Origin of the sequence: Mycobacterium sp. (genome assembly GCF_035633495.1) — a bacterium.
Lineage (GTDB): Bacteria > Actinomycetota > Actinomycetes > Mycobacteriales > Mycobacteriaceae > Mycobacterium.
Genome location: NZ_DASQEU010000122.1, coordinates 1 through 56363, shown reverse-complemented (window position 1 = coordinate 56363; position 56363 = coordinate 1). Strand labels below are relative to the sequence as shown.

General features: G+C 67.3%; 54 protein-coding genes and 2 pseudogenes (1 of these 56 running past the window's edge). 35 read left to right on the top strand and 21 right to left on the bottom strand.

Going from position 1 to position 56363, the window contains the following annotated elements; genetic code table 11:
* Nucleotides 1-15, top strand: the final stretch of a protein-coding gene (locus VET27_RS18870; RefSeq protein ID WP_526520857.1) for a DUF2537 domain-containing protein. Its footprint begins 267 nt before the window's first position; only the last 15 of its 282 coding nucleotides appear in the window; its start codon lies off the left edge, out of view; it ends in the stop codon at nucleotides 13-15.
* A 6-nt stretch (nucleotides 16-21) separates the two neighbouring features.
* Here the strand turns inward: VET27_RS18870 and sepH are convergent, their stop codons facing one another.
* Both sepH and serC read right to left on the bottom strand, forming a co-directional pair.
* Complete coding sequence (gene sepH / locus VET27_RS18865) at nucleotides 22-810, bottom strand: septation protein SepH (protein WP_526520855.1); 789 nt, start codon at nucleotides 808-810, stop codon at nucleotides 22-24.
* 74 nt (nucleotides 811-884) lie between these two features.
* The gene (gene serC, locus VET27_RS18860; RefSeq protein ID WP_526520853.1) at nucleotides 885-2003 is read right to left on the bottom strand and encodes a phosphoserine transaminase; all 1119 of its coding nucleotides are present in this window, start codon (nucleotides 2001-2003) and stop codon (nucleotides 885-887) included.
* Nucleotides 2004-2359: 356 nt separating this feature from the next.
* Here serC and VET27_RS18855 point away from each other — a divergent pair, with 356 nt between their 5' ends.
* Entirely contained in the window at nucleotides 2360-3388 is a 1029-nt protein-coding gene (locus tag VET27_RS18855) for a diiron oxygenase (protein WP_526520851.1), read from the top strand.
* Nucleotides 3389-3397: 9 nt separating this feature from the next.
* Nucleotides 3398-5071 (top strand): FAD-dependent oxidoreductase, encoded by a 1674-nt coding sequence (locus tag VET27_RS18850; RefSeq protein ID WP_526520849.1) that lies wholly within the window; start codon nucleotides 3398-3400, stop codon nucleotides 5069-5071.
* A gap of 17 nt (nucleotides 5072-5088) precedes the next feature.
* Here VET27_RS18850 and VET27_RS18845 read toward each other — a convergent pair whose 3' ends face one another.
* Nucleotides 5089-5751, bottom strand: a complete 663-nt coding sequence (locus VET27_RS18845) for a hypothetical protein (RefSeq protein WP_526520946.1) — start codon at nucleotides 5749-5751, stop codon at nucleotides 5089-5091.
* Between VET27_RS18845 and VET27_RS18840 the strand changes: the two genes are divergently transcribed.
* A complete protein-coding gene (locus VET27_RS18840) occupies nucleotides 5662-5862 on the top strand; it encodes a hypothetical protein (RefSeq protein ID WP_526520950.1) in 201 nt (66 codons plus the stop codon). The two genes, VET27_RS18845 and VET27_RS18840, sit on opposite strands and share 90 nt — an antisense overlap.
* 462 nt (nucleotides 5863-6324) lie before the next feature.
* Here VET27_RS18840 and VET27_RS18835 read toward each other — a convergent pair whose 3' ends face one another.
* Nucleotides 6325-7110, bottom strand: coding sequence for an alpha/beta hydrolase (locus VET27_RS18835; RefSeq protein ID WP_526520847.1), 786 nt, complete (start codon nucleotides 7108-7110; stop codon nucleotides 6325-6327).
* 622 nt (nucleotides 7111-7732) lie between these two features.
* On the opposite strand from VET27_RS18835, the gene VET27_RS18830 reads away from it, so the two are divergent.
* Nucleotides 7733-8137: a family 1 glycosylhydrolase gene (locus VET27_RS18830; RefSeq protein WP_526520944.1), complete on the top strand. Its 405-nt coding sequence runs from the start codon at nucleotides 7733-7735 to the stop codon at nucleotides 8135-8137.
* Here VET27_RS18830 and VET27_RS18825 read toward each other — a convergent pair.
* Complete coding sequence (locus VET27_RS18825) at nucleotides 8125-8577, bottom strand: VOC family protein (protein WP_526520845.1); 453 nt, start codon at nucleotides 8575-8577, stop codon at nucleotides 8125-8127. The two genes, VET27_RS18830 and VET27_RS18825, sit on opposite strands and share 13 nt — an antisense overlap.
* Nucleotides 8578-8708: 131 nt before the next feature.
* Here VET27_RS18825 and VET27_RS18820 point away from each other — a divergent pair, with 131 nt between their 5' ends.
* Nucleotides 8709-10283 (top strand): cytochrome P450, encoded by a 1575-nt coding sequence (locus VET27_RS18820; protein WP_526520843.1) that lies wholly within the window; start codon nucleotides 8709-8711, stop codon nucleotides 10281-10283.
* A gap of 8 nt (nucleotides 10284-10291) precedes the next feature.
* Here VET27_RS18820 and VET27_RS18815 read toward each other — a convergent pair.
* Both VET27_RS18815 and VET27_RS18810 read right to left on the bottom strand, forming a co-directional pair.
* Nucleotides 10292-10687, bottom strand: a pseudogene (locus VET27_RS18815) (DinB family protein); the annotation flags it as partial.
* Nucleotides 10688-10693: 6 nt separating this feature from the next.
* The gene (locus tag VET27_RS18810) at nucleotides 10694-11821 is read right to left on the bottom strand and encodes a citrate synthase (protein WP_526520841.1); all 1128 of its coding nucleotides are present in this window, start codon (nucleotides 11819-11821) and stop codon (nucleotides 10694-10696) included.
* Nucleotides 11822-11973: 152 nt separating this feature from the next.
* Here VET27_RS18810 and pdxH point away from each other — a divergent pair, with 152 nt between their 5' ends.
* From pdxH to VET27_RS18770, 8 genes and pseudogenes are all read left to right on the top strand, one after another.
* The gene (gene pdxH / locus VET27_RS18805) at nucleotides 11974-12603 is read left to right on the top strand and encodes a pyridoxamine 5'-phosphate oxidase (RefSeq protein WP_526520942.1); all 630 of its coding nucleotides are present in this window, start codon (nucleotides 11974-11976) and stop codon (nucleotides 12601-12603) included.
* Nucleotides 12604-12605: 2 nt separating this feature from the next.
* A pseudogene (locus tag VET27_RS18800) lies at nucleotides 12606-13008 on the top strand (MFS transporter); the annotation flags it as partial.
* A gap of 154 nt (nucleotides 13009-13162) precedes the next feature.
* Nucleotides 13163-13840, top strand: a complete 678-nt coding sequence (locus VET27_RS18795; protein ID WP_526520839.1) for a TetR/AcrR family transcriptional regulator — start codon at nucleotides 13163-13165, stop codon at nucleotides 13838-13840.
* Nucleotides 13833-14576, top strand: a complete 744-nt coding sequence (locus VET27_RS18790; RefSeq protein WP_526520837.1) for a TetR/AcrR family transcriptional regulator — start codon at nucleotides 13833-13835, stop codon at nucleotides 14574-14576. Before VET27_RS18795 ends, VET27_RS18790 begins: the two co-directional genes overlap by 8 nt.
* 1 nt (nucleotide 14577) lies before the next feature.
* Nucleotides 14578-15879: a citrate synthase gene (locus tag VET27_RS18785; protein WP_526520835.1), complete on the top strand. Its 1302-nt coding sequence runs from the start codon at nucleotides 14578-14580 to the stop codon at nucleotides 15877-15879.
* A gap of 69 nt (nucleotides 15880-15948) precedes the next feature.
* Entirely contained in the window at nucleotides 15949-17406 is a 1458-nt protein-coding gene (locus VET27_RS18780; protein WP_526520833.1) for an MFS transporter, read from the top strand.
* Nucleotides 17396-17815, top strand: coding sequence for a MarR family winged helix-turn-helix transcriptional regulator (locus tag VET27_RS18775; protein WP_526520831.1), 420 nt, complete (start codon nucleotides 17396-17398; stop codon nucleotides 17813-17815). Before VET27_RS18780 ends, VET27_RS18775 begins: the two co-directional genes overlap by 11 nt.
* Nucleotides 17816-17989: 174 nt before the next feature.
* Complete coding sequence (locus tag VET27_RS18770; RefSeq protein WP_526520829.1) at nucleotides 17990-21082, top strand: ATP-binding protein; 3093 nt, start codon at nucleotides 17990-17992, stop codon at nucleotides 21080-21082.
* Here VET27_RS18770 and VET27_RS18765 read toward each other — a convergent pair.
* Nucleotides 21070-21330 (bottom strand): DUF2630 family protein, encoded by a 261-nt coding sequence (locus VET27_RS18765; protein WP_526520827.1) that lies wholly within the window; start codon nucleotides 21328-21330, stop codon nucleotides 21070-21072. The two genes, VET27_RS18770 and VET27_RS18765, sit on opposite strands and share 13 nt — an antisense overlap.
* A 31-nt stretch (nucleotides 21331-21361) precedes the next feature.
* Here VET27_RS18765 and VET27_RS18760 point away from each other — a divergent pair, with 31 nt between their 5' ends.
* Both VET27_RS18760 and arfA read left to right on the top strand, forming a co-directional pair.
* Nucleotides 21362-21724 carry an FKBP-type peptidyl-prolyl cis-trans isomerase gene (locus VET27_RS18760; protein ID WP_526520825.1) on the top strand — a complete coding sequence of 121 codons (363 nt, stop codon included), beginning with the start codon at nucleotides 21362-21364 and terminating at the stop codon, nucleotides 21722-21724.
* Between the two features lie 96 nt (nucleotides 21725-21820).
* Nucleotides 21821-22618, top strand: a complete 798-nt coding sequence (arfA, locus tag VET27_RS18755; protein WP_526520823.1) for a channel-forming protein ArfA/OmpATb — start codon at nucleotides 21821-21823, stop codon at nucleotides 22616-22618.
* Nucleotides 22619-22621: 3 nt separating this feature from the next.
* Here the strand turns inward: arfA and VET27_RS18750 are convergent, their stop codons facing one another.
* Nucleotides 22622-23968 carry a HAMP domain-containing sensor histidine kinase gene (locus VET27_RS18750; protein WP_526520820.1) on the bottom strand — a complete coding sequence of 449 codons (1347 nt, stop codon included), beginning with the start codon at nucleotides 23966-23968 and terminating at the stop codon, nucleotides 22622-22624.
* Between the two features lie 3 nt (nucleotides 23969-23971).
* A complete protein-coding gene (prrA, locus tag VET27_RS18745; RefSeq protein WP_526520818.1) occupies nucleotides 23972-24673 on the bottom strand; it encodes a two-component system response regulator PrrA in 702 nt (233 codons plus the stop codon).
* 124 nt (nucleotides 24674-24797) lie between these two features.
* On the opposite strand from prrA, the gene VET27_RS18740 reads away from it, so the two are divergent.
* The 7 genes from VET27_RS18740 (at nucleotide 24798) to VET27_RS18710 (ending at nucleotide 33171) form a co-directional block, all read left to right on the top strand.
* Entirely contained in the window at nucleotides 24798-25787 is a 990-nt protein-coding gene (locus VET27_RS18740) for a phospholipase D-like domain-containing protein (RefSeq protein WP_526520816.1), read from the top strand.
* Nucleotides 25780-26352 (top strand): chromate transporter, encoded by a 573-nt coding sequence (locus VET27_RS18735; protein WP_526520814.1) that lies wholly within the window; start codon nucleotides 25780-25782, stop codon nucleotides 26350-26352. The genes VET27_RS18740 and VET27_RS18735 overlap by 8 nt, the downstream gene beginning before the upstream one ends.
* The gene (locus VET27_RS18730) at nucleotides 26349-26894 is read left to right on the top strand and encodes a chromate transporter (RefSeq protein ID WP_526520812.1); all 546 of its coding nucleotides are present in this window, start codon (nucleotides 26349-26351) and stop codon (nucleotides 26892-26894) included. Before VET27_RS18735 ends, VET27_RS18730 begins: the two co-directional genes overlap by 4 nt.
* A gap of 112 nt (nucleotides 26895-27006) precedes the next feature.
* Nucleotides 27007-28887, top strand: coding sequence for an ABC transporter ATP-binding protein (locus tag VET27_RS18725; protein WP_526520810.1), 1881 nt, complete (start codon nucleotides 27007-27009; stop codon nucleotides 28885-28887).
* A 63-nt stretch (nucleotides 28888-28950) separates the two neighbouring features.
* The gene (locus VET27_RS18720; protein WP_526520808.1) at nucleotides 28951-30885 is read left to right on the top strand and encodes an ABC transporter ATP-binding protein; all 1935 of its coding nucleotides are present in this window, start codon (nucleotides 28951-28953) and stop codon (nucleotides 30883-30885) included.
* Nucleotides 30882-32702, top strand: a complete 1821-nt coding sequence (locus VET27_RS18715) for an ABC transporter ATP-binding protein (protein WP_526520806.1) — start codon at nucleotides 30882-30884, stop codon at nucleotides 32700-32702. The genes VET27_RS18720 and VET27_RS18715 overlap by 4 nt, the downstream gene beginning before the upstream one ends.
* A 43-nt stretch (nucleotides 32703-32745) precedes the next feature.
* Nucleotides 32746-33171: a hypothetical protein gene (locus tag VET27_RS18710; protein WP_526520804.1), complete on the top strand. Its 426-nt coding sequence runs from the start codon at nucleotides 32746-32748 to the stop codon at nucleotides 33169-33171.
* Here VET27_RS18710 and VET27_RS18705 read toward each other — a convergent pair.
* The 3 genes from VET27_RS18705 to VET27_RS18695 are packed head-to-tail and all read right to left on the bottom strand — an operon-like array spanning nucleotide 33146 to nucleotide 35606.
* Nucleotides 33146-34543: an NAD(P)-binding protein gene (locus VET27_RS18705; protein ID WP_526520940.1), complete on the bottom strand. Its 1398-nt coding sequence runs from the start codon at nucleotides 34541-34543 to the stop codon at nucleotides 33146-33148. The genes VET27_RS18710 and VET27_RS18705 overlap by 26 nt on opposite strands.
* A 2-nt stretch (nucleotides 34544-34545) precedes the next feature.
* Nucleotides 34546-34908 carry an FAD-dependent oxidoreductase gene (locus tag VET27_RS18700; protein ID WP_526520802.1) on the bottom strand — a complete coding sequence of 121 codons (363 nt, stop codon included), beginning with the start codon at nucleotides 34906-34908 and terminating at the stop codon, nucleotides 34546-34548.
* A complete protein-coding gene (locus tag VET27_RS18695) occupies nucleotides 34881-35606 on the bottom strand; it encodes an FAD-dependent oxidoreductase (protein ID WP_526520800.1) in 726 nt (241 codons plus the stop codon). The genes VET27_RS18700 and VET27_RS18695 overlap by 28 nt, the downstream gene beginning before the upstream one ends.
* A 63-nt stretch (nucleotides 35607-35669) precedes the next feature.
* On the opposite strand from VET27_RS18695, the gene VET27_RS18690 reads away from it, so the two are divergent.
* Nucleotides 35670-36080 (top strand): TetR/AcrR family transcriptional regulator, encoded by a 411-nt coding sequence (locus VET27_RS18690; protein ID WP_526520938.1) that lies wholly within the window; start codon nucleotides 35670-35672, stop codon nucleotides 36078-36080.
* Here VET27_RS18690 and VET27_RS18685 read toward each other — a convergent pair.
* Together VET27_RS18685 and VET27_RS18680 are read right to left on the bottom strand one after the other, a co-directional pair.
* Nucleotides 36077-36772 (bottom strand): hypothetical protein, encoded by a 696-nt coding sequence (locus tag VET27_RS18685; protein WP_526520798.1) that lies wholly within the window; start codon nucleotides 36770-36772, stop codon nucleotides 36077-36079. The two genes, VET27_RS18690 and VET27_RS18685, sit on opposite strands and share 4 nt — an antisense overlap.
* Before the next feature lie 28 nt (nucleotides 36773-36800).
* On the bottom strand, nucleotides 36801-38213 hold the full coding sequence (locus VET27_RS18680; RefSeq protein ID WP_526520796.1) for an ADP-ribosylglycohydrolase family protein: 1413 nt from the start codon (nucleotides 38211-38213) through the stop codon (nucleotides 36801-36803).
* 24 nt (nucleotides 38214-38237) lie between these two features.
* Between VET27_RS18680 and VET27_RS18675 the strand changes: the two genes are divergently transcribed.
* Complete coding sequence (locus VET27_RS18675; protein ID WP_526520794.1) at nucleotides 38238-38936, top strand: NrtR DNA-binding winged helix domain-containing protein; 699 nt, start codon at nucleotides 38238-38240, stop codon at nucleotides 38934-38936.
* A gap of 72 nt (nucleotides 38937-39008) precedes the next feature.
* Here VET27_RS18675 and VET27_RS18670 read toward each other — a convergent pair whose 3' ends face one another.
* A complete protein-coding gene (locus VET27_RS18670) occupies nucleotides 39009-40499 on the bottom strand; it encodes a carboxyl transferase domain-containing protein (protein ID WP_526520792.1) in 1491 nt (496 codons plus the stop codon).
* A gap of 37 nt (nucleotides 40500-40536) precedes the next feature.
* On the opposite strand from VET27_RS18670, the gene VET27_RS18665 reads away from it, so the two are divergent.
* From VET27_RS18665 to VET27_RS18635, 7 genes are read left to right on the top strand one after another with little or no spacing between them, the layout of a single operon-like run.
* A complete protein-coding gene (locus tag VET27_RS18665; RefSeq protein WP_526520790.1) occupies nucleotides 40537-41268 on the top strand; it encodes an enoyl-CoA hydratase in 732 nt (243 codons plus the stop codon).
* Nucleotides 41269-42375, top strand: coding sequence for an MBL fold metallo-hydrolase (locus tag VET27_RS18660; protein WP_526520788.1), 1107 nt, complete (start codon nucleotides 41269-41271; stop codon nucleotides 42373-42375).
* Between the two features lie 17 nt (nucleotides 42376-42392).
* Nucleotides 42393-43982 carry a serine hydrolase domain-containing protein gene (locus VET27_RS18655; RefSeq protein ID WP_526520786.1) on the top strand — a complete coding sequence of 530 codons (1590 nt, stop codon included), beginning with the start codon at nucleotides 42393-42395 and terminating at the stop codon, nucleotides 43980-43982.
* Complete coding sequence (locus VET27_RS18650) at nucleotides 43979-46360, top strand: HAD-IC family P-type ATPase (protein WP_526520784.1); 2382 nt, start codon at nucleotides 43979-43981, stop codon at nucleotides 46358-46360. Before VET27_RS18655 ends, VET27_RS18650 begins: the two co-directional genes overlap by 4 nt.
* Nucleotides 46361-46385: 25 nt before the next feature.
* Nucleotides 46386-46631 carry an Rv0909 family putative TA system antitoxin gene (locus VET27_RS18645; protein WP_526520782.1) on the top strand — a complete coding sequence of 82 codons (246 nt, stop codon included), beginning with the start codon at nucleotides 46386-46388 and terminating at the stop codon, nucleotides 46629-46631.
* A gap of 3 nt (nucleotides 46632-46634) precedes the next feature.
* Nucleotides 46635-47066: a type II toxin-antitoxin system Rv0910 family toxin gene (locus VET27_RS18640; RefSeq protein ID WP_526520780.1), complete on the top strand. Its 432-nt coding sequence runs from the start codon at nucleotides 46635-46637 to the stop codon at nucleotides 47064-47066.
* Nucleotides 47063-48277, top strand: a complete 1215-nt coding sequence (locus VET27_RS18635; protein ID WP_526520778.1) for an SAM-dependent methyltransferase — start codon at nucleotides 47063-47065, stop codon at nucleotides 48275-48277. Before VET27_RS18640 ends, VET27_RS18635 begins: the two co-directional genes overlap by 4 nt.
* A 216-nt stretch (nucleotides 48278-48493) precedes the next feature.
* Here VET27_RS18635 and VET27_RS18630 read toward each other — a convergent pair whose 3' ends face one another.
* Nucleotides 48494-50218 carry an NAD-binding protein gene (locus VET27_RS18630; RefSeq protein WP_526520776.1) on the bottom strand — a complete coding sequence of 575 codons (1725 nt, stop codon included), beginning with the start codon at nucleotides 50216-50218 and terminating at the stop codon, nucleotides 48494-48496.
* 51 nt (nucleotides 50219-50269) lie between these two features.
* Between VET27_RS18630 and VET27_RS18625 the strand changes: the two genes are divergently transcribed.
* Nucleotides 50270-50998: a 3-keto-5-aminohexanoate cleavage protein gene (locus tag VET27_RS18625; protein WP_526520774.1), complete on the top strand. Its 729-nt coding sequence runs from the start codon at nucleotides 50270-50272 to the stop codon at nucleotides 50996-50998.
* On the opposite strand, the gene VET27_RS18620 is transcribed toward VET27_RS18625, so the two are convergent.
* Nucleotides 50988-51434, bottom strand: a complete 447-nt coding sequence (locus tag VET27_RS18620; protein WP_526520772.1) for a cupin domain-containing protein — start codon at nucleotides 51432-51434, stop codon at nucleotides 50988-50990. The genes VET27_RS18625 and VET27_RS18620 overlap by 11 nt on opposite strands.
* A 48-nt stretch (nucleotides 51435-51482) precedes the next feature.
* On the opposite strand from VET27_RS18620, the gene VET27_RS18615 reads away from it, so the two are divergent.
* A complete protein-coding gene (locus tag VET27_RS18615) occupies nucleotides 51483-51917 on the top strand; it encodes a hypothetical protein (protein WP_526520770.1) in 435 nt (144 codons plus the stop codon).
* Nucleotides 51914-52309, top strand: a complete 396-nt coding sequence (locus VET27_RS18610) for a GNAT family N-acetyltransferase (protein ID WP_526520936.1) — start codon at nucleotides 51914-51916, stop codon at nucleotides 52307-52309. The genes VET27_RS18615 and VET27_RS18610 overlap by 4 nt, the downstream gene beginning before the upstream one ends.
* Nucleotides 52310-52379: 70 nt before the next feature.
* On the opposite strand, the gene VET27_RS18605 is transcribed toward VET27_RS18610, so the two are convergent.
* From VET27_RS18605 to VET27_RS18595, 3 genes are read right to left on the bottom strand one after another with little or no spacing between them, the layout of a single operon-like run.
* Nucleotides 52380-53240 (bottom strand): winged helix-turn-helix transcriptional regulator, encoded by an 861-nt coding sequence (locus VET27_RS18605; protein ID WP_526520768.1) that lies wholly within the window; start codon nucleotides 53238-53240, stop codon nucleotides 52380-52382.
* A 36-nt stretch (nucleotides 53241-53276) separates the two neighbouring features.
* Nucleotides 53277-54803: a carotenoid oxygenase family protein gene (locus VET27_RS18600; protein ID WP_526520766.1), complete on the bottom strand. Its 1527-nt coding sequence runs from the start codon at nucleotides 54801-54803 to the stop codon at nucleotides 53277-53279.
* Between the two features lie 2 nt (nucleotides 54804-54805).
* Nucleotides 54806-56035: an acetyl-CoA acetyltransferase gene (locus tag VET27_RS18595; RefSeq protein ID WP_526520764.1), complete on the bottom strand. Its 1230-nt coding sequence runs from the start codon at nucleotides 56033-56035 to the stop codon at nucleotides 54806-54808.
* Nucleotides 56036-56363 lie beyond the last annotated feature (328 nt).

Sequence of the window (56363 nt, the reverse complement as noted above, 5' to 3'; positions counted from 1 at the left end):
AGCGTTGTCGGCTAAGCGCTTTCAGGGCTGGGCGCCGGAGCGGACGCCGAGGAGCACGTCCTCCCAGCCGGGAACCTTGGGCTTGCGCTTGCGCGTGCGGGGCTTCGGCGCGGCGGCCTGGGCCTTCGCCGCTTCAGGCGCCGGGGCAGGCGGTTCGGGCGCAACCTCTGGCAAGGAGAGGTCGAGGGTCGGGACAGGGGCCACCGACCGCAGCGGCGGGCGATCGAACTCGGGATCGATCAGCTCGGCCGCAGCGTCGTCGAATGCCGTCGCGGTGCCGCCGTGCGCGCCAGGAACGAAGCGGAAGTGCGCGACGTTGTCCGAGCGGCCCGCCTTCCACGAGAGTTGGACCGTCCACCGGCCGTCCTCGTTGCGCCAGGCGTCCCACGACGTGGCATCGGGATCGAGGCCACGGGCCACCAAGGCCGTCGTGACGGTCTCGAGAAGCGTCAGCACGGCTGGTCCGTCGACGAGCACCGGGTGAGCCGCGGTCGCCAGCTCGGCAGCCCGCGAGCGCTCCAGCAGTACCGGGTGGGCGAACCGTTCGACCCGAGTGACTTCGACGCCTGCCGAACCCGCCACCTGTTCGACGGATGCGCCCGCGCGGATCCTGGCTTGAATCTCCTTGGGTGTCAGCACGTTCGGAACCTCGACATCAACTTGGGTGGGCATGGCGGCAGCGCGCTCACCGCTCAATGCGGCACGGAGGCGGTCGTCTGGACGGAGGATGAACTTCTCGCCGCGCTCGGCCGTCTCGCAGATGATGCGTTTGCCATCGACGTCGAGTCCGACGACCTTCAGTTCCCGCATGTGCGACCTCCTAGGGCGGCTTACCGGCTCACCCTACTTCGTTATCGGCCCGTTACCGGGCTGACACGCTGGCGCTAATCAAGGCGCTCGACGACCCAATCCACGCATGCGGTCAGAGCGCTGACGTCGTCGGGATCCACGGCGGGGAACATCGCGACCCGAAGCTGGTTGCGGCCCAGCTTGCGGTACGGCTCGGTGTCGACGATGCCGTTGGCGCGTAGCACCTTGGCCACTGTGGCGGCGTCCACCTCGTCGGTGAAGTCGATGGTGCCGACCACCTGCGACCGCAGCGCCGGGTCGGCGACGAACGGAGTGGTGTAGCTGGTCGCCTCAGCCCACGAGTACAGCCGCTGCGAAGAGTCGGCGGTGCGCTTGACCGCCCAGTCGAGGCCGCCGTTGCCGTTCAACCAGTCGAGCTGATCCGCCATGAGCACCAGGGTGCCGATCGCCGGGGTGTTGTACGTCTGGTTCTTCAAGCTGTTGTCGATGGCGATCGGCAGCGACAGGAAGTCGGGCACCCAGCGGCCCGAAGCGGCGATCTGCTCGACCCTGGCGAGCGCGGCCGGACTCATGATGGCCAGCCACAACCCGCCGTCGGACGCGAAGTTCTTCTGGGGTGCGAAGTAGTACGCGTCGGTGTCGGCGATGTCGACGGGCAGGCCCCCGGCCGCCGACGTCGCGTCGATGACCACCAGCGCCTGGCCTTCCGAGCCGGCGGGCCGCTGAATCGGCACCGCGACGCCCGTCGAGGTCTCGTTGTGTGCCCACGCGACGACGTCGACCGACGGGTCGGTCTGCGGCTGCGGGGCGCTGCCGGGGTCGGCCTTGACGATGATCGGATCGCCGACGAACGGGTTGGCCGTGACCGCGGAGGCGAACTTCGCGCTGAACTCGCCGAACGTGAGATGTAGGGACCGCTTGTTGATCAACCCGAACGCGGCGGCATCCCAGAAAGCGGTGGAGCCGCCGTTGCCGAGGATGACCTCGTAACCGTCGGGCACCGAGAAGAGCTGCCGGACGCCGTCGCGCACCCGACCGACCAGGTTCTTGACCGGCGCCTGCCGGTGCGACGTACCGAACAGGTGACTGGAGTCGACCAGCGCCTGCAACTGCTCGGGGCGCACCTTCGACGGGCCGGAGCCGAAGCGTCCGTCCCTGGGCTTGAGTTCGGCGGGAATCACGAGTTCGGCCATGACTCCCCAGCCTAGTGAGGGCCCCGTGCGTTCAGTTCGTCAGGATGCGCACACCGTCGCGCGGCGGCGGCGGTGTGTTCACTGTGCGCGGCCCGGCGCCCAACGCAGTGTCATGCCCTTGCCGGGGCGTCGATGACGGCATGAAGCGCCTCGGCCACGACGGCGCCCGCCTCGGTGATGGCCTCGATCTCGGCGGCGGTATTGAGTTGCACCATCAACGCCTGAGACCTGTGTCACATGTGATGCGGATAACCCCTTCGGCGCACATACGGGAAAAGGTCCTGTTCAATTGGTGGGACCTCCGGTACCGTCTTGGACAACAGACTGACAAATGTAAACCTCATGAGAGGCTTCGAATGGCTGTCAAGACCGCTAGGACGCGCACCATCCGCCGTTGGCGCAAGAACATGGACGTCGTCGACGACACCGCGTACGTAGACACGCTGGCCACCCTGTCCGAGGGGTCTGTGAGGCGCAACTTCAACCCCTACACCGACATCGACTGGGACTCGCCGGAGTTTGCGGTGACGCCGAACGACGAGCGCTGGATCCTCCCTTCGACCGATCCGCTGGGCATGCATCCCTGGTATCAGTCGCAGTCGAAGGAACGGCAGATCGAGATCGGCATGTGGCGTCAGGCCAACGTGGCCAAGGTCGGCCTGCACTTCGAGTCGATCCTCATCCGCGGCTTGATGAACTATGCGTTCTGGGTGCCCAACGGATCACCCGAGTACCGGTACTGCCTGCACGAGTCGGTCGAAGAGTGCAACCACACCATGATGTTCCAGGAGATGGTGAACCGCATCGGCGCGGACGTGCCAGGCATGCCGCGTGTGCTGAAGTGGCTGTCGCAGCTCATCCCGCTCGCGGCAGGCCCGCTGCCCGTCACGTTCTTCTTCGGTGTGCTCGCCGGCGAGGAGCCCATCGACCACACGCAGAAGAACGTGCTGCGCGAGGGCAAGGCACTGCACCCGATCATGGAGCGCGTGATGGCGATTCACGTCGCCGAGGAAGCGCGTCACATCTCGTTCGCACACGAGTACCTGCGCAAGCGGGTGCCTGTGATGGGTAGGTGGAAGCGATTCGTGCTGTCGCTGCACGTGCCGATCATCATGCGGGTGCTGTGCCAGGCGATCGTGGTACCGCCGCGGGCGTTCTGGAAGGAATTCGACATCCCGCGCTCGGTCAAGAAGGAGATCTTCTTCGGCAGCCCGGACGCCCGGCAGTTCCTGCGCGACATGTTCGGCGACGTTCGGATGCTCTGCGAGGAGACGGGGTTGATGAACCCTCTCGCCAAGCTGATCTGGCGGATCTGCAAGATCAACGGCGACGCGAGCCGCTACCGCAGCGAGCCGCAACGTCAGCACGTGGTGACCGCCGCCTAGGGCGAACCCATGCCCCACGTCATCACCCAGTCGTGTTGCAGCGACGGGTCCTGCGTTTACGCCTGCCCGGTCAACTGCATCCATCCGTCGCCGGACGAGACGGGCTTCGCCACCGCGGAGATGCTCTACATCGATCCGGACGCCTGCGTTGATTGCGGCGCGTGCGTCAGTGCGTGTCCCGTCGGCGCCATCGCTCCCGACAGCAAGCTCGACGATAGTCAGCAGGTCTTCCTCGAACTCAATGCGGCGTTCTACCCCAAGCGCGAGGGCAAACTGCCGCCGGCGTCGAAGCTGGCGCCCGTGCTGGAAGCGCCCGCCGTGCACCGACGTCCCGGTGGTCCTCTGACCGTCGCCGTAGTCGGTTCCGGTCCGGCGGCGATGTACGCCGCGGACGAACTGCTGACGCAGAAGGGCGTGCGCGTCAACGTCTTCGAGAAGTTGCCGACGCCCTACGGGTTGGTGCGCTCCGGCGTCGCGCCCGATCACCAGAGCACCAAGCGCGTCACCAAGCTGTTCGACCGAATCGCCGGCCAGCGGGGCTTCGATTTCTTCCTCAACGTCGATGTCGGCAAGCACGTCTCGCACGCCGAGCTGGTCGAGCATCACCACGCCGTCCTCTACGCGGTCGGCGCGCCCAACGACCGTCGTCTCGACATCGAGGGGATGGGTCTGCCCGGTAGCGGCACCGCAACCGAGATTGTGGCCTGGGTCAACGGTCATCCCGAATTCACTGACCTACCAGTTGATCTGAGCTCGGAGCGCATCATCGTCGTCGGCAATGGCAACGTGGCCCTGGACGTCGCGCGGGTGCTCACCACCGACACAGACGACCTGGCTCGGACCGATGTGTCCGCCCACGCGCTCGCAGCGCTCCGCGACTCCCGGGTTCGGGAGGTCGTCGTCGCCGCGCGGCGCGGACCGGCGGCATCGGCCTTCACACTGCCGGAACTGATCGGGTTGACTTCCACGCACGACGTGGTGCTCTCGGCGGACGATCACGAGATGGTGCTTCAGGATCTCGGGGTGGAGTCAGATCCGTTGACCCGCAACAAGCTCGAGGTGCTCGCCACGCTGGGTGACGCCGAGCAGACTGGGCCGACTCCGAGCAGCCGGCCCCGCATCCGGTTGGCGTACCGGCTGACCCCGCTGCGGCTGCTCGGAGACACGAGCGTTTTGGGAATCGCCTTCACCACGACCGGGACCGACGAGATCCAACAGTTCGAGGCTGGCATGGTTCTGACGTCGATCGGCTACCGCGGCAGGCCGATTCGCGATCTACCCTTCGACGAGGCGACCGCGGTCGTACCGAACGACGGTGGGCGTGTCGTCGGAGCGCCAGCCGCGTACGTGGCCGGCTGGATCAAGCGCGGCCCGACAGGGTTCATCGGCACCAACAAGTCGTGTGCGGCGGAGACGGTGCGCAAGCTGGTCACCGACTACAACGACGGCAACCTGGTCGATCCAACGGGCGGGCCATCGTTGTTGGAGAGGCTGATTCGGGCTCGCCAGCCCGACGTCGTCGATGCGGCCGGGTGGAAGGCCATCGACCGCGCGGAGGTCGCCCGGGGCGGGGCCGGTCGTCCGCGTGACAAGTTCACCAAGATCCCCGACATGCTCGCGGCCGCGGCGACGGCGCCGACGCGATCGATGGGTCAGCGGCTGCTCGCGGGGCTGCGGTGGTAGGGATCACCCAGCCAGTCTCACTGCGCGAACGAGCGGACCGTCCGGATCGTTGCGGTCTCTCCCACACGGCTCCTGGATCCACACCAACTCGCCCTCCAACGCAGTAGTGGTAGTCGTTTGATTCCGTGCCTTGGGTGAGTCCAGTCGCGACATGGATTTCCATTAGAACGGTGCCTCGTCGTCGTCGGTGTGTGGTGGTGGGGGCGGCGGTGGTGGCCGCCAGTCGGCGGTGATGTGTTCGTCTTCGAGGGGGTCGTTGACAGTTGACCCAGAGGCACCATTGGCTGGTGCTGGGCTTGGCGCCCTGAGGACGAGCAGGGTCCTGCGTATGTTGTTGCGCCACTTGCGGACGTCGACCTCGTGGCTTCGGGCGTGGGGTCCAGCCGAGCAGGAACAACATCTGCGGGATCGTCCCGGTCGTGGCGATGCCCGGGACGATCACCCGTGCCCCGGCGGCATACTCGCAGCGCGCGTAGCGGTGACGCATCGGTACCGGGGTGATCACCCGAATCCCGGGGGGCCTCCCGGCCAGGGAGCGCGAAGCTTCGCCGCGGCCACGCGCGAGGGCCGCGGCAGTGGTCGGGGTGCGCATGCGAAAGCACGACCAAGTCGATCCACGCCACATCGACGCCGAGCGCTTGTGCGTTGTGTACCAGCTTGGATCGCCGCCCGGCGCTCAGCCCGAGGTCGAAAAGGAGTGTTTGCCCATCGGCGACCACAAGGTAGGACACGCCGTGTTCGGCGCGAAGACCATCGCTAACCTCCGCATCAACCAGCGGCAATATCCGTAGTTCCGTCACCGTTGCCAGTCCCGGCAGACCGGTGCGCGAGCCGGCAGCCCAGACGGCCTCCGCAGCGGGGTGTCCCATAGCCTGGACCGCCGCGCCAACGGATCGTTCTTCTATCGGCTGTTCTGCCTTGCGGACGCGCAATCGGTTCGCGTTGCCCAGATGCCGCCTGAGTGTATCAACGGCGGCGAAAATTGACCTTTCCGACGGGGGTAGTTTCCAGTAGTCGATGCAACACAAGCTGAGTCTGTGGAGGTTTGTGTGGTGTCGTCTCGGCGGGTGCGTAAGGGTCCTGACGTCGTCCGATGTCGGCGAAGCGCCAGCAGTTCTTGAAGCTGTTGGCGCTCGGCCGGACGCCGACGGCGGCGCGGCGAGAGGTGGGTATCAGTCGCTCTGCGAGCCGTAACTGGCGCCAGTACGGCCGCAGGCCAAGGCCAGGGGATGCAGCAGAGAGCCGGCAACCGGTCATAGTCGACGAGTGCCTAGCCAAGTGTGAACTCGTTGGGCAACAGCGGCCCATCGGGGTTCCAGCATCATTTCATGGCCCATGCCGGGGAAGATTTCTGCTTCGGTGCGATACGCAGTCGCGGTGGCGCGCACTTCGTTTGGGGTGTAGGTGCCGTCACATTCGGCGCCCAAGACGAGCAGCGGCGTGGCGACCCGGCTAGGCCTGGGCAGGTTGAGCAGCATGATGTCGAGTTGCACTCTGCGTGGAGGCCCCTCTTGGAGCCGCGCGGCATAGTGCGCGACATCGGATTCGGCAGTCTGAGCAGAGAAAAGAGTTTCGCGGGCGAGGTCAGCGGTGTTGAGATAACGCACCCACTTGCCGGTCACGGTGGCCCCCGCGGTCAGCCAGGGATGCCGCCTCAGCGCGCGCAGCCAGAAGCCGGAATTTCCGTGCGGGGGCGTGGATGCGATTAACACGCCAGCGGGCGCGTTGTGCGACTCCAGATATTTCTGTACGACGAGGCCGCCCACGGAGTGGCCGATCACCACTGGCCTCGTGGGCAGGCCCTCGGCAACGGAGTTCACATCGTCGACGTAGTCCGCGATCGAAGTGCGCAGCGGCTTGGAGGGCGGGCTGCTTCCGTGGCCTCGAAGGCTCACGGCAACGGCGCGATACCCCTTGTCGGCGAAGAACGGTAGGAAATGTTCGTCCCAGCACCATGCGGCATGCCAGGCCCCGTGGACGAACAGCAGCGGGACAGGGTGCGACTCACTGCTACATCCCTTGTCGATTACCTCAAGCATGTTCCGGTCGTCTCCACCGGCCGAAGCCGACCTTGTTGCCGATGTTGGATCATGACGCGAAGCATTTCGGACTGCTCACGACGCTCAGAGAGCACCTGGGCGCATCTACGCGGCCAAGCATAGGTTGCGAAATTACTGACCGCATAGGCACTTTGCAGTTCGGTTCGCGGTTCAACTGCGCCGTAAGGGCAGTGACGCGATGCTTATCGTCGCCCATTTAGTCCTCAAGCCCGTTGTGCTTTCACGTGCAAGAGCCAGCGCCTGCGCGGGATGGCGACATCGTCGCTTTCTTTCATTGGGACGCCTTGGTGTACCGCCAAGCGTAGTGCCTCATGTCAATATGCCCGCGAAAGTTGATTGGTGCCTCATTTGGTAATGCCCGCGAAACCTGTGATCAGCCTGTGGCTCGGATTCTGATGCCCTTGTGTACGCGCCGATGCCGTGTGGAAAAGGGTCGTCTCTGCCAGGCACTTGAAGCCCTCGTACCCTCGACGAGGTGCACCCCGAGTTCATGAACAAGGCCGACTGGCTGGGCGTGCAGTAACTACGGCTCGCAACCGATGCAGGGTTTCGGCGTTGCGCCCATCCCCGGCTTCCCGTTGCTGCGCGGCCTGCCGGTGCGCTGCACGCCGTCCCGACCTGCAGTGACTTCAACCAGCCGACCGACCCCGGTGGCTTCCGCGAGGTACTCGAGCTCGCCGCGTCCTACGGAAAGCCGTTGTGGGTGACCGAGAATGGAATCGCCGACGCCGGCGACTCGAAGCGCCCTCCCTACATCGTCAACCACATCGCGGTCGTGCAGGACATGGTCGCCCACGACACGGAGATACTCGGCTACACGTACTGGTCATTCGTCGACACCCTCGAGTGGGCAGAGGGTTACGACCTCCAGTTCGGGTTGTACGGCTCAGATCCGACGACACCGGAACTGGAGCGCACGCCGAAGCCGGCGAGCATTTCCGCCATCAGTCAGATCACCAAGGCCAACGAACTTCCGACGGCGCTGCTGGCGACCTACGTGCCCTGACCCATCGCCGCGGCGATCTCCTCGCTGCTGACCTCACGCATGGGTTGCCCAAGCGACCAAATGTGCCCGAACGGGTCGCGGACGACCCCGTACCGGTCGCCCCAAAACTGGTCTTCCAGCGGGGTGACGACGGTGGCGCCGGCATCGACTGCTCGCTGGAACTGGCTCTCGACGTCGGTCACCGTGAGATGGATCGATACCGGAGTGCCGCCAAGCGACTTCGGTGTCATGGACTTGCCGCCGGTCATCTCGGGAAAGTCGTCGTTGAGCATCACCACGGAGCCGTTGATCTGCAGCGCGGCGTTCACCAGCTTGCCGTCCGGACCTGGCACTCGGCCGAGCTCTTCCGCGCCGAAGGCGTTGACGTAGAAGTCGATGGCCGCGGCTGCGTCATCGACGATCAGGTAAGGGGAAACGGCCGGTTGCACGTCAATCGCCATGGTGGGGTTCCTCTCGACAGTGGGTGGTCACTACTACCGACCATCGCGAGCGCCCATTCTCATCGTCGGACATCCGTTTTAAGTAGTCGACTACTGGAAGCGGCCGAGACTTCCGCCCTGATGCTTTAACCATGCTGAGGACCAGCCAGAAATCCGACGCCAAGGCGTTGCCGCTCGCGCCGCGAAGCCCACTGCCCGTCAGGGAGCAAGTCACTGCTCTACGCGCCTATCACACGGGATGCGAGACGCTGCGGGCTGCAGGCGGACCCGTCACCAGGGTCAAGCTGGCTCCGAAGTGGCTACTGCCGGAGATCGTCGTGGTCACGTCGCCGCAGGGCATTCACGACGTCCTCGGTCTTTCGCCTGCGGTCGTCGAACGAACTCGCATCCACGAAGAGATGCGAAGTCTGATCGGCGCGAACCTCTTCGACGTCACGGCCGAGGCGTGGCTGCCCCGGCGTCGCCTTCTGCAGCCGCTCTTCACGAAGAAGCACGTGTGCGCCTTCGGTAGTCACATGGCTCAAGCTGCCGAGTCGATCGCCTCGAGTTGGCCGGCGGACCGCGACGTGGATCTCGATCTCGAGTGTCGAAGGGTGACGTTGCGTGCGCTTGGCAGATCCGTCATGGGACTCGACCTCGACAAGCAGGCGGACAGAATTGCCGAGCCGCTGCGGATCGTGTTGAAGTACATCGCCGATCGTGGTGCGGCTCCCGTGCGGCTACCGTCCTGGCTGCCCACGCCCGCCCGCAGGCGCGCCCGTCATGCGAGCCTGGCATTGCGCGACTTGGCATCGGAGGTGTTGCGCGGGTGTCGGGAGGATCCGACTCGAGATGCGCCACTGGTGCGCGCGCTCGCGGAGGCCACGGATCCGGCTACGGGCAGCCACCTGAGCGACGACGAGATTCGCGACGAGCTGATCGTGTTCATGGGCGCAGGTCACGACACCACGGCGACCACGCTGGCCTATGCCCTGTGGCAGTTGGGGCGGAATCCGGAACTGCAGGAACGGGTATGGGCCGAGGCTGCGGCCGTCGGCGATCGAGCTCTGGTGCCGGATGACGTGCCCCACCTCGGCTACGCCATGCAGGTGCTGCACGAGGCGCTGCGCCTCTGTCCGCCTGCAGCGGTGTCTGGTCGGCTGACCACCGAGGACATCGAGGTCGACGGCTATCGGGTGCGGGCGGGCACGCTAATGATGATCGGCGTCTACGCGGTCCAGCGCGATCCGGCGCTGTGGGCGGATGCGGCGACGTTCGACCCGGACAGGTTCCGGCCCGACGCGGCGAAGAGCATCGACCGCTGGCAGTACGTCCCGTTCGGTGCAGGCCCCCGGACCTGCGTCGGCGATCACTTCGCGATGCTCGAACTCGCACTGGCCCTTGCGACGATCGTCCGCGGCACCGAGATCCGCTCGACCGATTCGGAGTTCCCGATGGCCGTCCCCTTCACCTTGGTCGCCGGTGGGCCGATCCCGGCCCGCGTGACCCGCCGTCCGGGTTGCACCACGGAGAACGCTGCGGGGAGTGGGGTCCGGCCGGTGAGTGCCGACAACACGGTCTCTCCGCGGCCGAGGGCTACGCCGATGCGGGCGGCCAGTACCGGCGCTTCGGTCAGGACGTCGTCCGGAATCGCGAAGTCGACGTCCGCCGCCCTGGCGATGTCGAGGCCGTGGACGGCCAGTTCGAACACCCGTGTTGGCAGGTAGTTGCTCAACCTGATACCCAGCCCGCCGATCACCGCGATCAGCGGATCATCCACGCCTGCAAGCTCGTTGAGGACGCGCTGCACCAGAGCGTCGACCGTGTCCATGGGATGCTCGCCGAGGTCACGGCCGGCCTGGCGACCGCGCTCGGCGATCACCTCGGCACCGGCATTCGACGCGTACGACCGGATCTGCGCGAAGTAGTCGGCCGCACTCGTCACGTCCTCGTGGTCGGCGGGGTTCTGAAGGTACGTGCTGACGGTGATCAACGAGCGCGACGTGTGCCCGACGAGCGCGCGCAGATCCCAGTCACCGAGACCCGGCCCCGTCCAAGCAGACTCGGGGATGGCGTGGACGAGTGTGGCGAACGCCTGCGCCGCCGACGCGAACGTCCGGACCGTCTTCACGGGAGCTCACGACGCCTTGATCTGGTCCCAGCCCTCGACGGACTCCGGGCTCCGAGGCGCGGGGCCGACGTAGATGGCCGCTGGGCGAACAAGCTTGCCGAGCCGCTTCTGTTCGAGGATGTGCGCGCACCAACCCGCGGTGCGCCCGCACGTGAACATGGCGGGCATCATCTTGGGGGGAACACCGGCGAAGTCGAGCATCACGGCGGCCCAGAATTCGACGTTCGTCTCGATCGCGCGGTCGGGGCGTCGCTCGCGCAGCTCGGCGAGGGCGGCCTGCTCGAGCGCGGCCGCCACCTCGAAGCGCGGCGCCCTCAGCCGCTCGGCGGTCGCCCGCAGCACGCGGGCCCGCGGGTCTTCGGCACGGTAGACGCGGTGCCCGAAGCCCATCAGCTTGTCCTTGCGATCCAGGATCCCCTTGACCACGGCACGGGCGTCACCGGACCGTTCGACTTCCTCGATCATCGGCAGCACGCGGGCAGGCGCCCCGCCGTGCAACGGGCCGCTCATCGCGCCGACGGCACCGGACAGCGACGCCGCGACGTCGGCACCCGTCGAGGCGATCACCCGCGCGGTGAAGGTGGACGCGTTCATGCCGTGCTCGGCCGCGGTGACCCAGTACGCGTCGATGGCCTCGACGTGCCCGGGATCGGGGTCGCCCTTCCAGCGCGTCATGAAACGCTCTGTGACGGTGGAACATTCATCGACGGTCCGTTGGGGTACGGCAGGCTGATAGATGCCGCGCGCCGATTGTGCGACATAGGAGAGAGCCATCACCGAGGCGCGGGCCAACTGGTTGCGGGCGGTTTCATCATCGATGTCGAGGAGCGGTTGATAACCCCAGATCGGGGCGAGCATCGCCAGCCCTGCCTGCACGTCGACCCGGACGTCGCCCGTGTGGATGGGGAGCGGGAAGGGCTCCGCAGGCGTCAGCCCGCTGCCGAAGCGGCCGTCGACCAGCAGCGACCACACGTCGCCGAAGGTGACGTGCTGCGTCACCAGATCCTCGATGTCGACGCCGCGGTAGCGCAACGCGCCGCCGTCCTTGTCCGGTTCGGCGATCTCGGTGGTGAAGGCGACGACGCCTTCGAGGCCTTCTACGAAGCCGTCGGGAACCGCGGATGCGCTAGTCATGAGCCGATTCTCGCACCCGCGCCACCGAGGATCCCGACCGGTCGGTAGCCCCGCAACCTAGCGGTGAGCGTAGCGTCGGCGTCGTGGATTCGGAGGGCAGGAGCGCAGCGACCGGGGATCAAATCGGCCACGACGACGAGCACCTGGCACGCATGCGCGTGGAATACGGATCCCCCGAGAAGGACGGTAGCCCGGATCTCGATGCCGACTGGCTCGTCGACGGTTGGATCGTCTTGCTGCGCAAGTGGTTGGCCGACGCCGAGCGGGCGGGCATCGCGGAGCCAAACGCCATCGTGGTCGGCACGGTCGACGCGGAGGGAAGGCCCGTCACCCGCACGGTGTTGTGCAAGGGCGTGGACGAAACCGGCATCACCTTCTACAGCAACTACGATTCCGCCAAGGGCGAGCAGCTCGCCGCGACGCCGTATGCGTCGGCGACCTTCACGTGGTACGCCCTCGGGCGCCAGGTCCACCTCCGCGGTGCCGTCGCCAAGGCCTCGCCCGAAACGACGGCGAGCTACTGGTCCAAGCGGCCGCGCGGCTCGCAACTGGGGGCGTGGGCGTCCCATCAGTCCCATCCCATCGCCTCCCGTGACGCGCTGAAGCAGCAGCTCGCCGACGTTGCCGAACGGTTCGCCGACGTCGAGTCGGTGCCCGTGCCTCCGCACTGGGGTGGCTACGTCATCGCGCCCGACGTGGTCGAGTTCTGGCAGGGCCGCGAGAACCGGGTGCACAACCGAATTCGCGTGACCGGGAAAGTGGTCGAGCGACTGCAGCCCTGAGGGTGGCGGGGTTCCTCGCCGACACCACACCGCTACGGACGCCGGACTTCCGCAGGCTGTGGCTCGCAGGCATCGTCACCGTCATCGGCGCCAATCTCACGATCTTCGCCGTGCCCTGTTCAGCTCTACGCGCTGACGCAGAACTCCGCCTACGTCGGGCTTTCGGGCATCTTCGCGCTGGTGCCCCTGGTGGTCTTCGGTCTGTGGGGCGGCGCATGGGCCGACGCGATGGATCGCAGGCCGTTGCTCGTCATTGCATCCATCGGGCTGGCGGTTTCGTCGGTGCTGCTCTGGGTGCGGGCGGCGCTCGGCTTGAACAACGTGTGGGTGGTGCTGTGCCTGCTGTCGGTGCAGCAGGCCTTCTTCGCGATCAACCAGCCGACGCGGTCCACGGCGCGTCAGCGGCCGTCGTCGGCACGACGGTGGCTGCGGCAGGCGGAGGCGGCCTCGTCGTGGCCGGTGTAGTGATCTCCGCGCTGCTGGTGCCCGCCCTCGTCCGCTACCGCGTCTGAATTCGCCACGCCGCGTTTCAGATGTGCAAGAGGGTTAACATCTTGTCGTGGCCGATGTATCGAATGAGTCGCAGCCGGGCCTCCGCGAGCGCAAGAAGCTCCGGACGCGGGCAGTCCTCATCGATGCCGCCATGGACCTCTGTCTGAAGCAAGGTTACGAGCAGACCACCGTCGAGCAGATCGCGTCGTCGGCGGACGTGTCACCTCGAACGTTCAGCCGCTACTTCCCCACCAAGGACGCGGTGTTCCTCACGCTCATCGACGACTATGCCCACGTGGTCGCCGACGAATTGGAGACCGTCGACTCCGAAGTCGGACCGCTGGAGGCGATGCGGCAGGCCCACGTGGCGGTTCTGACGCGCGTCGCGAGGAGGCAGGTCGGCAGGTTGACCACCGACCGAATCGTCCTCATGCTGCGCATCATCAACGCGTCGGACACGTTGAAGCAGGCGGCCTTTGAGTTTCGGCACGACGTCACCCAGATCGTACTGGCCAAGCGCATGGGCGTGAACGTCGAGGACCGCCGCGCACGTCTGGTGAGCGTGATCTTCTCGGCCACCATCGTGGCCGCGTGCGGGGACCTCGTCGCGGACACCGACACCGTGCGACTGGGGCCGATGGTCATGGTGCATCGATTGAACGAGGCATTCGCGCAAGTGGCGTGGATGTCGAGTGACCTGCAGTGTCCGTCGGCGGGGGCCGACTACGAGCGGGTGTATGGCTGACGATGCCCCGTCCCAAGGCCTGAGGGAACGCAAGAAGTCACGAACCCGCGCGACGCTGATCGAAGCGGCCGCCGAACTGTGTCTGAAACAGGGTTACGACAACACCACCGTCGAGCAGATCGCCGCGGCGGCGGACGTGTCGCCGAGAACCTTCAGTCGCTACTTCCCGACCAAGGAAACGGTAATCACCGCCGTCACCGACGAATTGGACGGCTACATCGCCGGGGCGCTGGAGGGGCAGCGTCCCGACGTCACCGAGTACGAGGCCCTCCTCGGCGCGTCGCTCGAAGTGCTGAGCTCGAGAAGCGGCTACGAGACGCCCGGCTTCCGACGCATGGCGGTGCTGATCCGGATCATCAACGGCTCGTCCTCCTTCAGAGCCTCCGCGCTGGCGCTTCGGCACAACGTCACCTACGGGGCCACGATGGCGGTGATGGCGCGTCGGATGGGCGTGCCGGAGGGCGACCGGGCCGTCACTCTGGTCACCGACACGTGGGCGATCCTCTTCGCCTACTCGTTCGCGGATTTGGGGCAGCCGGGCAACCCGCCGATCGAGGCCGGCATCGTATGCGACCGGCTGTTCGCCACCTTCGAGCTGTTCCGCCGGACCTGGTCGCCGTGGACGAGCGAACAGACCGCCGGGGTCAACCCCCCGCAAGCGCTCGAAACCGATAGCGACTACCTTCCACTAGTGACGGACAGCTTCGTTCCGGTCGACAACCGTAGAAGGGGTTAACGTGCCCGAAGACTCCAGTCCCGACGAGGTCGCCACCCTCAGTTATCCGGGGGGAGAGATCGACCTGGAGATCGTGAAGGCCACGGAGGGGTCCGACGGCATCGTACTGGGGTCGTTGCTGGCCAAGACCGGGTACACCACGTTCGACGGCGGCTTCGTCAACACCTCGTCCACCAAGAGCAGCATCTGCTACATCGACGGCGACGCGGGAATCCTGCGCTATCGGGGCTACCCGATTGAGCAACTCGCGGAGAAGTCGACGTTCATTGAGGTCAGCTATCTGCTGATCTACGGTGAACTCCCGACGGCCGATCAACTGGAGAAGTTCACCACCCAGATCCAGCGGCATACCCTGCTGCACGAGGACCTCAAGCGGTTCTTCGACGGCTTCCCCCGCAACGCCCATCCGATGCCGGTGCTGTCCAGCGCCGTCAACGCCTTGTCGGCGTACTACCCGGATTCCGTCGACCCGTTGGACAAGGGGCAGGTCGAGCTCTCGACGATCAGGCTGCTCGCCAAACTGCCCACGATCGCGGCCTACGCCTACAAGAAGTCGGTCGGCCAGCCGTTCCTCTACCCGGACAACTCCCTCACTCTGGTCGAGAACTTCCTACGGATGACGTTCGGATTCCCCGCCGAGCCCTACGAGGTCGACCCCGAGATCGTCTGCGCGCTGGACCTGCTGCTGATCCTGCACGCCGATCACGAGCAGAACTGCTCGACGTCGACGGTGCGGTTGGTCGGTTCGTCGCAGGCCAACCTGTTCACCTCCGTCTCGGGCGGTATCAACGCGCTGTGGGGTCCGCTGCACGGCGGCGCCAATCAGGCCGTCCTAGAGATGCTCCAAACCATCAAGGAGAGCGGCGGCGACGTCCAAGAGTTCGTCCGCAAGGTGAAGAACCGCGAAGAGGGCGTGAAGCTGATGGGCTTCGGTCACCGCGTCTACAAGAACTACGACCCGCGGGCGCGCATCGTCAAGGAGCAGGCCGACAAGATCCTCGGCAAGCTCGGCGTGCAGGATGAGCTGCTCGACATCGCCAAGGCTCTCGAAGAGATCGCGTTGACCGACGACTTCTTCATCGAGCGCAAGCTCTATCCGAACGTCGACTACTACACCGGCGTGATCTACCGGGCGATGGGCTTCCCGACGCATATGTTCACGGTGCTGTTCGCGCTCGGCCGGCTGCCCGGCTGGATCGCGCACTGGCGGGAGATGCACGAGTCGCCCAGCAAGATCGGGCGTCCGCGGCAGATCTACACCGGCTACACCGAGCGCGACTACGCCGACATGGGCGGTCGCTGACCCCGGGTGCGACGGACGTCACGCAGCGTTCGCTTGCGCTCATGATAGTTGTAGTTTAACAATAGTTGTGTGAATGCAACTATTGACACGCTCACGCCTAGGCGCAAGGCCATCATTCTGGTGTCCTGCTGCCTGAGCCTGCTGATCGTGTCGATGGACGCGACGATCGTCAACGTCGCAATACCGAGCATTCGCACCGATCTGCACGCCTCGCCGTCTGAGTTGCAGTGGGTGGTCGACGTCTACACCCTGGTGCTGGCATCGCTGCTCATGCTCTCCGGCGCGACGGGGGACCGGTTCGGCCGCAGACGGGTGTTCCAGATCGGCCTCATCGTGTTCGCGGTTGGTTCGCTGCTGTGCAGCCTCGCGCCCGACATCGAGACCTTGATCGGGGCGCGCCTCATTCAGGCCGTCGGCGGATCAATGCTGAATCCCGTTGCCCTGTCGATCATCTCGCAGATCTTCACGGGCCGGGTGGAGCGTGCGCGGGCACTGGGACTATGGGGTGCGGTGGTCGGAATCTCGATGGCACTCGGCCCGGTCGTCGGCGGGTTCCTGATCGAGCTGATCAGTTGGCGGGCCGTCTTCTGGATCAACCTGCCGATCTGCGCGGCGGCCATCGTGCTGACGGCGATCTTCGTGCCGGAGACGAAGTCGAAGACCACGCGCAACATCGACCCGATTGGTCAGGGCCTCGCCGTGCTGTTCCTCTTCGGTGTGGTGTTCACCCTCATCGAGGGCCCCGGCCACGGCTGGAGCAATCCCCGCGTCGTCGCCGTCGCGGTGGTCGCGGCGATCGCACTGGCCGCCTTCCTGCGCTACGAGTCACGGCGCCACGACCCGTTCATCGACCTTCGCTTCTTCCGGAGCATCCCGTTCGCATCGGCGACCGCGACCGCGGTCTGTGCGTTCTCGGCGTGGGGTGCCTTCCTCTTCATGATGTCGATCTACCTTCAAGGTGAACGCGGGTACTCCGCGATGCACACCGGGTTCATCTATCTCCCGATTGCCATTGGTGCGCTGGTCTTCTCGCCGGTGTCCGGTCGCCTCGTCGGCAGGTTCGGCGCCCGCCCGTCCCTGCTGGCCGCGGGTGTGCTGATCACGACTGCGTCGGTGCTGCTGACCTTCCTGACCGCGACCACCCCGGTGTGGGCGCTGCTGGTGGTCTTCGCGGTGTTCGGCATCGGGTTCTCCATGATCAACGCTCCCATCACGAACGCCGCCGTCAGTGGGATGCCGCTGGACCGGGCGGGCGCCGCGTCCGCCGTCACATCGACCAGTCGCCAGGTCGGCGTGAGTATCGGTGTGGCGCTGTGCGGTTCGGTCTCAGGCGCAGCCATCGCGCACACGGGCGCCGACTTCACCGCCGCGGCGCGGCCACTGTGGTTGGTGTGCGTCGGTCTAGGCGTCGTCATCACGGCGCTCGGACTGTTCTCGACGTCGGAACGGGCGATCCGGTCGGCCGAGCGCCTCGCGCCGCTGATCGCAGGTAACGCCGCCCCGAAGGTGGATGCCAATGTCGGATGACACGCTCGCCGAGGAGGTGTGGCGCGCCATGGCAGCCGTGGTCTTCGACAACCGCGACGCCTGGAAGCGTGACGTCATCGAGACCACGGGTCTGCCCTTCAGCAGAGTCCGCGTGCTGCTCAGACTCGCCAAGCGGCCGATGACCGCCAAGGAGATCGCCGAGGCCGCCACCATGGATGCCCCGGCCACCAGCGTCGCGGTCAATGATCTCGAGGATCGCGGACTGGTCGTTCGCGAAGTGAATCCAGCCAACCGCAGATGCAAGGTCGTCTCGCTGACCGACGAGGGCCGCCGCGTCGTCGCGAGCATCGAAGGGGTCGATGATCCTGCTCCCGCGCCCCTCGCGGCGTTGAGCCTGGAGGATTTGCAAACGCTCGAGGCGATTATGGCCAAGCTGTCTGCGGGCTGATTTCAACTCGAGGTAAACAATTGACGTGCCCGTACAGCGGCGAGTACCTATCCTTGAACTGCCGGGTGGTTCGGGGTCTCCGGGAGGGGGTGGATCGCCGTGGTGGCGACGTGCAGCACGTGTGGCACCGAGCAACGCGAACGCGCCCGATTCTGCGACTCGTGTGGGTCCCAGGTGGCCGCGGCAGAAGAATCCGCGGAGTTCAAGCAGGTCACCGTCCTCTTCGCCGACGTCGTGCACTCGATGGACATCGCCGCCGCCCTCGGTCCGGAGCGATTGCGCGGCATCATGGCCGAGTTCTTCGATGTCTCGGCGAAGGCGGTCGAGCGATACGGCGGCACCGTCGACAAGTTCACCGGTGACGGCATCATGGCCATCTTCGGAGCGCCCATCGCACTCGAGGATCATGCGGTGCGCGGCTGCCTCGCAGCGCTGGGCCTGCAGCGCGAGGTACGGCGTCTGGCCGTCCGGTTCAATCGCGACGGCGTCGACGTGGCCGTCCGGGTCGGCCTGAACTCAGGCCAGGTCGTCGCCGGAAAGCTCGGCTCGGGACCGCCTTCGTACACCGCCATCGGTGAACAGGTGGGAATGGCTCAGCGGATGGAAACGATTGCGCCGCCGGGCGGCGTGATGATCTCGGAGTCAACGGCGAGACTCGTCGAGGACGTGGTCGACCTAGGAGAACCCGAATCCCTCTACGTGAAGGGCTTGGCGCAACCCGTCTTCGCGCGCAGGTTGCTGCAGGTCAAACCGCACCACGCACTGTCGAGGCGGGCCGACTCCCCACTCGTCGGCCGGAAGTGGGAGATGGCCGTCCTCGAAGGGACCTTCGAAGGGGTCGTCGACGGATACGGAGGTTTGACCGTGGGCCTGTGCGGGCCCGCGGGAATCGGCAAGAGTCGGATCGTCCGAGAGTTGGCCGCGATCGCTGCCACCCGGGGCGTCCAAGTGTTCCGCGCGAGGGCTGAGTCGCATGCCCGTGAACTTCCGTTCTACGTCGTCGCCCAACTGCTACGAGCGGGGATGAAGGTTGGTGATTCCGAATCCGGTGCCGACAGAGCGCGACTCGAGACGCAGTTTCCCGAGGCCAGCCAAGAAGACCTGCTGCTCCTCGGCGACCTGCTTGGTATCAACGATCTCGACGTCGCGGTACCACGACTCGATCCGGATGCCAGGCGCAGGCGCCTGACGGCGTTGATCAAGACGGCCTGGACGGCCCAGAGATCGCCCGCCGTGTTCGTCATCGAGAACGCCCAGTGGATCGACGAGGTCAGCGAATCCATGCTGGCCGACTTCATCGCGGTGATATCCCGCACCAATTCGATGGTGCTGATCAGCCATCGACCCGAGTACCGCGGAGTGTTGTCCCGACTGCCCGACGGGCAGACGATCACCCTTGCGCCGCTGAGTCATTCGGAGGCCGCGAAACTCATCGCCGAGCAACTGGGTTCCGACGATTCCGTGGCGGGCTTATTCGCCACGATCGCCGACCGTGCGGTCGGCAATCCGTTCTTCATCAAGGAGATCGTGCGTGACCTCGCCGAGCGGGGCATCCTGCACGGTCGACGCGGGCAGTACACGTTCAACGCGGCCGTGACCGAGGTCAGCGTGCCGCCCACCCTGTACGCCGTCATCGCAGCACGGATCGATCGGCTCGACTGGGATGCGAAGCGAACCCTCAACGCCGCCGCGGTCATCGGGTCGCGATGCACGGCCGATCTGTTGACCGCGATCGGCATGGCTCCCTCCTTCGACGCGTTGGTGGACGCCGAGCTGGTGGACCAGGTGAAGTTCTCGTCGCCCGAGGAGTACGTCTTTCGCCAACCGCTGATCCGGACGGTTGCCTACGAATCCCAGCTGAAGGCTGATCGCGCCGACGTACATCGGCGCGTGGCTGCGGCGATCCAGGAGCGCGAGCCGGGACTGGTCGACGAGAACGCCGCGCTCATCGGAGAGCATCTCGAAGCCGCCGGGGACATCGGCACCGCGTACGGCTGGCACATGCGCGCCGGTGCGTGGTCGAGGAACCGTGACATTGCTGCGGCCAGGATGAGCTGGGCGCGGGCGCGCAATGCAGCCCAAGCGCTTCCCGCCGATGATCCGGACCGACTGTCCATGCGCATCCTGGCGGGCACGCTGCTCTGCGCGACGTCATACCGCACGGTGGAAAGCATGTCCGACTCCGGCTTCCTGGAAATACGCGAGCTATGCGCAGCAGCGGGGGACAAGCGATCGTTGGCGTTGGCGATGCTCGGGCAGTTGACCGACCACATGGTGCACGGCCGTGTCAGGGAAGCGTCCATGCTGGGCACCGAGGTGCTGACACTGCTCGAGGCGATCGACGACTCGGCGCTGACAGTCGGCCTCTCGGTCGCGCCGATGGTCGTGAAACAGGAGACCGGGGAGATCGCCGAGATCCTGAGGTGGTCCCAGACGGCGATCGATCTGGCCGACGGCGATCCGGTCAAGGGCGACTTCGTCTTTGGATCCCCATTGGCGCTGGCGCTGGTGTTCCGCGGCATCGCCAGATGTTGGCTGGGCATCACGGGCTGGCGGAAGGACTTCGGCGACTCTCTCGCAATGGCCCGACGCGTCGACCGTTTGACCTACAGCAAGTGCGTTGTCTACATGCACAGCGTGGCGACCTTGCAAGGCGTTCTGGTGCCCGACGACACCATTCTTCACGAGGTCGAGGAGGCGCTGAGCATTGCCACCGGCAATGGTGACCACCACGCGGTCAGCCTTGCCATGTACTGCCTGAGCGCAGTTCTCCTCGAACGCGGTTCCGCCGACCGTAGGCGGGGCAGGATGTTGCTGACCGAGATTCGCGAGATGTGCGATCGTGGCCATTTCTACAGGAGCGAGAGTTTCGTTCTCGATCTCCTCGACGCCCGGGAGATCGCCCGGGACGGAGATCTGGAAGGTGCTGTCGAACTCTTGCGAGCCGCGGGGGACTGCGTCTTCGACCGCGGCCAATTCGCCCACGGGGTCACCGCAACGAGGTTCCTGGTCGAGGCCCTTCTTCAGCGCGGTGCCGAAGGCGACGTGCGGGAAGCCGAAGCGGCAATTGGACGATTGGCCGCCGCCGAAATAGACGGACTGGCGGTCGTCGACCTGATCTTGCTGCGACTGCGCGCTCTGTTGGCGCGGACGCGGGGCGATCAGGTGGCGTTCGGCGAGTTGGTCGGTCGCTATCGCGACGGGGCGACGGCCCTGGGCTTCGAGGGCCACATCGTGATGGCGAATGCCCTGGCTCAGCCCAGATAGCCTTCGACTTCGCTCTCGGGGCGCTCGCTGGCCTGGTCGGGATCCTGACCGGTCTCGCGCAATGCCCGCCGCTGCCGGAGCAGGTCCCAACACTGGTCGAGCTGCACCTCGAGGCCGCGGAGCCGGCGATGCTCTTCGGTTTCGTCGATCTCGTGATGCTGAAGCTTCGCCCGGAGTTCCTTCTCCTCGGCGACCAGTTCGTTCACGTGAGCGAGGATGTCAGTGTCCTTGTTCGGGTCCGTAGCCACGCCTCCAGTCTGCCCGACTACCGTGTTCACCGTGGCCACTAAACCCGAGATCGAATTTCCCGGCGGTCCGGCGCCTGCCGAACTGGTGATCGAAGACGTCGTCGTCGGCGATGGCGCCGAGGCGGTGCCCGGTGGCACCGTCACGGTGCACTACGTCGGCGTCGAGTACGACACCGGCGAGGAGTTCGACAGCTCGTGGAACCGCAATGAGTCCATCGAGTTTCCGCTGCGTGGTCTGATCGAGGGCTGGCAGGACGGCATTCCCGGGATGCGCGTCGGCGGTCGCCGCAAGCTCGTCATCCCGCCGGCAAAGGCCTATGGCCCTGCGGGATCTGGGCACCGGCTGTCGGGCAAGACATTGATCTTCGTGATCGACCTTCTCGACGCTCGCTGAGCTCCGACGAGGGGGAGGGCCCATGTTTTTTCGGGGTCCGATTGCACGTTTCATCGACGGCGACCCGGCGTCGGTTGGCTGCTGGCCCTGTTCGCGGTGTCCCTGCTGCTCGCCTTGATCGGGTGTGGCGCGACGGACGGATCCGCCGAGAACGCCGACCTCGCAGTGCCGAGCGTGGACCCGTCGGACGGCGCGCCGACCGCCGAGGCAGGCGGTCCGCTCGGTGCGATGTCGATCACGCGCACCGGCAACGGTTTCAGCCTGGCGGGCGAGTTACCCGACGAAGGGCTCAAGTCGTCGCTGCCGGAGTCGATCAGGCAGGCGATGCCGGGCGCCAAAGTCGTCGACGACCTGACCGTCAAGCCTGGCGTGAAGGCCCCCGAGTTCGCCGGGCTGGGGGCCTTGTTCCGCGCCGCACTGGACATTCCGGGGTTCGGGGCGAATCTCGTCGGTGACACCGTGACGTTGACGGGGACGGCCGGCTCCGAGGAAGTCAAGGCGGCGGCCGAGACCGCGGCCAAGGCGACGTGGCCGAAGGTGATGGTCGTCAACGACATTCAGGTCACGGCGTCGGCAGCTGCCCCTGCTCCCGCCGGGGCGTGCTCGACCGTGCAGGCCGACATCACCGGACTGCTGAAGACGCCGATCAACTTCGCCACCGACGAATTCGCCTTGAACCCGAACTCCCAACGGCTCGTCGGCCAGATCGCCGAGAAGGTGAAGGCCTGTCCCGGGGTGAATGTCGCGGTCGTGGGATACACCGACGACAGCGGCGGCGACGCGATCAACGTCCCCCTCAGCACGAGTCGCGCCAAAGCCGTTGCGGACGCGCTCGTTTCCGACGGTGTGGCCGGGCCCGCACGGAACCGCCGCGTGGAGATCACCGTCGGTTAGCTCCTAGGACGGGCCGGGCAGGCGCAAAAGCAGCCGGACGCCACCCAAGGGGCTCTGCTCCAATGAAGCCGTGCCGCCGTGCAATTCGGCTTGCTGGGCGACCAGCGCCAGGCCGAGACCGGAACCCGAGTGCGACGCGGTCGACCCGCGGGCGAACCGGTTGAACACGATCTTGCGTTCCTCCTCGGGTATCCCGACCCCGTCGTCGTCGATCGCGATCTCCACCCCCGCGCGTGAACTGACCGCCGACAGCTGGATCCGCGTGGCGCCACCGTGCTTGACGGCGTTGGCGATCGCATTGTCGACGGCCAGCCGCAACCCGGCGGGCAGTCCTACGATGATCACCGTCGGCGCGGGCACCAGTGACACGTCGAGTTCGGGGTAGACGCGCATCGCGTCGTGAGCGGCGCGATCGAGAAGCTCGGTGATGTCGACGGGCACGTGATCGTCGGACGTCGAAAGTTCGCCCTGAGCGAGCCTTTCGATCGCCCACAGCGTCGCCTCGATGCGCGTCTGCGTCCGGATGACGTCGTTGAGCACTTCCTTGCGCTGATCCTCGGCGAGGTCCAGCGTGGCGAGCACCTCGAGATTGGTCCGCATCGCCGTGAGCGGGGTGCGCAACTCGTGCGACGTCACGGCGGCGAAGTCACGCGAAGAGACGAGAGCGGCCTTGGTTCGGTCCTGCTCCTCCCAGATGCGTTGCACCATGCCGTTGACGGCGTCGGCGATCTCCACCGCCTCGGTGGCGCCTCGGACGTCGATGTCGGGTGCCTCGCCGCCCACGTCGATCGCGCGCGTCTGTTGCGCAAGCCGTTTCAGCGGTCGCACCGCGAACGCGGCGAGCAGCCACCCCGCCACCGCCGCCGCGCCGATCGCGAACGAACAGATGATGATCACTCTGCGATGAAGGTTGTTGGTGTCGGCGATGGTCGCGTCGTAGGTCGCGCCGACGGCGGCCGTCATCGAACCCTGGGGGCCGCTGATCTCCACCGTGCGCACGCGATAGCGCACCCCGTCGATGGTGGTGTCCGCGTACCCGGCAGGCAGTTCCGGCAGCGTCACGTCCGAGTTGGACGTCACCTGCCCGTCCGCGCCTCGCACCGTGATGATCGCGTCCTGATCATTCGGTGACTTGGGGATCTGATCGAGGCCGCGGGGCAGGAACGGGATCGCGAACCCCGCCGCTTCGTCGAGTCGCCGGTCGAGACGTTCCTTGCGGTCGTTGGTGATGCCGATCCAGACGATCGTGCCGACGATGCCGACCACGATCGCGGCCGCGATGGCCGTCGCGAACGCCACGCGAGTCCGCAGCGATGGTGTCCGCCGGGAGACGCGCGACAGGATGTTCATGACCTACTGCTGCCGCAGAACGAACCCCACGCCCCGGACCGTGTGTAGCAGCCGGGGTGCGCCGCCTGCCTCGAGCTTGCGGCGCAGGTATCCGATGAACACGTCGACGACGTTGGTGTCGGCGGCGAAGTCGTAACCCCACACCAGTTCCAACAGCTGAGCGCGCGACAGCACGGCGGTCTTGTGTTCGGCGAGTACGGCGAGGAGGTCGAACTCCCGCTTGGTCAGATCGACGTCGACGCCGTTGACGCGGGCCCGCCGCCCGGGGATGTCGACTTCCAGCGGGCCGACGGCAATGGTCTCCGACGAGAACGTCGCGGTCGCACCCCTACGTCGCAGGAGTGCCTTGACCCTGGCCACCAGCTCGGCCAGCACGAAGGGCTTGACGAGGTAGTCGTCGGCTCCGGCCTCGAGGCCGGCGACCCTGTCGTCGACCGAGCTGCGCGCGGACAGCACGCACACGGGCACGTCGTTGTCCATCGCCCGCAGCGCGGTGACCACCGACACGCCGTCGAGTATCGGCATGTTGATGTCGAGCACGATCGCGTCGGGCCGGGTCTCGGTTGCGCTGCGCAGTGCCTCCGCGCCGTCCACCGCGGTGGTGACGTCGAAGCCGGACAGTCGCAGTCCGCGTTCCAATGAGGCCAGCACGTCGGGGTCGTCGTCCACCACGAGTACTCGGGGGGAACCTCCGCCGCTGTCCATGGGGTCATCTTGCCTGATGCAATACCGTCGGTGCGGTAGGCGCGTGTGCGGCCGAGATACGGCCCGCACTAATTTACGCGTTGGCAAAGCCAATCGCCCGTCCTGGATGCTAACTTCAACACTCGTGCAGCCGAACGGCCCCCGCCTGATCGTCGAACCGGACGACGGGCTCGATCCGGTCCTGGAATTCATCGGATCGGCGCAGACGTCGCTACTCATCAAGCAGTTCACCTTGACCGACGAAAGCCTCATCGACGCCGTCATCGAGCGGAGGCGCGCGGGGGTGGACGTCAGGGTGATGCTCAACGCGGCCCGTTCCGGCGGCGACCGGGCTAACGACGAGACCTTCGAGCGCTTCTCCGCGGCGGGGATCGACGTCCAGTGGGCGAATCCGAAGTTCTACGTCACCCACGAGAAGTCGGTGGTCGTCGACGAGATGACCGCGCTGGTCGCGACGTTCAACATGAGCCTCAAGTACTTCACGCTCACCAGGGACTACGGCGTGATCATCGACGATCCGGTGCACGTCGCCCAGATCGTCGAGGTGTTCAACGCCGACTGGAATCACGACGACTGGGTGCCCGCGGCTTACGAGGGCCTGCTGTGGAGCAACTCGAACTCGCGCCTGCACATGGCCCGCTTCATCGACACCGCCACGCGCCGCATCGACGTTCAGCACCCCAAGTTCGTCGATGCGGTGATCCTCGACCACCTGGCCGCCGCCGTCGGCCGCGGGGTCAGGGTGCACGTCCTGTGTGGTGGCAGGCATGGCATCAGCGAGGGCGACGTGCTCGACACCTTCGCCTCACTGCGCACGCTGCGCCGGTTCGGTGCCAAGGTGCACAAGCAGAAGAACCTCAGGGTCCACGCCAAACTGCTGATCGTCGACGACGAGCGGGCGCTGGTCGGTTCCATGAACATCGACCGCAGCGCGTTCGACCTGCGCCGCGAACTCGGCATTACGCTCACCGAGCCGGCCGTCGTCGCGCGACTCAAGGCGGTGTTCGACGCGGACTGGGAGCTGTCCCACCACTACGAGCCGCCGGATCCGCTCGATGCCTCGACCCATCACGAGGACGACTTTCCCCACGACCCGGAACTCGTCCATGAGTGAAGCCGGGACCCCCGCGAAGGTCTCGTTGGGCGAACTGGCGTGGACGTTCAACCACATCGCGCTGGCGTCGTTCGGCGGCGGGCTGTCGGCGTGGTCGCGCGAGGTGATCGTCGTCGAGAAGAAGTGGATGGGCGAGGCGGAGTTCCTGTCCGCCATGACGATGTGCCGCATCCTGCCCGGTGCCAATCAGGTCAACATGGCCGTTTTCACCGGCACCAAGATGCGGGCCGTCCCCGGAGCCGTCGCCGCGGTCGTCGGCCTGTGCTTCATGCCGTTGGTGATCGTCCTGGTGCTGGCGTTCCTCTACTTCACCTTCAAGGAGGTGCCCGCGGTCAAGGGCGTCCTGCACGGCGCGTCTGCGGCGGCGGTCGCGCTGACGTTGGCCATGGTGGTCAAGACCGGCCAGAAGTGCCTGACCGGCCTGGTTCCAGTGGCGCTCTTCGCCACGGCATTCGTACTGAACGGCGTGCTGCGGTGGCCGCTGCTGGGCACCCTCGCGATCGTCGCGCCGCTCAGCCTGATCTGGGCGTGGCCGAGGCGGGCCGCCGATCAGGCCGGCGCGTGAGCACCTACCTCCAACTGATCATCCTGTTCGGCTCGCTGTCGCTGATGTCGATCGGCGGCGGCAACGCCGTGCTGCCCGAAATGCACCTTCGCTCCGTCCAGCAACACCACTGGGTGAGCGACACGCAGTTCGCCGACCTCTTCTCCATCTCCCAGACCACGCCAGGGCCGAGCATCCTGATCGTCGGCATGATCGGCTACGCCGCCGGACTGCCGGTCGGCGGTGTGCTGGGCGGCATCCTCGGCGGCGTGATCGCGACCGCCGCGATGGTGATCCCCGCCGCGTCGCTCGTCTACGCCATCACGCTGTTCTGGCAGAAGGCCGAGCAGTCCAGGTGGCGGATCGCCGTGGAGAAGGGTTTCGCCCCGCTGACCGTCGGGCTGATCCTGGCGTCCTCGCTGGTGATGAGCCGGGCCGCCGACCACGGTTGGCGGGCGTACCTGCTGACCGCGGTGTGCACGCTCGTCTTCGTGCGCACCAAGGTCAACCCGCTGATCGTGGTGGCCGTTGCCGGTGTGATCGGGTACTTCGGCATCGTCTGAGGTCGCCCCCGGCGGTTTCGGCGCGGTGACGTTCGCTACGCGACGGTTTTCGCGCCCAACGCGCTGGGTATTGAATTGACCTCATCAATTGTTGAGGTTTTACGGTGATCACATGAGCATGGAACTAGCGGCCAGTCGGGCCTTGTACCGGCAGCGGAATGCCCGCGGCGGCGACCTTCGCGCGCTCGCGAACCGCGCGCTGCTGAGGCGCATCTGGCTGTTCTCCGCACGCCACCACCGGCGTCTCGGCTTCTTCGTCGTGGTCAGCGTGGTGGGCGCCCTGCTGGCAGTCTCCACCCCCGTGTTGGCGGGCCGGGTGGTCGACGCGATCGTGCACGGCGGACAACCGACCACGGTCGTGTTGCTGGCGTCGGTGATCGCGGCGGTGGCGTTGGCGGAAACGGCCGTGGGTCTGCTGACCCGCTGGCTGTCGTCGCACATCGGCGAGGGCCTGATCCTCGATCTGCGGACCGCGGTGTTCGACCACGTCCAACGGATGCCGGTGGCGTTCTTCACGAGGACCAGGACGGGTGCCCTGGTCAGCCGCCTCGGCAACGACGTGATCGGCGCCCAGCGCGCCTTCTCCGACACGCTCTCGGGCGTGGTGGGCAACCTGGTCACGCTGGCGCTGACCCTGGCTGTGATGCTCAGTATCTCTTGGCAGATCACCGTGCTGTCGCTGGTGTTGACGCCGCTGTTCCTGCTTCCCGCCCGCCGGATCGGGCGCACGATGGCGAAGCTGAGCCGCGAGGCCGCCATCTTCAACGCGACGATGAACACGCAGATGACCGAACGGTTCTCGGCACCGGGCGCCACGCTGGTCAAGTTGTTCGGCGATCCGGGCCGCGAATCCCAGGAATTCGCATCGCGCGCGGGCAGGGTCCGCGACATCGGCGTGCGGACCTCGATGTTGCAGGCCACCTTCATGAACTCGCTGACCTTGATGTCGGCGCTCGCGCTGGCACTGGTGTACGGGCTCGGTGGTGTGCTGGCGATCGGTGGTCACCTGCAGGCAGGCGCGATCGTGTCGCTGGCGCTGCTGCTGACGCGGCTGTACGCACCCCTGACGGCCCTGGCCAACGCGCACGTCGAAATCGCCAGTGCCCTGGTCAGTTTCGAGCGGGTGTTCGAGGTGCTGGACCTGACGCCGCTGATCGAGGAGAAGGCCGACGCGGTCGGTGTGCCCGACGGTCCGGTCGGCGTCGAGTTCGACGACGTGCGGTTCGCCTACCCCTCGGCGGACAAGGTGTCGCTGGCCTCGCTCGAGGAGGTCGCGGTTCTCGACGACCGTGGCGGTGACGAAGTGCTGCACGGTATTTCGTTCACGGCCGAACCGGGACAGATGGTCGCCCTGGTGGGCTCTTCCGGTGCGGGCAAGTCGACGATCGCCTCGCTCCTGGCCCGGCTCTACGACGTCGACTCCGGCGCGGTTCGGTTGGCAGGCAACGACGTTCGCGACGTGATGTTCGCGTCGCTGAAGGACACCGTCGGCGTCGTCACGCAGGACGGGCACCTGTTCCACGAGTCCATCCGCGCGAACCTGACCCTGGCCGCCCCGGACGCCTCCGACGATCAGCTGTGGGAGGCGTTGCGCCGGGCGCGACTGGCCGACGTCGTGGCCGACATGCCGGACGGCCTGGACACGGTCGTCGGCGAACGCGGCTACCGGCTCTCCGGCGGCCAACGGCAGCGGTTGACCATCGCGCGCCTGCTGCTCGGGAACTCGCGGGTGGTGGTGCTCGACGAGGCGACGGCGTCGCTGGACTCCGAGTCCGAGGCGGCGGTGCAGCAGGCGCTCGCCGAGGCGCTCGCGGGCCGCACGTCGCTCGTGATCGCCCACCGGCTGTCCACCGTCCGTGCCGCAGACGTGATCCTGGTCGTCGAGGACGGTCGCATCGTCGAACGCGGCACCCACCGGAAGTTGCTCGCTCGTCGCGGGCGTTATGCGGAGTTGTACGAGACGCAGTTCGGCGACGAGACGAAGGCGGCATGACGCGACCCGGTATTCGGTTGTGCTCCGTGGGACCCTGGGAATCGGGGGAGTCAACGAGTACTGATGGGTGAGACGATGCGTGCGCACGAAGCGGGGCTGGTCTCCGAGCCGGCCATTGCGCCACCACCACGCCGCATCCGGTCGTCGTCGGACATCCTTCGCCTGCTGCCATATCTGAAGCCCTACCGGGTGCGGTGGGCCGCGATGCTGATAGCGGCGCTACTCAGCCTGGTCGCCACCGTGTCCATTCCACTGATGACCAAGGCCGTGATCGACGGCCCGGTGCGCCACCAGGAGCAGCAGCAGCTGTGGACTCTCGGCTCGGCCGCGATGGCCGTGCTGGTCTCCGAGGCCGTGCTGTGGTTCATCCGCCGCTGGCTGGTGTCACGCGCCACCATGGGCGTCGAGGCCGACATCCGCAAGGACCTTTACGCGCGGCTGCAGATCCTGCCGATGTCGTTCCACGGCAAGTGGCAGTCGGGCCAGCTGCTGTCGCGGGTGATGAACGATCTGAGCACCATCCGCCAGTTCCTGTCGTTCGGGCTGCTGTTCCTGTTGCTCAACGTCATCCAGATCATCGTCGTGACGGGCATCCTGCTCGCGATGTACTGGCCGCTGGGCGTCGTGGTGGTGGTCTCTATCGTGCCGATCACCGCGACCGTGCTGCACTTCCAGCGTCAGTTCACCAAGCTGTCCCGCGCCGCGCAGGACCAGTCCGGCAACGTCGCCACCCACGTGGAGGAGCAGGCGCTGGGGCTGCGGGTGGTCAAGGCCTTCGGCCGCGAGGAGTACGCCTACGAGCGGTTCGATCAGCGCGCCACCGCCCTGTTCGACACCGAGGTGAGCAAGGTCGGGGTGTCGGCGAAGTTCTGGACGCTGCTGGAGGCGATCCCCAGCGTCAGCCTGATCATCGTGCTGGGCCTGGGCGCCTACGCGGCGGGCAGTGGTCTGGTCACCATGGGCACGCTGGTCGCGTTCATCACGATGATGCTGTCGCTGGTGTGGCCCATAGCCTCGCTGGGCTTCCTGCTGTCGATGACCCAGGAGTCCATGACCGCGGCCAACCGCGTCGCGGAGATCTTCGATGCGCCACGTGAGATCACCGACGGCCCGCAGCGCGACGCCCCCCGCGGCGGTCGCCTCGAACTCGTCGACGTCGGCTTCAAGTTTCCCGACTCGGAGGTGTGGGCGCTGCGCCACGTCGACATCACCGTCGAACCCGGCGAGACGCTCGCCCTGGTCGGATCGACGGGGTCGGGCAAGTCGGTGCTCGTCGCGCTGCTGTCGCGGCTGTACGACGTCACCGAAGGCGCGATCCTCGTCGACGGATGCGACATCCGCGAGCTGTCCCTGCCCGCCCTGCGGCAGGCGGTGGCCACTGCCTTCGAGGACCCCACCCTCTTCTCGATGTCCGTGGCCGAGAACCTCCGGCTCGGCAGGCCGGATGCGACGGAGCAGCAGCTCGCCCAGGCCGTGGAGGTGGCCGCCGCCCAGTTCGTGTACGACCTGCCGTTCGGCCTCGACACCCGGATCGGCGAGCAGGGCATGAGCTTGTCCGGTGGTCAGCGACAACGACTCTCGCTGGCCCGGGCGTTGCTCGCGGCGCCGTCCATCCTGGTGCTCGATGACACGCTGTCGGCACTCGACGTGCACACCGAGGCCGTCGTCACCGAGGCGTTGCGCCGCGTGCTCGCATCGGTGACCGGCGTGGTGGTGGCCAACCGCGCGTCGACGGTCCTTCTCGCCGACCGCGTGGCGCTACTCGAGGACGGCACCATCACCCGCGTCGGCACCCACGCCGAACTGCTCGCCGACGCACCCGAGTACCGCTACCTGCTCGCTGCCGATGACGACCTCGACGACGGAGCCGAACGCACCTGCGACTGGGAGCAGGACGAGGACCGCAGCAGGCTCGACAACCTGTACCGCGAGCGGGAAGTGGCCGAAACTGCAAGCGAGGAGAGCGACTTCGTCAGCTTCGAGGGTGAGAGGCGATGACCACCACGGACTGGCGCGGCCGCGCCGTCAGCAATGACGACGACGATCTGCCGATCGACGAGTCGATCTCCCGCCGTCGCGAGGCGCGCACCCTGCTCGGTGGGCTCTTGCGGCCATACGCCACCACGGTGTCCTTACTCGCGATCGTCGTCGTGGTCGAGAACGCCGCGAGGCTGTCGGTGCCGCTGCTCGTTCAGCGCGGCATCGACCACGGCATCCCACCGATCGCGGACGGCGGCTCCGCCCGCGAACTGATGCTGATCGTCGCGTCGCTGTGCGTCGTGGTGCTGGTGCAGGCCGTCAGCCGGATGTTCTTCCTGCGCCGGTCCGGGCGAATCGGTCAGGAGGTGCTGCTTGAGTTGCGCCGCAGGATCTTCCGGCACTTCCAGCGCCTCGACGTCGCCTTTCACGACCGTTACACCTCCGGCCGCGTGGTGGCGCGTTCGACGAACGACGTCGAGGCCATCCAGGACATGCTGCAGACCGGGTTCGACGGTCTCATCACCGCCGTCCTGACACTGCTGGGAACGTCGGTGCTACTGGTCGTGCTCGACGTGAAGCTCGGGTTGATGTGCCTGTGCGCGTTCCCCGTTCTGGTGCTGCTGGTCTGGTGGTTCCGCACCCAGTCGTCGAAGACCTACAAGTTGGTGCGTGAGAGCGCCGCGTTGGTCATCGTGCAGTTCGTCGAGACGATGACCGGCATCAAGGCCGTGCAGGCCTACCGTCGCGAGCCGCGCAACCAGCAGATCTTCACCGACGTCGCCGACGACTACAAGACCATCAACGAGCGGGCGTTCAAGCTGCTCGCGGTCTTCATGCCGGCAGTCCGGCTGGTCGGCAACGTCACCACCGGCGGTGTGCTGCTCTACGGCGGCTACCGCGTGCTGCACGGCGAGATGACGCTCGGCACGCTGACCGCGTTCCTACTGTACTTGCGGATCTTCTTCGAGCCCATGCAGGAGATCTCGCAGTTCTTCAACACGTTCCAGTCGGCAGCCGCTGCGCTGGAGAAGATCGCGGGCGTACTGGCCGAGGCGCCGGGCATCCAGGATCCGAAGCGGCCGGTCGAGCTGTCGAAGGTCAACGGCGACATCGTCTTCCGTGACGTGAAGTTCTCCTATGTGCCCGATCGGCCGGTGCTGCCGGACTTGGATCTGCGGATCCCGGCGGGTCAGACCGTCGCCCTGGTCGGCACCACTGGCGCGGGCAAGACCACCATCGCCAAGCTGATCGCACGGTTCTACGACCCCACCTCCGGCGCCGTCACGATCGACGGCGTCGACCTGCGCGACCTGGCGCAGGCCGAGCTGCGCCGCCACGTCGTGATGGTGACACAGGAGAACTTCATGTTCGAGGGCTCCGTCGCCGACAACATCCGATTCGGCAGGCCCGACGCGACCGATACCGAGGTGCGCGAGGCGGCCGAGGCCGTCGGCGCCGACCGGTTCATCGACGTGCTCGCCGACGGGTACGACACCGACGTGGCCAAGCGCGGCGGCAGGCTGTCCGCGGGCCAGCGGCAACTGATCGCCTTCGCGCGCGCGTTCCTGGCCGACCCCGCGGTGCTCATCCTCGACGAGGCGACGTCGTCACTCGACATCCCGAGTGAGCGGATGGTGCAGCGGGCCCTGGCCACGGTGCTGACCGACCGCACCGCCGTCGTGATCGCCCACCGCCTGTCCACCGTCGAGGTGGCCGATCGGGTGCTGGTTCTCGAGCACGGTCGCGTCGTCGAGGACGGCCCGCCCGACGAGTTGATCCTCGGCGATGGCCGTTACGCCGCGCTGCACCGCGCCTGGGTCGAATCACTGGCCTGACGTTCCGGTGGCACCGTCGTCACCTTGGTGCCAGAGTTGACCGATGAGCGCCACCAGCACGTCCGCCGTCCTCGGGCGTCGGTCGTGTGCGGTGCTTGCGGTGACCTCGGCCGTGCTGCACGTGCTGATGGTCGGCGACGCGGGCAATGCGATCGTCGCGGTGCTCATCGTCGGCATGGCCGTGGTGTGCCTCTACTGCGCGCGCGAGCTGTGGACGGCCGGCTCACCACGGGTGTGGGTCGTCGTCGCGGTGATGAACCTGGGCATGATCGCGGTGCACTGGTCGATGCCGGGCCACCATCACGGTCAGGCGGTCACCTTGGCCCCGGTGACGTCGGCGGCGGGCGCCATGTCGACGTTGATGGTCGTGGCGACCACCATCTCGGTCGCCGAGGCCGCCATCGCGACCGTCGTGCTGTGGGTTCAGAGCCGGCGGCGCGCGATCATGCTTGCACCGCAGTTGAATTGAGCATCGACTCGAGCTTCTCGTTGGCGGCGCGCAGTCGCGGGGCCACCACCGCCGCCCCTGCTGCGGCGTCGTCGTCGCCCGACTGCATGTGGCTGACGGCGTTCAGTCGGGCGCGGTTGAGCCAACCCATGAGCACGGGGTCGTCGAACCAGCGCAGTTGATTGTGGTTGAACGCAACGGTCATGGTTAGCCAGTCGATGGGATTCGTCGGGTGCTCGACCGGCCAGCAGTAGTCGTTCTTGGTGTCGTCGTCGGCGTCCATCGCCTCGACCCGCGCGGTGACGGCCGCACTGAACGCGGGCTGGCAGGTCCGCACCGACTGCAGGGTGATGGCGCCGGGCGAGAATACCGGCGTCGCCTCGCGCAGCCCGATGCCGTCGCCCGTGCAGTCGACGTAGAGCGCCGCCGGATCGGTCTCGAGTGTGCCGCCGTCGAGCACGACCCGACCCGGCTCGATCGAGTGCACGTGACCCATCCGGACGACGTCGGCGATCAGCCGCAGCTTCTCGAGTTCGACCCGGGAAAGGATTGCGCAGCGGTACATCGTCGGTTCGACCGTTTGATCGATGCGCATCAGGCAGCCGTATTTCTCCAGCCGCAGGTAGAGGTCGTCGATGGAGGTGGCCTGCTTGATCGCCCGCGACTGAGCCGAGAAATCGGCCAGCACCCGCCGCGCGAACTGATGGCCCGGCTGCACGACCGCGCGGTCGAGCACCCAGGACTCGCGCGGTTTGATCCAGGTGATCCGCTCGGGCGCGATGCCGTGCCGCATCAGCCACGAACAGCTGTCCATCGCTGTCTTGCCCGCGCCCACGATGACGTACCGGTCGCGGACCGCCTCGCGCGGCAGCCCGTTGGGCGGGATGCAGGCGACCCCGTCGCCGACGTCGTACAGCGGCGGCCGCATCGAAGGCACGATGACGCTGAGGTACGTGGCGTCGACGGTCCGGCGGCGCACCTCGACGCGGTAATCCTCGCCGCCGAGCGTGCGGATCCGGCCGGCGCCGTCGACCATCCCGAGGTACTCGCTCATGGGGAAGTACGTCACCCGGCCGCTCGGCAGGAGGTGCTGGCGCATCACGGTGTCGTAGTAGGCGACGACCTCGCTGCCGCCCGCGAGCTCGTAGAACCCCTCGTTCCAGCCGCCGGCGTCGATCGAGTCGCTACCCAGCCGCCGCGAATTCACGCCGTAGTACGCCGACGGCTGGTGCAGCCGGACGAAGGGGTACGCGCTGAGCCAGTGCCCCCCGGGCTGATCGTTGCGGTCGACGAGCACGACGGTCGCGTCCGACTCGGTGATGAGGGTGTCGACGAACGCCATGCCCATCGCCCCCGCACCGACCACCAGGTAGTCAGCCTCGATCGTCTGCACCTTCATCCCTTCGTCGTTGACAGAGTAGGGGGCAGGCCAAACGCCTCAGCGGTACACCAGGCCCGACAGTTGCGACGCGAGCGCACGCGTGGCCGGAGGGACGTGACCGATGACGCCCAGCATGGCGTTCGCACCGGGCGCAGGGCGCGGGGCAGTGTGGCGAGTCTGGTCAGCCGGTCGGTCAGCTCGATGACCTGCTGAGCGATGGGGCGCCGAGTGGCGCTGCAGTCGTCGAGCAGCGAGCCGGACCCGCCGTCGAGTACCGCCGCCAACGCGTCGGCCGGGACGACCGCGTCCTGGATGCCGAGGTTCATTCGCTGGCCACCGGCCGGACTGTCTACGTGGGCGGAGTCGCCTGCGAGCATGATCCGGCCCGCGCGGTAGGTGTCGGCGACGCGGTGGTGGATCCGGAACGGGAGCCCCAGGCTATGCCGGTGACGGTAATGCCGCCTGGGCCGCGTTCATCGAGGATCCGCTGGACGAATTTAGGCGACGGCACCTCGGGTGCGTCGTCCACGGGCGCGACGACGCGGAAGTCGCCGTTGGGCAGCGGGGCGACGACGGTGAGGCCTTCGCTCGCCCAGAACAGGCGCACCTCGTCGGTGGGTGCGTCGCCGCTGAGCTGGGCGTCGGCGAGCACGAACGAATGCTCGTATGCGCCGCCGGAAAAGCCGATGCCGGCCTGCTCGCGCACGGTGCTGTGCATGCCGTCGGCACCCACGACGTAGCGGGCCCGCAGTGTGTCGCCGTCGTCGAAGGTGGCGGTGACGCCCTCGGCGTCCTGGGCGACGGTGGCGAGCCCATTGGCTCGGGTCACGTCGCCACCGAGTTCGCGAAGGCGCTCGAGCAGTAGGCGTTCGGTCGTCGACTGGGGAACCAGGAGGGTGAACGGGTAGGCGGTCTTCAGTCCGCTGAAGTCGATGGAGAGCAGCGCCTTCGCGCCGTCTCGGATGGCGAACCGCGGGGCCTCGATGCCCTCCTTGACCAGCCGGCGGGTCACGTCCAATCCCTCGAGCACCTCGAGCGTGCGGGCATTGACCCCGGCGGCGCGTGATGTGTTCACGCCTTCGGGGCCGCCACCATCCGGGCCATCGCTGCCGACGCGCACATCGACCCGTCGACGGTGATGCGCTACTTCGGCAACAAGGACCAGCTGTTCGCGGCCGCGGCGGAATTCGACCTGCGGTTTCCGGATCTCTCCGGCGTCGATCCCGCGACGGTGGGCCACGTATTGGCGTCGCACTTCCTCGCACGCTGGGAGGACGACGAGGCGCTCGTCGTGCTGCTGCGGTCGTCCACCACCAATGCCGAAGCAGCGCAACGCATGACGGACATCTTCGCTGCACCGCTGTTGCCCGCGATCGCGAAGTTCGGGCCGGGCGACGCACCGCGCCGGGCCGGTCTGATCGCCACGCAGGTGCTGGGCATGGCGCTGTGCCGCTTCGTGCTGCGGCTGCCGCCCGTCGTGGCGATGAGCCGGAGCGAACTGGTCGATTGGCTCGCGCCCACGCTGCAGCGCTACGCGACGTCCGACTAGGCCTCGATCTCGCCGGCGATGCCCCGTTCGATGCCTGCCCGGGTGACGGCGGGCAGCACGATCAGCCCGTCGAGCTCACGCTGGGCCTTGGAGTAGGCGTTCCGGCGCTCGTCGGGGGTGGCGGCACCGTCCGACGCCACCCGGAGCAGACGCTGTGCGCGCTCCAGCCGCTCCTGCGCCTCGGTCGAGAAGTCGCTTCGTCGCCGTCGGACCGCCTCGGCCTCGGCGACGTCGAACGCCGTCACGTATGCGTGCACGGCGTCGCGATAGTTGAGTTGGGCGTCGCGGTCGCCGACGAGTTCGTCGGCGCTGGCAGGGCGCAAGAGGTCGGCGCGGCTGCGGGCCCGGTGAAACTCGGCGGTGAGTGGCTCGCGCATGTCGGTCATCAGCGGGAAGTCGAGCAGCTTGGCGACGTCCAGCTCGTAATCCAGCCACCGGGCATCGGTGCTGTCGTGTCGCTGCAGCACCTTGTTCACCTCGCGCCGCGCCGCGGCTTCGTCGACCTTGCCGCGTCCCGACGCCTCCGCGACGGCGACCTTGGTCTGCTGCTTGATCCGGTACCGCTCGAGCCGTCGTTCGGCCCGTCGCTCATTGGCTGCGGTGATGCCCCTGACGCCGCCGCCGATCACTCCGCCCAGGGGGAAGATCAGCCACCAGAAGTTTCCGGCGAAGTGCAACACGGAGTCCACCATTCCCAGAATGCCATCACTGCGGTGACGCTCACTGCGCGAAGCGCTTCAGCGCTGCGCGAAAGCCCCGGTTCGGGTTCGCGCCGGGCAGCACGGCCAGCACGTCGGCGAGTGCCTCGTCCGCTCCAGCGTGACCGACGTACGCGCCGTACAGCGCACCGATCGTCGGCGTCCGACTGTAGGCGCCGTGACAGTGCACCAGGACTTTTCGGCCCTCGCGCCGCAGCCGGTCGATCAGCTCGACGGTGTCGGTGAGCACGAAGTCCAGGTTCGCGTTGGCCTCAAAGCCTTCGCGGTCGATCAGCCGCACGTCGATCTGTTCGACGCCGGCGGGCAGATCGTCGTCGTGTACCCGACACAGCGAGACGACGGCGTCGACACCCTCGGGTGGGGCGCACAGCGCCGCGGCGTTGCCCAGCCACACGTCTTCGTCGTAGGGATGCCTCTCCGCGATCGCCGGTTCCTGCGGACGCGGAAAGTCGCGGTCCACCTCGACGATGCGATTGGTGAGCGCCACCAGGTCGCGTGACCGCAGACCGGGCCAGCCGTGCAGCAGCCGCCGCCACCTGCCGGGGACCGCCGAGGCGCCGTACGCCGCGCCGAGCAAACCGCCGGCGATGGCCGCCACGGTGTCGGTGTCGTCACCCGCGCGCACCGCCGCATCCAGCCCACGGGTCAGGTGCTCGGCCCGCAGACCTTCCCCGGTGTTCGTCATGTAGATCGCCGACCAGGCGGCCTGCAGTGCGGCGACGACCCAGCCGTTGTTGGCGATGTCCGCCGGGCGGGAGGCTTCCGCCACGTCCAGTCGCGTCGACCATGTCTCGCGGCTCTCCTCGTCGAGATGCCGCATACCGACCCGAACGTCCAACTCGCCGGTCAGCACCGCATGGCGGATGGCGCAGCACCACAACACACACGCGTCGCACGCGTCGGGTTCGTAGCGCGTCAGCGCACTGATCTGACGGGCGGCGGTGACGAGCGCGTCCTCGTCGTCCAGATACGCAAGTGCGACGGGGGCGGTGCGCATCAACGCGCCGTTGCCCGCCGTACGTCCGCTGCGTTCGTGCAGGGCACGCGACGCGGTCAATGCGGTTGCGGCCCAGCCTCCCTCGGCTTCGACGCGGCCGAGGACGCTGCGCGTCTGGATCCCGACGTCCTTGGCCGTCCTGGTCCACCCATGCCAACGCTCGACGATCGCGTCCTGCGCGGAGTGGTCGCGCAGGTCCGCGCCGGTGGCGGCGACCTCCGCGATCGCAATCGCCATCGACGTGTCGTCGGTCCACTCGCCGGGTGCCCACCCGAAGCCACCGCCGCCGACCATGGCCACGTCCTTCTCGGGTCCTCTCGCGGGCTGGAATTCGTATGGCGCGCCGAGGGCGTCACCTGCCGCGGTGGCCAGCAGTACGCCGCAGGCCCTGTCGATCCGAGCTGTCGTGAGAATCATGTCGTTTCCTCCCCCACAATTATTTTGCGCAATAATGATCTAAATGCAAGATACAACGAGAGGCCGACACGCATTACCCCTCAACGCGACGGCAGCGGGAAGACGCTCGCCGACTACCCCAGACCCTCGGTCGCCGTCGACACCGCACTGCTCACCCTCGACCCGGCCGGGTCGGAACTGCTGGTGCTCCAGGTGCGACGCAACGACGACACCGGTTGGGCGCTTCCCGGCACGTTCCTGCATCCAAGGGAACGGCTGGCCGACGCCGTGGATCGAGCGCTGCGCACCAAGGCGGGCGTTCGCGGGCTGCGGCCACGGCAACTGCACGTTTTCGACGACCCCCAACGCGACGATCGCGGCTGGGTGCTCTCGGTGGCTCACCTCGCCGTCGTGCGGTCCGACCGCATCTCGATGCGCCTTCCCGATCGCACCCGGCTGAGACCGACGTCGAACCCGGGCCGACTGCCCTACGGCCACGGCGGCATCGTCGCCCGTGCCGTCGACGATCTGCGCGCCCGCTACGCCACCAGCCCGGATCCGGACGGGTTGCTCGGCACCGAGTTCACGTTGCGACAACTGCGACTGGCCCACGAGGCCGTCGCGGGAGAGTCCCTGCAACGCGACCGGTTTCGACGCGTGATGGACCCTCAACTCGAGGCCACGGGACGGTCGGTCGCGACCGGTCGAGGCAGGCCGGCGGAGTTGTTTAGACGCCTCACCTAGCCGCCGAACGCCGAACGGCCACTTATGATGCGGTTTCTCGTTAAAGCCGTGCCTTAAGTGGCCATTCGACGCCTAGGGTGACCCGTCGGGCAGCCCGATCTCGCGGTAGCGCCGCAGCCGCAACGCCAATCGCTCGGCGGCGGTGAGGGAGCGCAGCGAATGCAGCTCGGTGGCGATGGTGGCCGAGAGGCGCCGGGTGAACTCCGAGGACGTGTCGGCGGCATCGGTGTGCTCCGGCACGATCACGTCGACGATTCCGTTGCGCAACAGGTCCGCCGACCGAATGCCCTGTGCCGCAGCCAGTTCCGGGGCGTGGTCGACGTCGCGGAAGACGATCGCGCTGGCACCCTCCGGCGGCAACGGCGCCAGCCAGCCGTGCAGGGCGGCGAGGACACGATCGGCGGGCACCATCGCCAGCGCCGGTCCACCACTGCCCTGCCCGAGCAGAACCGACACCGTCGGGGTGTCCAACGTGACCAGTTGGGCCAGACACCTGGCGATCTCGCTGGCCAGTCCGCCCTCTTCGGCCTCCGCCGACAACGCCGGGCCGGGCGTGTCGATGACGAGGACCAATGGCAGCCGCAACCCGGCGGCCAACGCCATCCCGCGTCGCGCCTCGCGCAACGCCTGCGGGCCGACGAGGCCGCCGCCGACGCCACGCTGCTGCCCGACCACCACCGCGGGCTGGCCGCCGAATCTGGCCAGGGCCAGCAGCGTGGTGGCCGCCTCGCCGTGGCCGCCGGTTCCGGAGAGGAGTACCCGCTCGGTGGTTCCGTGCCGCAGCAGGTAACCGATGCCGGGCCGGTCGGGTCGGCGGGAGGTCTCCACCGAATCCCAGGCGGGCACGTCGGCGATGGGCTCCGGCTCGGGTGCCTGCGGCGGCGAGCCGGGCTGGTCCGACAACACCGTGAGCGCCCGATCCAGCGTCGAGCGCAGCACTTCGACGGGGACGACGCCGTCGATGACGCCGTGCCGGTGCAGGTTCTCCGCGGTCTGGATGCCAGTCGGAAACGGTTCGCCGTACAGATGCTCGTACACCCGCGGCCCGAGGAAGCCGATCAAGGCGCCGGGCTCGGCCGCGGTGACGTGGCCGAGGGAGCCCCACGACGCGAACACCCCGCCCGTCGTCGGATGCCGCAGGTACACCAGGTAGGGGAGATGCGCCTGTTTGTGCAGCTCGACGGCGGCGGCGATCTTGACCATCTGCAGGAAGGCCACGGTGCCCTCCTGCATGCGGGTGCCACCCGAGCTCGGCGACGCCACCAGTGGGAGCCGCTCGGCGGTCGCCCGCTCCACTGCCGCGGTGATCCGCGCGGCCGCGGCCACGCCGATCGACCCGGCGAGAAAGTCGAACTCGCTCGCGACCACCGCCACGCGGCGGCCGAAGACGGTTCCCTCGCCGGTCAGGACCGATTCGTCGAGCCCGGTGGCGGCCCTGGCTGCCGCGAGCTCGCGGCGGTACGGAGCGTCGGCACCGACGTCGAGCGGGGCCACGTCCCAGCTGATGAACGACCCCTCGTCGAGGACGGCATCCCGTAGCGCCATGGCACCGATCCGGCTCACCCGGCAAGGCTATCCGGCGCATCGTTAGGCTCTCACCATGATCGGAATTACACGCGTCGACCACGTCACGACCCTGGAGCTACAGCGCCCGGAGCGCCGCAACGCCCTGAACAGCGAACTCGTCGACAGTTTGCGGGTGGCGATCGAAGCGGCAGCGGCCGAGGACGTCCGGGCCATCGTACTGACGGGCCAGGGCACCGTGTTCTGTGCAGGCGCCGACCTCTCCGGTGACGCGTTCGCCGAGGACTACCCCGACCGGCTCATCGCGTTGAACTACGCCATCGACGCGGCGCCCATGCCGGTGATCGGCGCCATCAACGGGCCCGCCATCGGCGCCGGACTCCAGCTCGCCATGATCTGCGACCTCCGTGTCGTCGCGCCCGGGGCGTTCTTTCAGTTTCCAACCTCCAAATACGGTCTGGCACTGGACAATTGGAGCATCCGCCGACTATCGTCACTGGCCGGTTACGGCCGCGCACGCTCGATGCTGCTGACCGCGGACAAGCTGACCGCCGAGGTCGCACTGCAGACGGGTATGGCGAATCGCCTCGGCACGTTGGCCGACGCGCAGGCCTGGGCGGCCGAGATCGCCGGGCTGGCTCCGCTGGCCCTTCGGCACGCCAAGCGGGTGCTGAACGACGACGGGGCGTACGAGGACCAGTGGCCCACCCACAAGGAACTGTTCGAGAAGGCCTGGGCCAGTCAGGACGTCATCGAAGCGCAAGTCGCGCGCATCCAGAAGCGGCCCGCCAAGTTCCAGGGCGCCTAGATGTTCTGGCGCGCAGCCCGACTGGTCGGCGGCACTGCAGCGGCCGTCGGCGGTGGATGGGCGCTGCGAGCACTCCAGGGCGCGCCCGAGGCGCTCGGCGCGTCGCCGGTCGAGATCGACGGCACCACCAAGGGCTCGCCGAACTACCGCGACGGCGTGTTCGTCAACCTCGAACCCGCCTCCGCGGCCAGCCTCACCCGCCAGGAGCAGTTCATGCTGGCGCGCGACATCATCGCCGGCGGCCCGACCCAGCAGCCGCCCATGCCCGTCCCGTTGGTCACGCCCGACCCGAGCGTGGTGCCAGGTGACCTCGCGGCGACGTGGTACGGGCACTCGTCGGTGATGATCGAGGTCGACGGCTACCGCATCCTCGCCGACCCGGTGTGGAGCGATCGATGTTCACCGTCACGCGGGGTCGGCCCCCAGCGGCTGCACCCGGTACCCGCCCAGCTCGAGGCACTGCCCGCCGTCGACGCCGTGATCATCAGCCACGACCACTATGACCACCTCGACGTCGACACCATCAAGCAGCTCGCGCTCACACAACGGGCCAAGTTCTTCGTGCCGCTCGGCATCGGCGCGCATCTGCGCACGTGGCGCATCCCGGCCGAACGCATCGTCGAGCTCGACTGGAACGAGAGCGCGCATCTCGGCGAGCTCGAGTTGGTCTGCACGCCCGCGCGACACTTCTCCGGCCGCTTCCTGGCACGCGACCTCACGCTGTGGTCCTCGTGGGCCATCATCGGGCCGCGGCACCGCGCCTTCTTCGGCGGTGACACCGGCTACACGAAGAGCTTCGTGGACATCGGCTCCGACTACGGCCCGTTCGACCTGACGCTCATGCCGGTGGGGGCGTACCACCCCGGTTGTCTCGACATCCACATGAACCCGGAGGATGCGGTGCGCGCTCATCGCGACGTCACCGACGGCGGACTGCTGGTGCCGATCCACTGGGCAACGTTCCGGTTGGCACTGCACCCGTGGTCCGAACCCGTCGAGCGGCTGCTGGCCGCCGCCGACGGCGAAGGGGTCGCAGTGGCGACGCCCAAGCCCGGCCAGCGCATCGAGTCCGCGCCGGTGCCGTTGGACCCATGGTGGAGGACCTGACCGGCTAGCGTGCAGGTGTGAGCCCCTCGAGGTCGTTCCGGCCGCTGATCTGCGTCCTCACCGTCGTCGCGTTGCTAGCGGGTTGTGATGCCACGCCCGCCGCACCGTCCGGCGGTTCCACCACGTCCGACGTTCCGCCGCAGGAGGAAGCGGCGCAGCCGTTGCCGGAGGACGCGGTCGCGAACGCGGTGGGCAAACTCGACGGTCTCGTCGACGACCTGATGAAGAAGTCGGGCATACCGGGGATGGCCGTCGCCGTGGTCCACGGCGGAAAGACGGTCTACGCCAAGGGGTTCGGGGTCAAGGATGTCCGCAATGGGCACGGTGCGGACAACCAGGTCGATCCCGACACGGTGTTCCAGTTGGCATCGCTGTCGAAGCCGTTGGGCGCCACCGTCGTCGCGCACCAGGTCGGGCAGAAGGTGACCAGCTGGGACACGCCGATCGTCGAGAAGCTGCCGTGGTTCGCACTGTCCGACCCGGCCATCACGAAGCTCGTCACGGTCGGGGACATGTACTCGCACCGGTCCGGGTTGCCGGATCACGCGGGCGACCTGCTGGAGGAAATGGGTTACGACCGGCGCTACGTGCTGCAGCGGTTGCGCGACTATCCGCTCGACCCGTTCCGGATCTCGTATGCCTACACCAACTTCGGGCTGACCGCGGGCGCCGAGGCGGTCGCCGTCGGAGCTGGCAAGTCGTGGGAGGACCTCAGCCAGGACGTGCTGTACAAGCCGCTCGGGATGACGTCGACCAGTTCACGCTTCGACGAGTTCGTCGCCCGCCCCGACCGCGCCGTCGGGCACATCCACGTCGACGGTGGATATCAGCCGGACTACGTGCGCGACCCGCAACCCGAAGCCCCGGCGGGTGGGGTCAGCAGCTCGGTCAATGACATGTCCAAGTGGCTGACCATGATGCTGGCCAACGGCACCTACGACGGCAAGGCGATCGTCGACCCCGAGGCATTGCTGCCCGCGCTCACCGCACAGAGCGTGTCGGACCGTGCGACCGACCCGTCCATGCGGTCCGGGTTCTACGGCTACGGATTCAACGTGGGCACGACGTCGGATGCGCGCACGCAACTCAGTCACTCGGGTGCCTTCGAGCTGGGGTCGGGGACCAACTTCCTGATGCTGCCGTCTGCCGACGTGGCAATCGTGGCGCTCACCAACGCAACTCCCGCGGGCGTGCCAGAGACGCTCACCGCCGAATTCGCCGACCTGGTGCAGTTCGGTGCGGTGCGCGAGGACTGGTTCGAGCTCTACAACGCCGCCTTCGTACAGATGGAGCAGCCGGTCGGCTCACTCGTCGGCAAGCAGCCCCCGGCGACTCCCGCGCCGCCCGGCCCGCTGACGAGTTACGTCGGCGTCTACGCCAACTCGTTCTGGGGCCCGGCCCGCGTGACGGAGCAGGGCGGTGGGCTCCAGCTGGCGTTGGGTCCGAAATTGGTCGTCCCGCTGAAGCATTGGGACGGCAACGAGTTCAGCGTCAGCTTCGTCACCGAGAACTCGCCACCCGGCAGCGTGTCCAAGGCGACGTTCGATGGGAACACGCTGAATCTCGAGTACTACGACGAGAACGGAAAGGGCACCTTCACCCGATGAGTAGCGCGCTCGCCGTCGGCCTTTCCGACGCCGAGGTGGCGCAACGCGTCGCCGAGGGCAAGACCAACGACGTCCCCACCAGGGCTGCCCGCAGCGTCGAGGAGATCGTCCGCGCCAACGTCTTCACCCGGATCAACGCGATCCTCGGCGTGCTGCTGATCATCGTGCTGTCGACCGGATCGATCATCAACGGGCTGTTCGGCATTCTCATCGTCGCCAACAGTGCGATCGGCATCATTCAGGAGCTGCGCGCCAAGCAGACGCTGGACAAGCTGGCCATCGTCGGTCAGGCGAAACCCATGGTGCGCAGGCAGTCTGGCACCGGGCCGCGGTCACCCAGCGAGGTGGTGCTCGACGACGTCATCGAGCTCGGGCCGGGTGATCAGATCGTGGTCGACGGCGAGGTACTCGAGGAGGCGAATCTCGAAGTCGACGAGTCTCTGCTCACCGGTGAAGCCGATCCCGTGGCCAAGGATGCGGGCGACGAGGTGAAGTCGGGCAGCTTCGTGGTGGCCGGAAGCGGGGCGTACCGCGCGACGAAGGTGGGCCACGAGGCGTACGCCGCCAAGCTCGCCGAGGAGGCCAGCAAGTTCACGCTGGTGAAGTCCGAGCTCCGCAGCGGCATCAACAAGATCCTCCAATTCATCACCTACCTGCTGATTCCGGCCGGACTCCTGACCATCTACACGCAGCTGTTCACCACCGATGCCGGCTGGCGGGAGTCGGTGTTGCGCATGGTCGGTGCGCTGGTGCCGATGGTGCCCGAGGGCCTCGTCCTCATGACGTCGATCGCGTTCGCCGTCGGGGTGGTGCGCCTCGGTCGGCGCCAGTGCCTGGTGCAGGAACTGCCTGCCATCGAAGGACTGGCCCGGGTGGACGTGGTGTGTGCCGACAAGACGGGAACGTTGACCGAGAACGGCATGCGGCTCAGCGATCTCAAGACGTTCACCCGGGACGACTGCGTGGATGCCCTGGCGTCGCTCGCCGCCGCCGACGATCGCCCGAACGCCAGCATGCAGGCCATCGGTGAGGCGTACGACGAGCCGCCCGGCTGGACGGCCACCGCCAGCGCGCCGTTCAAGTCGGCGACCAAGTGGAGTGGCACTTCCTTTGGGGAACAGGGCAACTGGGTGATCGGCGCGCCCGACGTGCTGCTCGATCCGGCGTCGCCCGATGCCGAAGTGGCCGAGCAGATCGGCGCCAAGGGCCTGCGCGTGCTGCTCCTCGGCTCATCGGACGGGCCGGTCGACGCGCCCGACGCGCCAAGGGTCGTCACCCCGATGGCGCTGGTCGTGCTCGAGCAACGGGTGCGGCCCGACGCCCGCGCGACTCTCGATTACTTCGCCGCGCAGAAGGTGACGGTGAAGGTGATCTCCGGCGACAACGCCGTGTCCGTCGCGGCGGTGGCAGGCAGCCTCGGCCTGCACGGTGAGACGGTGGACGCCCGGCAGCTGCCCGAGGAGCCCGACGCGCTCGCGGACACCGTGGAGGAGTACACGACCTTCGGCAGGGTACGGCCCGACCAGAAGCGGGCGATGGTGCACGCGCTGCAATCCCGCGGCCACACCGTGGCGATGACCGGCGACGGCGTCAACGACGTGTTGGCGCTCAAGGACGCCGACATCGGTGTCGCGATGGGCTCTGGCAGCTCCGCCTCCCGCGCGGTGGCGCAGATCGTGTTGTTGGACAACAAGTTCGCAACCCTGCCCTATGTCGTCAGCGAGGGCAGGCGGGTGATCGGCAACATCGAGCGCGTCTCGAATCTGTTCCTCACCAAGACGGTGTACTCGGTGCTGCTGGCGGTACTGGTCGGACTGGCGGGCCTCTCCGCGAAGATCTTCGGTACGGACCCGTTGTTGTTTCCGTTCCAGCCCATCCACGTCACCATCGCCGCGTGGTTCACGATCGGCATTCCGGCGTTCGTGCTGTCGCTGGCACCCAACCGGGAACGTGCCCACACGGGCTTCGTCAGGCGCGTCATGACCTCGGCGTTGCCGAGTGGACTGATCGTCGGCGTCGCGACGTTCGTGAGCTACCTGCTTGCGTACGAGGGACGCGCCTCGACGGATGCGGAGCAGATGCAGGCCTCCACGGCGGCGCTGATCACGCTCCTGGTGAGCGCGCTGTGGGTGCTCGCCGTGGTGGCGCGGCCGTACGAGTGGTGGCGGATCGTGCTGGTCGCGATCTCGGCGGCGGCCTACGTGGTGATCTTCTCGCTTCCGCTGGCGAGGAAGGCCTTCATGCTCGATCCCTCCAACGTGGTGATGACGACGACCGCGCTGACCATCGGGGTCGTGGCGGCCGCGCTGATCGAGGTGGTCTGGTGGGTGCAGGGCCGATTCCTGGGGGAGAGCCGACGGCTCTGGCGGTCGGACTAGCAGTTCGAGACATTAGGGTGGGGCCATGGGATTTCTGGACAAGATGAAGAACCTGGCGTCGAAGAACGCCGACAAGGTCGAAATGGCCATCGAGAAGGTCGGCGACGCCGTCGACAAGAAGACGCAGGGCAAGTACGCCCAGCACGTCGACAAGGTGCAGGACGCCGCGAAGAAGGCCGTCACCGACAACACGGGGACCCAGCAGCAGCCGCCGACGGCCCCGCCAGCGACACCGCCCGCCGCGCCGTCCGGACCCCCGCCGACGTCCTAGACGATGGCCAAACTCTCCGTCTCCGTCGACGTCCCGCTGTCGCCGGAGCAGGCCTGGGAGGCCGCCTCCGACCTGTCGCGTTACAGGGAGTGGCTGAGCATGCACCGGGTGTGGCGCACCACGCTGCCCGAAACGCTGGAGAAGGGCACCAAGCTGGCCTCGGTCGTCGAGGTCAAGGGAATGATGAACCTGGTCAGGTGGACGATCGTCAGCTACCAGCCGCCGCAGTCGCTCACGCTCGACGGTGACGGCAAGGGCGGCGTCAAGGTCAAGTTGATTGGCAAGGTCAAGCCTGCACACATCGGGTCGACCGTGACGTTCGACGTGCATCTGGGTGGGCCCGCGCTGTTCGGGCCGATAGGGATGATCGTCGCCAGTTCAGTCAAGGGCGACATCCGCGAATCGTTGGACAGCTTCAAGTCGGTCTTCGCGTGACGGTCGCCCGCCGACTTGCCGAGCTGGTCCGCGACGGCGCAGGCGTCGAGCTGCCGGTCCGCATCCGGGCCTGGGACGGCACCGAGGCAGGTCCCGCCGACGGCCCGGTGCTGGTCATCAACAACCGCCGCGCGCTGCGGAGGCTGCTGTGGGCGCCCGGTGAGATGGGTCTCGCCCGGGCCTATGTCACCGGTGACGTCGACGTCGACGGCGACATGGCCGATGGCTTCCGGCGCGCGTGGGCGATGTCGGCCAAGCGCCGCACGTCGATCCCGTTGCGGGACCAGGCCGGTGCCGGTTTCGCGGCTGCCAGGCTCGGTGCCGTCGGGCTGCCGCCGAAGCCGCCCGCGTCGGAGGCGCGACTGGCGGGGCGGCTGCACACCCGCGGCCGGGATCGTGCCGCGATCGCACACCACTACGACCTGTCCAACGACTTCTACAAGCTGCTTCTCGACGAGCACATGGCGTACTCGTCGGCGTACTACACCCACGACGGTCAGTCACTTCACGACGCGCAGTCCGCGAAGCTCGACCTGGTCTGTCGCAAGCTGGAATTGAAGGAAGGGCAACGACTGCTCGACGTCGGCTGCGGGTGGGGGTCGATGATCCTCTACGCCGCGCGCAACTTCGGCGTTCACGCCACCGGCATCACGCTGTCGGCCGAGCAACGGGACTTCATCACCGAGCGCGTCACCCAGGAGGGACTCGGCAGCCTGGTCGAGGTGCGTCTGCAGGACTATCGCGAATTGTCCGATGAGCCGGCGACATTCGATGCGGTGAGCTCCATCGAGATGGGCGAGCACGTCGGGGAGGGCAACTACCCCACCTACGTCTCCACGATGCTCGGCGCCCTCAAGTCGGGCAGTCGCTTACTGCTGCAACAGATGTCACGACGCGAGGGCACGGCACCGGGCGGCGGGCCGTTCATCGAGTCCTACATCGCCCCCGACATGCACATGCGGCCGCTGTGGCAGACCATTCGGCACCTGGAGAACGCGGGCTTCGAGGTTCGCGACGTCGAGGCCATGCGCGAGCACTACGTGAAGACGGTCGAGCACTGGCTGGAGACGTTCGAGACCTTTTACGACGAGTTCGTCGCGCTGCAGGGGGAGGAGGTCGCCAGGGTGTGGCGCCTCTACCTGATCGGCGGTGGGCTGGCCTTCGAGCAGGGCCGGATGGGTGTCGACCAGATCCTGGCCCGCAAGCCGTAACGGAACGCGAAGAGCATCGGATCGACTTCGGGTCCGTCGCGGCGTTCTCGTGTCTCACTGGCCACATTCGCCCCACAGGGCTCTGCCGGAGTGGTGGTGAAAGTGCCCGCCTTCGAGCGAATTTCGTCATCCCTCTTGGATGGTTTGCACGATTCGCTCCGAGGTGGGCACGAAGAGATCCACTCACGGCAGAGGCGGAAGTGACGACTGTGACTGTCAACCACGCGTCAGTCGCGGGCTGACATCGCGCTGCCCCTTGTGCAGCGTGTCCAGAAGTTCGCGATACGGCCCGATGAGAAACGCGGTGTCGCCTGCGGCCAGTTGGGTGTCGCGGCGCGGGTGCAGCCGCGCTGGTGCCTCCGCCCGGCAGATCGCGATGACGCGGGTCTGGGTCGACAGTTCGGCCATCCGCAGCCCGTCGAGTTCACTGCCGGGCTCGACCTGCACCCCGCCGAGCATGAACGACTGCTGGCCCACCGAGAACGTGCCGGATACCTGCAGGCCCATGGCCGAGCCGATGAACCACGGAGCAGCGAGCTCAACCGTCGAGCGGACGTTCTCGAACCCGAAGCGTTGCGACACCGCCGTACCCAGCGCGCGGTCGTAGACGCGCAGCACCACGGGGACGCCCGGCGTGGTGGCCGATCGCTTCCACCGCGCACCAAGGCGCTCGCGCAGCACGATGCCCGTTTCGATGTTCACCATGTCGGACTGGGTGAGTACCGCGACGGCGACCGCGTCGTCGATGCGTGCCGAATCGAGCGTCTGAGGCAGGGTCGCGTCGCCGAAGATCACCGGCACGTCGAGCTCGGCGGCCGAGGACAGATAGCGGTTGTCGGGGCTGCGCTCGATGACCACGACGTCGTGCCCGGCGGCCTTCAGGTCGGCGACCACGCGGATGCCGAACGAGCCGAGTCCGATGACGACGATGTGGTCGTTGAGTTCGCGGACCTTGCGCAGGCCGGCGTTCTGCGCGATGCGCCGCGACAGCAGCAGGTCGGCGACGAAGGCCATCAACACGGCCGTCGACGTGACACCCGCGAACATCAGCACGATGCCGAACAACCGCAGCCAGGTGGGTTGGTCGACGAAGCTGAAGTCGCCGTAGCCGACCGTCGCGATGGTCTCGGTGGAGAAGTAGAGCGCGTCGATGAAGCTCATGCCGGGCTTGTGGTACGCGAATCGCAGCAGGATGGTGGCGCCGAGGAGCAGGGTCATGGACGCGGCGAACGCCTTGAAGAAAGTGGGGTTCACGTCGTCGCGGAACGCCCGCACCGCGTCGGCGATCCGCTTCGTCGGCTTGCGACGATTGTGGTGGTAGCCACGCGCACCTCCGTGGCCCACCGCGGGCGGCGCGACTTCGATGCCCTGGGCGGCGAGTTCCTCGGCCGTGCCGATCATCGCCGTCCAGTCGCCCTCCTCGACGCGGATGTCACGGCCAGGGCAGGCCACGACGTCGCCGGGTGTTGGCGAGTTCTCGCCGCGAATGACGGCCACCGGGGCGAGGTCGCCGAAGATCTCCCGCAGTGTCGCCTCCCTCGGTGCGTCCGTACCCGAGACGACGAATTCGGTGCCTGCCGCCGAGATCGAATGCGTGGTGCGGGACAGGCACGCTTCGACGACGGACGGTGCGGCCAGGTCGGCGACGTCGAGAATCGCGCCGGGCCCGTTGCCGAGGGCCACCGCCTCGCGCAGCACGCTGTTGCCCACCCTGGCCACCACGCGGACATCGGGATTGAGTTGCCTTGCCATCAGCGCGATTTCGAGGTTCAAGGCATCGTCATCGTCCGCGCAGATGAGCGCGGCCGCATCAGCGATGCAGGCGTCCTGTAATTCCGCGGACGAGAAGACGATCGCGATCTCCCGACCCGCGGTCCGGAGCTGCTCGATGATCCGCATTCCGAGCGGATCGTCTCCGCAGACGATGATGTGCCCCTGCATGTGTGCACGCTACTTGGGAATCCTCCGCCGTGAGGGGTGAAGATGGACGGCATGCCCAGTAGCCCCTCCATCTACGTCAAGGCGTGCATCAACGGTGCTCGCACCCCCGATCAGCACCCGAATCTGCCCGTCACCCCCGAGGAGTTGGCCGCCGCGGCGGTCTCTGCACACGAAGCCGGCGCGAAAGCGGTTCACATGCATCCGAAGACCCCCGACGGGAAGGACTCGCTGGAGCCCGACGTCGTCGCCGCCGCGGTAACGGCCGCTCGTGCCGCAGTGCCCGGTTTGCCGCTCGGCGTGACGACGGGATTCTGGGCGCTGCCCGACCCCGACGCGCGGCGCCGGGCGGTGGAGGCCTGGACGGTGCTGCCCGACTTCGCGTCGCTGAACTGGCACGAGCCGGGCTCACCGGAGCTGGCCGACGTCCTGCTCGGCAAGGGGCTTGGCGTCGAGATCGGGCTGTTCCATCTCGAAGCGGCGGCGGCGTGGGCCGAATCGAAGATGGCTCAGCACTGCATGCGGGTGATGATCGAACTTCAGGGTCACGAGGACGTCGCGGTGGCGGACGCGATGCTCGAGAGGATCGCGGCCGCGGGTTCCCCGGCGCCGGTGCTGTTGCACGGCCTCGACGAAAGCTGTTGGCCGCTGCTCGAACACGCCGGAACGTGCGGCGTCCAGACGCGCATCGGCATGGAGGACACCTTGAAGCTGCCGGACGGCTCCGTCACGCCCGACAACGCCGCGCTGGTGTCTGCCGCGGTGCAGTTGCTCAGTCGGTAGACGCGCCGAGCGTGAAGTCGGCGAAGTCGAAGCCGGGTACGACGACGCAGCTCACCAGCGTGGGCTCGGCGTCGCGTGGCGTGGCTCGTTGCCAGTGTCCGGGCGGCACGACGAACTGCGGCTGTTCACCCGCGGCGACGTCGCTGCCGAGTAAATGGGTTGCGGCGCCGACGTGTTCGGCCCCGACCTCGAGCAGTAGCGGGCTGCCGCGGTGGTGCAGCCACAACTCGGCACTGCGGACGGTGTGCCACGCCGACTGCTGGCCGGGCATCAGAAGGAACAGGATCGCGGTGCCCGCGTTGCGGGGACCCGTGTAATCGGGCGGAAGTGCCGGTTGCCCCAGGGTCAGTTCGCTGCGCCACGTCTCGCGGTACCAGCCCCCTTCGGGGTGCGGCGCCAGGTCGAGTTTCCGGGCCCAGTCGGGGAGCTCCGTCATGGGGTCAGCCTACGTCGAGAGGGCCCGGTGACCCGATACCCTCGTCGCATGGCTCGCCTGCGCCCCGGTTGGTTCGTCGTGCTGTGCTCGACGGTGCTTCTGGTCAGCGCCTGGCTGCCGTGGCTGGTCACCAGCGCCGACGGCGGCGGGCGGGCGAACGCGATCGGCGGGACGGTCGGCGTGATCGACGTGCCCCCGAACGGGTTCGGCGTCGGGCAGCTCATCGTCGTGCTCAGTTCGACGTTGATCGTGGCGGCGGCGATGGCGGCGCGGAGCGTTTATGCGAAGATGGCTTCGACTGCAGCACTGGGGATTTCGGTGCTGCTGGCGGTGCTGGTGCTGTGGTATTACCGGTTGTACGTCGCCCCCCCGGTGGCCGCGGGCTACGGGCTCTACGTCGGAGGAGGCGCCGTGGTGGTCGCCGCCGTCCTGTCGGTGTTCGCCATGGTGGCGGCGTGGTCGGGGATGGGGCGCCGCCGATGACCGGCTTCCTCGAACCCGTCGCGCTCGCGGGGGAGCGCTGGGTGTCGCTCGAGCCGTTGACGCCGGAGCACGCGCCGGAGATCGCGACGGCTGCCCTCGACGTTCGGCCACTGTGGTTCACCAGCGCGCCGACGCACGACACCGAGTGCAAGCTCCTGATGCTGAGCCACGCCTTCGACGAGCTGGGTTGTGTGGCAGTCGAATTCCGCACCCACTCCTTCAACTCCACCAGCCGCGCCGCGATCGAACGGTTGGGCGCAAAGCAGGACGGGATACTGCGCAGCCATCAACTGCTGCCTGATGGGTCCAGGCGCGACACCGTCGTCTACTCGATCCTCGACGTCGAGTGGCCGTCGGTACGCAACAACCTGAGGTTCCGGCTGGACCGATAGTGACTTTGACGGCGCTTCACCGGTTTTCGCGTCGCCATCTTCACACTCGGGCGTGAGCTGACGGTCGCCTTCATCTTCTCTCCTTCACGTCGGCGCCCTGCAGCGGGCTCGCACACTGATCGCAGACGAGCATGGCGTCGAAGCTGTTGCCGCACAGGGTATGCCGCAGCAGCACTGCCGGGCCCTCGGGGGCGGCGAACCAGCGTTGGGCCCACTGCAGCGCGGTGATCAGGACGGGAAACACGGCTCGCCCCTTCTCCGTGAGCAGGTAGCGGCCACCGCCGGTCTCGAGTACACCGCCAGTCGTGAAGATCTGCAGCCGGTGCGCCAGGGAACTGGGCGGAGCGCCGAGCTGATCGGTGAAGTCGCTGAACCGGGTGGTGCCGACGAAGGCCGCAACCAGCAGCGCGAAGGCCCACCGGTTGCCGAGGATGCTCATGGTCTCCGGAAACAGCCCGGCCCGACCAGGCGTCGTCTCGGACGCCGATCGACGACGGGTCGACTCGACCGGCATGGAGCGCGGCCAGGACCCGCTGGGCCCCCACGTGGCAGTCAGTTCCTTCTCCGTGACGATCTGTGCGCACGCCCGGCAGGTGACCAGCGGCGCGAACTCGGCGTCGCAGCTGACGTGATGCATGGTGGGCAGACGCTCGGCGTGGCCGGGTACCCAACGGCGTTCCCATTCCCAGACCGACGTCAGCACGGGCCACAGCGAACGACCCTGCGGCGTCATCACGTACTCGTACCGCGGCGGGTTTTCCTGATAGCGGGTGCGGATCAGCAACCCGTCGACGGTCATCGCGGACAGGCGTCGCGACAGCACCGCGTGTGAGATCGGCAGCCGGGCGGCGAATTCGTTGTAGTGCGTCGCGCCCAGGAGTGACTGCTGCGCGATCAGGAGCGTCCACTCGTCGCCGAGAACACCGAGCATCCGGCCGACGGCATTGACTCCGCCAGGCTGGTTCAACTACAGGCCGATCGCCTCTGCGGCGGTGTCGGTCTGCTGCCAGCGGCGCAACTCCGACCCCGGTGCCCACGTCGAATGCGTTCCGCTGGAAACTCGTTCGGGCAGAGCGAGTTTGCACACCGGACCGTCGCCCACCCTGGCGGCGTCGAACACCAGACAGTAGGAGGCGTCGGCGTTCATGTCGGTGGTGATGGTGACCAGATACCCGTCGTCCTCGCTGGTGCTTCCGACGCGGGGCGCCATCGCCGTCTCGCTGCCGTACACGCCGTCTTCGAAGGCGAAGTGCTCCTCGGCGCCGGTCTGCAGGTCGTGCTTGACCATGCCGTCGAAGAGGAACCAGCCCGGCTTGCCCGTCGCGGCATACGTGTAGCGATACGGAGCGCCCGCGTGGCCCGGGTTGATCATGCCGAACTCGGTGATGCGGTCGGAGAGTCGCTCTTCGCGGACGCCGCCGGTGACGAGGTTGAACCGCCAACGGTGCAGCCGCGCCTGCATGCGGTCCAGCGCGAGGAAGCGGAAGGCCCGCTGCCACTTGTCGCCCAAGCCGTTGTCGGTCGGCTCCGGGTCGCCTTGGTAGAAGCCGTCGAGGACGATCTCGTCGCCCTCCTCGTAGGCGTTGGTGAAGTGCAGGACGTAGGTCGGATCGGCCTCGAACCACTGGATCTGCGAGGTCTGGCCGCGCCGCGGGATGACGGCGAATCGCGACGGCATGTCGCGGTGGAAGCGCGCCACGTGGGCATTGCGCTCCAGGTACTCGGGTTCCCAGAACAGCGGAAAGTCGTTGAGGATGGCGTAGTTCTCGGTGAACGCCATGTCGTGCGGCAGGCGCGGGCCGGGTAGCGGCACGTCGACGTAGTGCACCAGTTCGTCGTTGGCATCGACGACGCCGTAGTGCATGAACGGGTCCTGCTTGGAGTAGTTGAAGAACAGCAACTCACCGGTGTTGTCATCGACCTTCGGGTGCGCCGACACTCCCCAGTCGAACGGGAACGCCCCGTTCCAGTCCTGCTTGCCCAGAGTGTCTGCGGTGAACGGGTCGACCCGGTACAGGTCGCCGCACTGGTAGAAGCTGGTCAACGCCGTCCCGCGGTGCACGATCACATCGGTGCTGGACGCGTCCTTCATCAACGTCCTTGCGCCCCAGCCGTAGTCGCGCTGCGCCAGGCCGACCGGCTCGGCGAGCCCGGGCCACAGCGGTCCGCCTGCTTCGTTCTCCTCGGCGAAGCCGTCGGTGCGCACGAACCTGTTGCGGTAGAACGCCTTTCCGTCACGGAACCCGACGACGTGGATCATTCCGTCGCCGTCGAAGGGGTGGTAGGCCTTCATTGCGGGGTGTAGCGGGTTCTCGGTATTGCGCAGGTAGACGCCGTCGAGATCTCGCGGCAGCTCACCTTCGACGACGGAGAGGTCGTCGGCGTCCCACTCGGTGGACTGCGGCCGCCACGGCCCGGTGCGGTAGGGGTGGTCGTCGTCCTCGGGCAACGTCGAGAGGAACTTCCCGACGATCTCCACGTGCGCTGTCTGCATCGTCAAACCTTCCGTGCCGAGACGACGAAACTGACCGTGGTGGCCGTGCTGCCGCCGAAGTTGAGTGTGCCGAAGGTGCTAGCTCCGTCGACCTGATATGCACCTGCAGTGCCGCTGACCTGTTTGGCGGCGTCGAACAGCATGCGAACCCCCGATGCCCCGACGGGATGGCCGCCGCCGATCAGTCCGCCGCTCGGGTTGACCGGTAGTCGTCCGCCGATCTCGATCTCGCCGTTCTCGATGGCCTTCCAGGATTCGCCAGGGCCGGTCAGCCCGATGTGGTCGATCGCGAGGTACTCGCTGGGGGTGAAGCAGTCGTGCACCTCGATGCCGTCGAGGTCGTCGAGCGTGACGTGGGCGCGGTCGAACGCGTCGAGCACGGCGCCGCGCACGTGCGGCATGACGTACGGACCCTCGGCCGAGCGGTCCAGCTTCTGCCGCATGCCGAGGCCGACGGTGCGGTGTCCCCAGCCCTCGATGCGGGCCAGGGGTTTCGCGTCGGGGTGATCGCGCAGGTAGTCATCGGTGACGAGCACGACGCCAGAGCCGCCGTCGGTCATCTGGCTGCAGTCGAAACGACGGATCCTGCCCTCGACGACGGGATTGACCTCGTCTTCGAGCGAATCTCCAGCGATCAGCTCGGGCACCGTCCAGTCGCGGGTCTGCGCGTTCGGGTTGCGGCGCGCGTTGGCGAAGTTGACCGTCGCGATGGCCCGCAGGTGGCTCTCGTCGATGCCGTAGCGGCGGTCGTATTCGTCGGCGACCTCGCTGAACATGTACGGCCACATGAACTTCGCGTCCTGGCCCTCGTGGCCGGTCCACGCGGCGGCGCCGAGGTGTTGGGCGGCGGTGTCGCCGGGCACGGTCTTCTCCAGTTCGAGGCCGACGACGAGCGCCGTCTCGTACGCGCCGGACCGCAGGTCGGCGATGGCCGCGAGCACGGCGATGCTGCCGGAGGCGCAGGCAGCCTCGTGGCGGGACGATGGGGTGTCCCAGAGGCCATCGACGACGGTGGCGGGCATGGCGCCCAGGTGCCCCTGGGCGACGAACATCTCGCCGAACGCGTTACCGACGTGCACGACACCGATGTCGGCCACCTCGATCCTCGCGGCCTGCAGCGTCGAGGTCACGACCTCGGCGGTCAGGCCGGCGAAGTCGACGCCCTCTCGGGTGAGATTGCGTGAGAAGTCGCTCTGATAGCCGCCAAGGATCCATACGTCTCTGACGCCCATCCGTCGGACGGTACTACAACTAACAGAGTGACTGGCGGCAATTCGCGTCCACAGCCAAACGATCCCGTCGGCTCCTTTCTGAACCGACGGGACCTAGGTTTGCTCGGCTGTCGACAACCGAGCACACCTATGACAGGGCATTTCCCGTACTCAGTAGTCACAAACGTGCTTGGGGGTGCCTGTAGGGGGCAAGATGCTGTCATGAAGTTGCAGAACCACGACCTCGCTCTGCGGATGGCGGAGTTGGCGCGGGTGATCGCGTTGCGGAAGGTCGACGACGTTCTCAACGACGTCACTGCGGCGGCCAAGGAATTGATTCCGGGGGTGG

Bases quoted from the DNA above. Each gene is read 5' to 3' on its own strand.
- sepH (WP_526520855.1), bottom strand. From the start codon at position 810: ATGCGGGAACTGAAGGTCGTCGGACTCGACGTCGATGGCAAACGCATC.
- serC (WP_526520853.1), bottom strand. From the start codon at position 2,003: ATGGCCGAACTCGTGATTCCCGCCGAACTCAAGCCCAGGGACGGACGC.
- VET27_RS18855 (WP_526520851.1), top strand. From the start codon at position 2,360: ATGGCTGTCAAGACCGCTAGGACGCGCACCATCCGCCGTTGGCGCAAG.
- VET27_RS18850 (WP_526520849.1), top strand. From the start codon at position 3,398: ATGCCCCACGTCATCACCCAGTCGTGTTGCAGCGACGGGTCCTGCGTT.
- VET27_RS18840 (WP_526520950.1), top strand. From the start codon at position 5,662: ATGCGAAAGCACGACCAAGTCGATCCACGCCACATCGACGCCGAGCGC.
- VET27_RS18835 (WP_526520847.1), bottom strand. From the start codon at position 7,110: ATGCTTGAGGTAATCGACAAGGGATGTAGCAGTGAGTCGCACCCTGTC.
- VET27_RS18825 (WP_526520845.1), bottom strand. From the start codon at position 8,577: ATGGCGATTGACGTGCAACCGGCCGTTTCCCCTTACCTGATCGTCGAT.
- VET27_RS18820 (WP_526520843.1), top strand. From the start codon at position 8,709: ATGCTGAGGACCAGCCAGAAATCCGACGCCAAGGCGTTGCCGCTCGCG.
- VET27_RS18810 (WP_526520841.1), bottom strand. From the start codon at position 11,821: ATGACTAGCGCATCCGCGGTTCCCGACGGCTTCGTAGAAGGCCTCGAA.
- pdxH (WP_526520942.1), top strand. From the start codon at position 11,974: ATGCGCGTGGAATACGGATCCCCCGAGAAGGACGGTAGCCCGGATCTC.
- VET27_RS18790 (WP_526520837.1), top strand. From the start codon at position 13,833: ATGGCTGACGATGCCCCGTCCCAAGGCCTGAGGGAACGCAAGAAGTCA.
- VET27_RS18775 (WP_526520831.1), top strand. From the start codon at position 17,396: ATGTCGGATGACACGCTCGCCGAGGAGGTGTGGCGCGCCATGGCAGCC.
- VET27_RS18750 (WP_526520820.1), bottom strand. From the start codon at position 23,968: ATGAACATCCTGTCGCGCGTCTCCCGGCGGACACCATCGCTGCGGACT.
- prrA (WP_526520818.1), bottom strand. From the start codon at position 24,673: ATGGACAGCGGCGGAGGTTCCCCCCGAGTACTCGTGGTGGACGACGAC.
- VET27_RS18735 (WP_526520814.1), top strand. From the start codon at position 25,780: ATGAGTGAAGCCGGGACCCCCGCGAAGGTCTCGTTGGGCGAACTGGCG.
- VET27_RS18725 (WP_526520810.1), top strand. From the start codon at position 27,007: ATGAGCATGGAACTAGCGGCCAGTCGGGCCTTGTACCGGCAGCGGAAT.
- VET27_RS18720 (WP_526520808.1), top strand. From the start codon at position 28,951: ATGGGTGAGACGATGCGTGCGCACGAAGCGGGGCTGGTCTCCGAGCCG.
- VET27_RS18715 (WP_526520806.1), top strand. From the start codon at position 30,882: ATGACCACCACGGACTGGCGCGGCCGCGCCGTCAGCAATGACGACGAC.
- VET27_RS18710 (WP_526520804.1), top strand. From the start codon at position 32,746: ATGAGCGCCACCAGCACGTCCGCCGTCCTCGGGCGTCGGTCGTGTGCG.
- VET27_RS18700 (WP_526520802.1), bottom strand. From the start codon at position 34,908: ATGCTCGCAGGCGACTCCGCCCACGTAGACAGTCCGGCCGGTGGCCAG.
- VET27_RS18690 (WP_526520938.1), top strand. From the start codon at position 35,670: ATGCGCTACTTCGGCAACAAGGACCAGCTGTTCGCGGCCGCGGCGGAA.
- VET27_RS18685 (WP_526520798.1), bottom strand. From the start codon at position 36,772: ATGGTGGACTCCGTGTTGCACTTCGCCGGAAACTTCTGGTGGCTGATC.
- VET27_RS18680 (WP_526520796.1), bottom strand. From the start codon at position 38,213: ATGATTCTCACGACAGCTCGGATCGACAGGGCCTGCGGCGTACTGCTG.
- VET27_RS18665 (WP_526520790.1), top strand. From the start codon at position 40,537: ATGATCGGAATTACACGCGTCGACCACGTCACGACCCTGGAGCTACAG.
- VET27_RS18660 (WP_526520788.1), top strand. From the start codon at position 41,269: ATGTTCTGGCGCGCAGCCCGACTGGTCGGCGGCACTGCAGCGGCCGTC.
- VET27_RS18650 (WP_526520784.1), top strand. From the start codon at position 43,979: ATGAGTAGCGCGCTCGCCGTCGGCCTTTCCGACGCCGAGGTGGCGCAA.
- VET27_RS18645 (WP_526520782.1), top strand. From the start codon at position 46,386: ATGGGATTTCTGGACAAGATGAAGAACCTGGCGTCGAAGAACGCCGAC.
- VET27_RS18640 (WP_526520780.1), top strand. From the start codon at position 46,635: ATGGCCAAACTCTCCGTCTCCGTCGACGTCCCGCTGTCGCCGGAGCAG.
- VET27_RS18630 (WP_526520776.1), bottom strand. From the start codon at position 50,218: ATGCAGGGGCACATCATCGTCTGCGGAGACGATCCGCTCGGAATGCGG.
- VET27_RS18625 (WP_526520774.1), top strand. From the start codon at position 50,270: ATGCCCAGTAGCCCCTCCATCTACGTCAAGGCGTGCATCAACGGTGCT.
- VET27_RS18620 (WP_526520772.1), bottom strand. From the start codon at position 51,434: ATGACGGAGCTCCCCGACTGGGCCCGGAAACTCGACCTGGCGCCGCAC.
- VET27_RS18615 (WP_526520770.1), top strand. From the start codon at position 51,483: ATGGCTCGCCTGCGCCCCGGTTGGTTCGTCGTGCTGTGCTCGACGGTG.
- VET27_RS18610 (WP_526520936.1), top strand. From the start codon at position 51,914: ATGACCGGCTTCCTCGAACCCGTCGCGCTCGCGGGGGAGCGCTGGGTG.
- VET27_RS18605 (WP_526520768.1), bottom strand. From the start codon at position 53,240: ATGCTCGGTGTTCTCGGCGACGAGTGGACGCTCCTGATCGCGCAGCAG.
- VET27_RS18600 (WP_526520766.1), bottom strand. From the start codon at position 54,803: ATGCAGACAGCGCACGTGGAGATCGTCGGGAAGTTCCTCTCGACGTTG.
- VET27_RS18595 (WP_526520764.1), bottom strand. From the start codon at position 56,035: ATGGGCGTCAGAGACGTATGGATCCTTGGCGGCTATCAGAGCGACTTC.